The organism is Nocardia beijingensis NBRC 16342, assembly GCF_001612785.1.
In the GTDB taxonomy this organism is placed as follows: domain Bacteria; phylum Actinomycetota; class Actinomycetes; order Mycobacteriales; family Mycobacteriaceae; genus Nocardia; species Nocardia beijingensis.
In genome coordinates this window covers 1-56,937 of sequence record NZ_BDBC01000059.1, presented here as the reverse complement: position 1 = coordinate 56,937, position 56,937 = coordinate 1, and the positions used below count along the sequence as shown (strand labels likewise).

Annotated in this window: 53 protein-coding genes (1 of these 53 only partly in view); 24 read left to right on the top strand and 29 right to left on the bottom strand. The window is 70.2% G+C overall.

The genetic code is table 11. From position 1 onward, the window contains the following. The 4 genes from NB3_RS28470 to NB3_RS28455 form a co-directional block, all read right to left on the bottom strand. Positions 1–655 carry the 5' end (the start) of a penicillin-binding transpeptidase domain-containing protein gene (locus NB3_RS28470; protein WP_067809497.1) on the bottom strand. Its footprint begins 1,109 nt before the window's first position, so 655 of the gene's 1,764 nt are visible here — the first part of the coding sequence; its start codon is at positions 653–655; the stop codon falls past the left edge of the window. A 70-nt stretch (positions 656–725) separates the two neighbouring features. Next, on the bottom strand, positions 726–1,586 hold the full coding sequence (locus NB3_RS28465) for an arylamine N-acetyltransferase family protein (protein WP_067809495.1): 861 nt from the start codon (positions 1,584–1,586) through the stop codon (positions 726–728). A gap of 61 nt (positions 1,587–1,647) precedes the next feature. Next, positions 1,648–2,649 (bottom strand): alpha/beta hydrolase family protein, encoded by a 1,002-nt coding sequence (locus NB3_RS28460; protein ID WP_067809494.1) that lies wholly within the window; start codon positions 2,647–2,649, stop codon positions 1,648–1,650. Positions 2,650–2,661: 12 nt separating this feature from the next. Next, complete coding sequence (locus NB3_RS28455) at positions 2,662–3,876, bottom strand: MFS transporter (RefSeq protein WP_067809492.1); 1,215 nt, start codon at positions 3,874–3,876, stop codon at positions 2,662–2,664. A 106-nt stretch (positions 3,877–3,982) separates the two neighbouring features. Between NB3_RS28455 and NB3_RS28450 the strand changes: the two genes are divergently transcribed. From NB3_RS28450 to NB3_RS28440, 3 genes are all read left to right on the top strand, one after another. Then, positions 3,983–4,330: an ArsR/SmtB family transcription factor gene (locus tag NB3_RS28450; RefSeq protein WP_067809490.1), complete on the top strand. Its 348-nt coding sequence runs from the start codon at positions 3,983–3,985 to the stop codon at positions 4,328–4,330. Between the two features lie 114 nt (positions 4,331–4,444). After that, a complete protein-coding gene (locus tag NB3_RS28445; RefSeq protein WP_067809489.1) occupies positions 4,445–4,921 on the top strand; it encodes a TerB family tellurite resistance protein in 477 nt (158 codons plus the stop codon). Positions 4,922–4,949: 28 nt separating this feature from the next. Continuing rightward, positions 4,950–6,128, top strand: coding sequence for a winged helix DNA-binding domain-containing protein (locus tag NB3_RS28440; protein WP_067809487.1), 1,179 nt, complete (start codon positions 4,950–4,952; stop codon positions 6,126–6,128). A gap of 23 nt (positions 6,129–6,151) precedes the next feature. Here the strand turns inward: NB3_RS28440 and nadC are convergent, their stop codons facing one another. From nadC to nadA, 3 genes are all read right to left on the bottom strand, one after another. Then, on the bottom strand, positions 6,152–7,012 hold the full coding sequence (nadC, locus tag NB3_RS28435; RefSeq protein ID WP_067809485.1) for a carboxylating nicotinate-nucleotide diphosphorylase: 861 nt from the start codon (positions 7,010–7,012) through the stop codon (positions 6,152–6,154). A 59-nt stretch (positions 7,013–7,071) separates the two neighbouring features. Next, complete coding sequence (locus NB3_RS28430) at positions 7,072–8,640, bottom strand: L-aspartate oxidase (protein ID WP_067809483.1); 1,569 nt, start codon at positions 8,638–8,640, stop codon at positions 7,072–7,074. Between the two features lie 109 nt (positions 8,641–8,749). Further along, positions 8,750–9,793 carry a quinolinate synthase NadA gene (gene nadA / locus NB3_RS28425; RefSeq protein ID WP_067809481.1) on the bottom strand — a complete coding sequence of 348 codons (1,044 nt, stop codon included), beginning with the start codon at positions 9,791–9,793 and terminating at the stop codon, positions 8,750–8,752. Positions 9,794–9,858: 65 nt separating this feature from the next. Between nadA and NB3_RS28420 the strand changes: the two genes are divergently transcribed. Continuing rightward, complete coding sequence (locus NB3_RS28420; protein ID WP_176579816.1) at positions 9,859–10,635, top strand: NUDIX hydrolase; 777 nt, start codon at positions 9,859–9,861, stop codon at positions 10,633–10,635. Positions 10,636–10,982: 347 nt separating this feature from the next. Here the strand turns inward: NB3_RS28420 and NB3_RS28415 are convergent, their stop codons facing one another. The 4 genes from NB3_RS28415 to bioB form a co-directional block, all read right to left on the bottom strand. Next, positions 10,983–11,516, bottom strand: coding sequence for a DUF1353 domain-containing protein (locus NB3_RS28415; RefSeq protein ID WP_067809557.1), 534 nt, complete (start codon positions 11,514–11,516; stop codon positions 10,983–10,985). Between the two features lie 67 nt (positions 11,517–11,583). After that, positions 11,584–12,222, bottom strand: a complete 639-nt coding sequence (locus tag NB3_RS28410) for a DUF2567 domain-containing protein (protein WP_244892123.1) — start codon at positions 12,220–12,222, stop codon at positions 11,584–11,586. Beyond that, positions 12,222–12,449, bottom strand: coding sequence for a biotin synthase auxiliary protein BsaP (gene bsaP / locus NB3_RS28405; protein WP_067809475.1), 228 nt, complete (start codon positions 12,447–12,449; stop codon positions 12,222–12,224). The genes NB3_RS28410 and bsaP overlap by 1 nt, the downstream gene beginning before the upstream one ends. Before the next feature lie 33 nt (positions 12,450–12,482). Continuing rightward, positions 12,483–13,496 (bottom strand): biotin synthase BioB, encoded by a 1,014-nt coding sequence (gene bioB / locus NB3_RS28400; protein WP_067809473.1) that lies wholly within the window; start codon positions 13,494–13,496, stop codon positions 12,483–12,485. Between the two features lie 103 nt (positions 13,497–13,599). Here bioB and NB3_RS28395 point away from each other — a divergent pair, with 103 nt between their 5' ends. After that, positions 13,600–14,184: a TetR/AcrR family transcriptional regulator C-terminal domain-containing protein gene (locus NB3_RS28395; RefSeq protein ID WP_067809471.1), complete on the top strand. Its 585-nt coding sequence runs from the start codon at positions 13,600–13,602 to the stop codon at positions 14,182–14,184. Between the two features lie 70 nt (positions 14,185–14,254). Here NB3_RS28395 and NB3_RS28390 read toward each other — a convergent pair whose 3' ends face one another. From NB3_RS28390 to NB3_RS28350, 9 genes are all read right to left on the bottom strand, one after another. Continuing rightward, on the bottom strand, positions 14,255–15,397 hold the full coding sequence (locus tag NB3_RS28390) for an alpha/beta hydrolase family protein (protein ID WP_067809469.1): 1,143 nt from the start codon (positions 15,395–15,397) through the stop codon (positions 14,255–14,257). Positions 15,398–15,492: 95 nt separating this feature from the next. Next, positions 15,493–16,716: an MFS transporter gene (locus NB3_RS28385; RefSeq protein ID WP_067809467.1), complete on the bottom strand. Its 1,224-nt coding sequence runs from the start codon at positions 16,714–16,716 to the stop codon at positions 15,493–15,495. Between the two features lie 282 nt (positions 16,717–16,998). Continuing rightward, the gene (locus NB3_RS28380) at positions 16,999–18,348 is read right to left on the bottom strand and encodes an LLM class flavin-dependent oxidoreductase (RefSeq protein ID WP_067809466.1); all 1,350 of its coding nucleotides are present in this window, start codon (positions 18,346–18,348) and stop codon (positions 16,999–17,001) included. Next, positions 18,345–19,097, bottom strand: a complete 753-nt coding sequence (locus NB3_RS28375) for an ABC transporter ATP-binding protein (protein ID WP_084823751.1) — start codon at positions 19,095–19,097, stop codon at positions 18,345–18,347. The genes NB3_RS28380 and NB3_RS28375 overlap by 4 nt, the downstream gene beginning before the upstream one ends. Then, entirely contained in the window at positions 19,073–19,936 is an 864-nt protein-coding gene (locus tag NB3_RS28370; protein ID WP_067809464.1) for an ABC transporter permease, read from the bottom strand. The genes NB3_RS28375 and NB3_RS28370 overlap by 25 nt, the downstream gene beginning before the upstream one ends. Beyond that, the gene (locus tag NB3_RS28365) at positions 19,936–21,027 is read right to left on the bottom strand and encodes an ABC transporter substrate-binding protein (protein WP_084823750.1); all 1,092 of its coding nucleotides are present in this window, start codon (positions 21,025–21,027) and stop codon (positions 19,936–19,938) included. The genes NB3_RS28370 and NB3_RS28365 overlap by 1 nt, the downstream gene beginning before the upstream one ends. Before the next feature lie 64 nt (positions 21,028–21,091). Further along, positions 21,092–22,255: an alpha/beta fold hydrolase gene (locus NB3_RS28360; protein ID WP_067809462.1), complete on the bottom strand. Its 1,164-nt coding sequence runs from the start codon at positions 22,253–22,255 to the stop codon at positions 21,092–21,094. Between the two features lie 249 nt (positions 22,256–22,504). Beyond that, positions 22,505–23,179: a dethiobiotin synthase gene (gene bioD, locus NB3_RS28355; protein ID WP_067809461.1), complete on the bottom strand. Its 675-nt coding sequence runs from the start codon at positions 23,177–23,179 to the stop codon at positions 22,505–22,507. Continuing rightward, the gene (locus NB3_RS28350) at positions 23,176–24,324 is read right to left on the bottom strand and encodes an 8-amino-7-oxononanoate synthase (RefSeq protein ID WP_067809459.1); all 1,149 of its coding nucleotides are present in this window, start codon (positions 24,322–24,324) and stop codon (positions 23,176–23,178) included. Before NB3_RS28350 ends, bioD begins: the two co-directional genes overlap by 4 nt. Before the next feature lie 73 nt (positions 24,325–24,397). On the opposite strand from NB3_RS28350, the gene NB3_RS28345 reads away from it, so the two are divergent. Beyond that, complete coding sequence (locus NB3_RS28345; RefSeq protein ID WP_067809458.1) at positions 24,398–24,769, top strand: hypothetical protein; 372 nt, start codon at positions 24,398–24,400, stop codon at positions 24,767–24,769. On the opposite strand, the gene NB3_RS28340 is transcribed toward NB3_RS28345, so the two are convergent. Further along, the gene (locus NB3_RS28340; RefSeq protein ID WP_174553250.1) at positions 24,756–25,238 is read right to left on the bottom strand and encodes a MarR family winged helix-turn-helix transcriptional regulator; all 483 of its coding nucleotides are present in this window, start codon (positions 25,236–25,238) and stop codon (positions 24,756–24,758) included. The genes NB3_RS28345 and NB3_RS28340 overlap by 14 nt on opposite strands. Before the next feature lie 61 nt (positions 25,239–25,299). Between NB3_RS28340 and NB3_RS28335 the strand changes: the two genes are divergently transcribed. Beyond that, the gene (locus tag NB3_RS28335; RefSeq protein ID WP_067809456.1) at positions 25,300–25,671 is read left to right on the top strand and encodes a cupin domain-containing protein; all 372 of its coding nucleotides are present in this window, start codon (positions 25,300–25,302) and stop codon (positions 25,669–25,671) included. Between the two features lie 4 nt (positions 25,672–25,675). Here NB3_RS28335 and NB3_RS28330 read toward each other — a convergent pair whose 3' ends face one another. After that, positions 25,676–26,956, bottom strand: coding sequence for an adenosylmethionine--8-amino-7-oxononanoate transaminase (locus NB3_RS28330; RefSeq protein ID WP_067809455.1), 1,281 nt, complete (start codon positions 26,954–26,956; stop codon positions 25,676–25,678). 164 nt (positions 26,957–27,120) lie between these two features. Between NB3_RS28330 and NB3_RS28325 the strand changes: the two genes are divergently transcribed. The 3 genes from NB3_RS28325 (at position 27,121) to treY (ending at position 32,844) form a co-directional block, all read left to right on the top strand. After that, positions 27,121–28,056 carry a bifunctional helix-turn-helix transcriptional regulator/GNAT family N-acetyltransferase gene (locus NB3_RS28325; protein ID WP_067809453.1) on the top strand — a complete coding sequence of 312 codons (936 nt, stop codon included), beginning with the start codon at positions 27,121–27,123 and terminating at the stop codon, positions 28,054–28,056. Positions 28,057–28,279: 223 nt separating this feature from the next. Further along, positions 28,280–30,400, top strand: a complete 2,121-nt coding sequence (gene glgX / locus NB3_RS28320) for a glycogen debranching protein GlgX (protein WP_067809452.1) — start codon at positions 28,280–28,282, stop codon at positions 30,398–30,400. A gap of 11 nt (positions 30,401–30,411) precedes the next feature. Beyond that, positions 30,412–32,844, top strand: coding sequence for a malto-oligosyltrehalose synthase (gene treY / locus NB3_RS28315; protein WP_084823760.1), 2,433 nt, complete (start codon positions 30,412–30,414; stop codon positions 32,842–32,844). Here the strand turns inward: treY and NB3_RS28310 are convergent. Beyond that, complete coding sequence (locus NB3_RS28310; RefSeq protein ID WP_157112057.1) at positions 32,737–34,032, bottom strand: T6SS phospholipase effector Tle1-like catalytic domain-containing protein; 1,296 nt, start codon at positions 34,030–34,032, stop codon at positions 32,737–32,739. The two genes, treY and NB3_RS28310, sit on opposite strands and share 108 nt — an antisense overlap. A 90-nt stretch (positions 34,033–34,122) precedes the next feature. Continuing rightward, on the bottom strand, positions 34,123–34,356 hold the full coding sequence (locus tag NB3_RS28305) for a hypothetical protein (protein WP_067809450.1): 234 nt from the start codon (positions 34,354–34,356) through the stop codon (positions 34,123–34,125). 88 nt (positions 34,357–34,444) lie between these two features. Between NB3_RS28305 and NB3_RS28300 the strand changes: the two genes are divergently transcribed. Beyond that, entirely contained in the window at positions 34,445–34,879 is a 435-nt protein-coding gene (locus NB3_RS28300; RefSeq protein WP_067809449.1) for a nitroreductase family deazaflavin-dependent oxidoreductase, read from the top strand. Positions 34,880–34,954: 75 nt separating this feature from the next. After that, positions 34,955–36,310: a threonine ammonia-lyase IlvA gene (ilvA, locus tag NB3_RS28295; protein WP_067809447.1), complete on the top strand. Its 1,356-nt coding sequence runs from the start codon at positions 34,955–34,957 to the stop codon at positions 36,308–36,310. Between the two features lie 16 nt (positions 36,311–36,326). Here ilvA and NB3_RS28290 read toward each other — a convergent pair whose 3' ends face one another. Both NB3_RS28290 and treZ read right to left on the bottom strand, forming a co-directional pair. After that, positions 36,327–37,577 (bottom strand): serine hydrolase domain-containing protein, encoded by a 1,251-nt coding sequence (locus NB3_RS28290; RefSeq protein ID WP_067809446.1) that lies wholly within the window; start codon positions 37,575–37,577, stop codon positions 36,327–36,329. Positions 37,578–37,690: 113 nt separating this feature from the next. Further along, a complete protein-coding gene (treZ, locus tag NB3_RS28285; protein ID WP_067809444.1) occupies positions 37,691–39,430 on the bottom strand; it encodes a malto-oligosyltrehalose trehalohydrolase in 1,740 nt (579 codons plus the stop codon). Between the two features lie 257 nt (positions 39,431–39,687). On the opposite strand from treZ, the gene NB3_RS28280 reads away from it, so the two are divergent. Beyond that, positions 39,688–40,305: a class I SAM-dependent methyltransferase gene (locus NB3_RS28280; protein ID WP_067809442.1), complete on the top strand. Its 618-nt coding sequence runs from the start codon at positions 39,688–39,690 to the stop codon at positions 40,303–40,305. 3 nt (positions 40,306–40,308) lie between these two features. Here NB3_RS28280 and NB3_RS28275 read toward each other — a convergent pair whose 3' ends face one another. Then, positions 40,309–40,710, bottom strand: coding sequence for a PPC domain-containing protein (locus NB3_RS28275; RefSeq protein ID WP_067809441.1), 402 nt, complete (start codon positions 40,708–40,710; stop codon positions 40,309–40,311). Positions 40,711–40,858: 148 nt separating this feature from the next. Between NB3_RS28275 and NB3_RS28270 the strand changes: the two genes are divergently transcribed. From NB3_RS28270 to NB3_RS28260, 3 genes are all read left to right on the top strand, one after another. Beyond that, positions 40,859–41,431 (top strand): TetR/AcrR family transcriptional regulator, encoded by a 573-nt coding sequence (locus tag NB3_RS28270; RefSeq protein ID WP_067809438.1) that lies wholly within the window; start codon positions 40,859–40,861, stop codon positions 41,429–41,431. A 69-nt stretch (positions 41,432–41,500) separates the two neighbouring features. Further along, positions 41,501–42,697, top strand: a complete 1,197-nt coding sequence (locus tag NB3_RS28265; RefSeq protein ID WP_067809436.1) for a Cmx/CmrA family chloramphenicol efflux MFS transporter — start codon at positions 41,501–41,503, stop codon at positions 42,695–42,697. Between the two features lie 433 nt (positions 42,698–43,130). Then, positions 43,131–44,300 (top strand): epoxide hydrolase family protein, encoded by a 1,170-nt coding sequence (locus tag NB3_RS28260; RefSeq protein WP_067809434.1) that lies wholly within the window; start codon positions 43,131–43,133, stop codon positions 44,298–44,300. Between the two features lie 327 nt (positions 44,301–44,627). Here the strand turns inward: NB3_RS28260 and NB3_RS28255 are convergent, their stop codons facing one another. Then, positions 44,628–45,089, bottom strand: coding sequence for a MarR family winged helix-turn-helix transcriptional regulator (locus tag NB3_RS28255; RefSeq protein WP_067809432.1), 462 nt, complete (start codon positions 45,087–45,089; stop codon positions 44,628–44,630). 82 nt (positions 45,090–45,171) lie between these two features. Between NB3_RS28255 and NB3_RS28250 the strand changes: the two genes are divergently transcribed. Beyond that, on the top strand, positions 45,172–45,495 hold the full coding sequence (locus NB3_RS28250; protein ID WP_067809430.1) for a rhodanese-like domain-containing protein: 324 nt from the start codon (positions 45,172–45,174) through the stop codon (positions 45,493–45,495). 262 nt (positions 45,496–45,757) lie between these two features. Here NB3_RS28250 and dnaE read toward each other — a convergent pair whose 3' ends face one another. Then, on the bottom strand, positions 45,758–49,306 hold the full coding sequence (gene dnaE, locus NB3_RS28245; protein WP_084823748.1) for a DNA polymerase III subunit alpha: 3,549 nt from the start codon (positions 49,304–49,306) through the stop codon (positions 45,758–45,760). 253 nt (positions 49,307–49,559) lie between these two features. Here dnaE and NB3_RS28240 point away from each other — a divergent pair, with 253 nt between their 5' ends. From NB3_RS28240 to NB3_RS28210, 7 genes are all read left to right on the top strand, one after another. After that, a complete protein-coding gene (locus tag NB3_RS28240; protein ID WP_067809548.1) occupies positions 49,560–50,750 on the top strand; it encodes a sensor histidine kinase in 1,191 nt (396 codons plus the stop codon). A gap of 86 nt (positions 50,751–50,836) precedes the next feature. Continuing rightward, positions 50,837–51,634 (top strand): LytR/AlgR family response regulator transcription factor, encoded by a 798-nt coding sequence (locus NB3_RS28235; RefSeq protein WP_084823747.1) that lies wholly within the window; start codon positions 50,837–50,839, stop codon positions 51,632–51,634. Next, positions 51,631–51,996: a hypothetical protein gene (locus NB3_RS28230; protein ID WP_244892122.1), complete on the top strand. Its 366-nt coding sequence runs from the start codon at positions 51,631–51,633 to the stop codon at positions 51,994–51,996. The genes NB3_RS28235 and NB3_RS28230 overlap by 4 nt, the downstream gene beginning before the upstream one ends. Before the next feature lie 355 nt (positions 51,997–52,351). Further along, entirely contained in the window at positions 52,352–54,106 is a 1,755-nt protein-coding gene (locus NB3_RS28225; protein WP_067809428.1) for a sodium/solute symporter, read from the top strand. Positions 54,107–54,267: 161 nt separating this feature from the next. Continuing rightward, a complete protein-coding gene (locus NB3_RS28220) occupies positions 54,268–54,624 on the top strand; it encodes a DUF485 domain-containing protein (protein ID WP_067809425.1) in 357 nt (118 codons plus the stop codon). Between the two features lie 5 nt (positions 54,625–54,629). After that, a complete protein-coding gene (locus tag NB3_RS28215) occupies positions 54,630–56,258 on the top strand; it encodes a monocarboxylic acid transporter (protein WP_067809543.1) in 1,629 nt (542 codons plus the stop codon). Positions 56,259–56,310: 52 nt separating this feature from the next. Beyond that, positions 56,311–56,937, top strand: a 627-nt coding sequence (locus NB3_RS28210; RefSeq protein WP_157112056.1) for an AMP-binding protein, incomplete at its 3' end; no start/stop codon positions are given.

The window sequence follows — 56,937 nt, the reverse complement described above, 5'->3', positions numbered from 1 at the left end:
GGATCGGGGCGAGGTCCGTCTCGCGCAAGGTGATCGCGGTGACCGGCTTTCCTTGTGCGGCCACGAGTTCGGCTTGCATCGACCCGGCGGTGAGACCGGGCGCGAGGGGGCCGAGCAGCTCCGCGACCGCGGGGAGGTCGGCGCCGGGGCCGACGTTCACCAGCGTGACGATCTGCTCGGTCATCAGCTCGCCGCCCGCGGCGTCGAGAACGCGAGCCGGTCGCGGATAGACCCTGCTGTAGCTCAACGGCCCCGCGGCGAGTCCGGGGGCGACGGTGGCGGGGTCCCACTTCACCCGCCATCCGTTCCCGTCGTCGCGTGCGGCGCCGGTGGTGGTGTAGCTCCACTCCGACTTGCCGTCCGCGCCCAGCTTCCAGGTGGCGGCCAACGCGAAACCGTTCTCGTCGACCGAGCGGACTTCGAAGCGCACGTCTTTGCCGAGCCCCTCGTACAGCGTGCCGATGGCGTCGGCGGCCTTCGCCGGATCGTCGGTGAGCGCGGCGGCCGCGGCGACGTCGTCGCGGTTCAGCGCGTCGGCGAACTGAGCGGCCACGGTGTCGGGCTGGTCGGGTCCGGACGAGCAGGCGGCGAGCACGAGCAGCGGTGCGGCGAACAGGACGAGGGCTTTCCGGTTGGTACGCACCCCGACGACCATAATGGGCGCAGCGGGACCTCGTCCGTCGACAGCGTGCGCACGGCCTTGGCCGGGCGCGGGACGGGCCAGGTCAGTCGCGGGCCCACGCACCCTGCGCGAGCGCGGCGGCATCGGCCTCGGTGAGGTCGATGTCGAACACTTCGGCGAGGACCTTGGGCAGTTCGGTCGGTTCCAGTGCCCTTGTCTGGCTCGTGCCGTCGGGGTACTCGGTGACGAACGCGGTGCCGTCCAGCACATAGTGGACGTCGGGGTGGAAGCGCTGCACGTACGGCCGGGTGGTGAACGGGGAACGCGGCGAGGTGGACACGAAGTGATTGCCGACGGCGTAATCGATGCCGTACTGCGGATTCAGGGTGAAACTGTGCCGGTCGATCCATCCGTCGCGGCCGAATTGGTGCAGCACCCACAACTCGGAATCCAGCTCGCCGCGCCTGCTCTCCAGCCGGTATTTCCAGTCGCCGCCGGTGAATTCGCCCGCGGACAGTTCGAACGGCACGAGCGGTCCTGCGCCGAACCCGACGTCGCACAGCCAGACGCGATCGTCGTCGGCGGTCGTCACGCGCAGCAAGGCATGGGTGGCAGGCCGCAGTGCGGTGCCCGCGCCCATGCTCACGCGCCCGCTGAGGCCGGTGACGCCGAAGCCGAGCCGTTCCAGCGCGGCCGCGAACAGTCCGACGTTCTCGTAGCAGTAACCGCCGCGGCGGCGGCGCACGAGTTTGTCCTGCAAGGTCGCCAGGTCCAGCGGGATCGACCGGCCCAGGATGATCTCCAGGTTCTCGAACGGCATGGCGGTGGTGTGTGCCCGCACCAGTTCGCGCAGCGTCGCGACGGTGGGGGCGCGCTCGCCGTCGAACCCGATCCTGGCCAGGTAGGCGTCCAGATCGAGGTCCGCTCCGTTCCAGTGGTAGGCCGGGTCGGCGGGTTTGTTCATCGCGTCCTCATTTCGTCGTCGGTCTTCTCCGTCAACCGCGCGGGGCGGCGCTGGTGTTCCCTCACGCCGCGCATTTCGCGCCCGGAGGCGCGGCCGGTGTGGTGACGACGCCGTGCGCGACGTCGACGAGGTAGTCGCGGTCCGGGCCGTCGACCGGTTCCGCGCCGAGCAGCAGGCGCTCGACCACGCAACCACCCTCGAACAAAGCCGGTCCGACGCTGTGGTCGCCCGGAACCACCCGGCCGTTCAGGTCGCGCCCGGTGACGACGGTGTACATCGAGGTGGGTCTGCCCGCGGCCAGCAGTCCCGCGCGCATCTCGACGCTGGTGACATACGGCACCACGTCGTCGGCGGTGCCGTGGACGAGAAACGCGCGCCGCACGTCCATCCGGGCCGCCAGCAGGGCGGGCGAACGTTCGGCGTAGGCGAGCGGGCAGGCGGCGGGGTGGCATCCACCCGCGTCGTGCTCGATCTGCGCGGGCAGTTCCGGATCGACGGTCGCGGCGCCGAGCCACATCGTGAAATCGTCTGCGGGACCGTAGTTGTCGACCCAATAATCGAACATCCCGCGCGGGCCGTGCGCCACCGCGAGACCGCTGGTGATGCCGCCCTGACTCCAGCCCCACAGCACCGTGCGGGTGATCGAGCGATGGGTGTCCCGGTACCACGCTGTCGCGGCGACGATGTCGCGCCACCCCGCCCACAGGTTCCACTCTCCGGTGCGCCATTCGCTCTGCGCCGAGCGCAGATCCATCGACAGGATCGGCGCCGCGGTACGCCGCGCGATCGACTCGAGGTAGGACGCGAAACCCGCCGATGACCCGCCGTGCCCGTGCACCGCGACCACGAGCCCCTGCGGGATCGTGTCCTGCTCGGCGCACCGGTAGGGCTCGTACACCCGGCCGGTCGCCTCCTCCCCGTCCACGGTCAGCGAGACCGGGCGCACCGCCACGCCCCCGGCGCAGTCCGGCTCCGCGGAAACCGGTGCCGCCGCTGGGATTGTCGTCATGATCACGCCGATCAGCGCGCAGCAGAGTCCGAGTGCCGCAGATGCCCGTCGCATCCTCGGATGATGTCACGTCGTCAGCGCGGAGCGGGAGCGCGCGACGACGAGCAGGCCGCCCGCGACCGCCGCGAGGCCGACCACCACGCCGAACGCGGTCACTCCCGCGCTCAATCCGTAGGCGTCGCCGAGGAATCCGGCGGCCAGCGGCAGCACCGCGGCGGGGAGATAGCCTCCGACGTTCTGGGCGGCGTTGGCCTCGGCGAGCCGCTCGCCCGGCACGACGGCACTGATCGCCGTCAGCCCGCCGAACTGGCCGAGCCCCTGACCGGCGCCCGCGAGTACGGCCGCCGCCACGAACAGCGGAAGCGAGGTCGCGACCAGCGACAGCACCAGCGTGGCCATGCTCGCCACGGTCGCGGTCGCGCCGCCGAGCAGGATGACGCGCACGCCGAACCGCCTGGCCGCGAACTGGACTCCGGTCGCGGCCAGGAACATCGCGAACGCCACCGCACCGGCGAGCACCCGGTCGGCGACGCCGAGCAGGTGGGACAGCACCGACGGCCCCAGCGACAGGACGAACGACGTCGCGGTGATGCCCGGCCCGAACACCGCCACCCCGAGCAGCACGGCGGTGCGGCCCTCCGGCGCGACGGACGGAATCCGGATCCACGGACCGCGCCCTCCCGAACCCGCGGGCAGCGGCAGCAGGGCCACCACCGCGAAAGCCGTCGCGAGCACGGCGATCTCGACCAAGAAGACCGTCACCGTCGGGCCGGGCAGCGCTTCGGACAGGACGCCTGCCAGCAAAGGACCACTTCCGGCTCCGAGCACCATCGCGGTGGACGCGGCGAGCGCGGCGACTCGTCTGCGGCCGGGCCCGCCCACGTCGGTGACCGCCGCCATCCCCGCCGACACCGCCGCGCCGACCGCGAGACCGGTCAACAGCCGCGCCAGCGCCAGCAGCACGACCGACTGCGCGATCGCGAACAGCACGCAGGCCGCCATCGCCGCCGCGATCGCGGGCAGCAGCACCGGCTTTCGCCCCACCCGATCCGACACCACGCCTGCGATCAGCAGCGCACCCAGCAGTCCGGCGATGTAGCAGGCGAACACCGCGGTCAGCGTCCCGGCGGAGAAGCCGATCGCCCGCTGCCACACCACATACAGCGGGGTCGGCGCGTTCGACAACACGAACACCGCGAACACCGGCCACGCCGCGGCCCACACCGAGCGGCCGCCGGTACCGGCCGCTTCCGTGCGCGGCTCCGTCACCGTCGATCCCATCACCACTCCTTGGTTCGAATTTTCTCGTACTGGTACGACCATAATCGAACTTAGCGCCTAGTACGATAGAACTCGTACAAGCCGTCCGAAAACCGAGGAGTTCGCGATGCCAGCGGCCACCGAAACCGCCGAGGCCACCTCCGTGCTGCCCGAGCCGGACCGCGCCGATCTGCGGCTGGACCATGTGCTCGCCGCGCTGAGCGACCCCCTGCGCCTGACCATGGTCCGCAGGCTGCTGCTGGACTCCCCCGACACCGACCGGCCGTGCTCCTGGTTCGGCATCGATCGCCCCAAATCCACCCTGACGCATCATTTCCGGGTGCTGCGCGAAGCCGGCGTCACCCGGCAGCGCCGTTACGGACTCGAACGCCGCAGCCAGGTCCGCGTCGATGATCTGGAAGCGCGCTTTCCCGGCCTGCTCGACCTGGTCCGCGCCTGGGAGCCCGTGGACTGATCCCGAACTTTGGGGGCAGGTCCCTGCGTCGCGGCCCTGTTACGGTCCGGGTATTCATTCCGAGTCCGGATGGCACGGGTCCGCGCGTTCGGACGCCTTCGCAGGGAGTCAGCCATGACCTTCGCACCCCGCCGCACCCCCGACGCGACCCTGATCAGCACGCCCGAGATCGCCGCGGGCTGGCGCGAACTACTGCTGGCCGAGCGGAATCGATTGCGCGGCGGCTCCTTCCGTGACGCCGCGGTGGCCCTGTGCGCGCTGGTGGCCGTGGCCGACGACGCGATCGCCGACCGCGGCACCGTCGCCGACCTGGTCGCGGCCGATCCGGTGCTGTGCAACTTCCCGGTCGACGACTTGCGCGCGTTGTTCGAGGACGACTGCAATCGGCTGGCGAACGCTCCGATCCTCGGCTACGCCCACGTGCTGCGGCAGATCGCCAAGGCGGCGCACCGACCGGTCGAGGCCGACGCGGTGATCCGCACCGGCCTGCTGATCGGCAGCGCCGCGGGCGCATGCGGACCCGCGGTGGCCGAAGCCGTCCGCGACGCGTGCCGGACGCTGCGCCTGACCCCGGAGCGCTTCGGCCTCTGACCCGCGGCGCGAACGCTACGATTCGCCTATGCGTTCGATTGATGCCGCCGAGCGGCGCGCCCGGTTGGCGATACGACACCGGCTGGCCGCTTCGGAGCGCAGCGGCCAGGTCGCGGACATCGCCCGGTCGCTGGTCGCCTTGCACGCGACCGATCCGGCCACCGTCTTCCTCTCCGTCGCGGCCCGCGGCGAGGGGCTGACGCCCTCGGATGTCGAACGGGCCCTCTACGACGACCGTTCGCTGCTGCGGATGCTCGCCATGCGCCGCACCATGTTCGTCGTGCCCGTGGAACTCGTTCCGGTGCTCCAGGCTTCGTGCGCGGACGCGCTGGCGCACAAGCAGCGGCGCACCTACGGCAAGTACCTGGAGCAGGCCGGCATCGGGGACGGCGATGTGCGGCGCTGGTGGGCGGAGGTCGAGACCGAGACGCACAAGGCGCTGCTCGACCGTGGCGCGGCGACCGGCGCGCAGCTCGGCAAGGCCGTCCCGCGCTTGCGCACCCAGGTGAACACCGCGCCGGACAAGGCGTATTCGAAGCCGACGAACATCACCACCTGGGTGCTGGTGACGCTCGGGTGTGAGGGCCGCATCGTGCGCGGACGGCCGAACGGCAGCTGGACCAGCAGCCAGTACACCTGGGCGCCGATCGAATCGTGGTTGCCCGGCGGCGTCCCCGCGCTTCCCGCCGCCGAAGCCCGCGCCGAGCTGGTCCGCCGCTGGTTGCGGGCGTTCGGTCCCGCCCCGGTGTCCGACATCAAGTGGTGGACCGGGTGGACGCTCGGCGAGGTGCGCGCGGCGCTCGGCGCACTCGAGCTGGTCGAAGTCGATCTGGACGGCGTGACCGGCGTACTGCTGGCCGACGACGCGGAACCAGTCGCCGCCCCGGAGCCATGGGCGGCGTTGCTGCCCGCCCTCGACCCGACGCCCATGGGCTGGCAAGCGCGGGAGTGGTTCCTCGGCCCCCACGCGCCGAGCCTGTTCGACCGCAACGGCAACATCGGTCCCACCGTCTGGTGGGACGGGCGCATCGTGGGCGGCTGGGCCCAGCGCGGCGACGGCGAGATCGTCTACCGCCTGCTCGAAGACGTGGGAGCGGACGCCGAAGCCCGGGTCACCGCCGAAGCCGAACGCGTCCGCGAGTGGTACGGCGACGTGCGCGCCATCCCCCGTTTCCGGACACCGCTGGAGCGCGAACTCACCGCCTGACCGGGCGATCCGGGGCCGCCCGCCTACATGTCCAGCCCCAGATCGAGCACCCGCACCGAGTGGGTGAGGGCGCCGACGGCGAGGTAGTCGACGCCGGTGCGGGCGTAGTCGGCGGCGACGTCCAGGCTCAGGCCGCCGGAGGACTCCAGTTTCGTCCGCGGGGACGCGGCGTTGCGGCGCTGCACGGCCGCCTGGGTCTGCCAGAGCGGGAAGTTGTCCAGCAGAACGAGTTCCACGTTCTCGGCGAGCACGGCGTCGAGCTGTTCGAGGCTGTCGACCTCCACCTCGCAGGCGATGTCGGGTGCGGCGGAGCGGACGGCGCGCAGTGCCTCGACCACCGACCCCGCTGCGACCACGTGGTTGTCCTTGATCAGGGCGGCGTCGCCCAGACCCATGCGGTGGTTGACGCCGCCGCCGACCCGCACGGCGTACTTCTGCAGCGCGCGCAGTCCCGGCAGCGTCTTGCGGCTGTCCCGGATGCGGCAGCTGGTGCCCGCGACCGCGTCCACCCAGGCGGCCGTCGCCGTCGCGATGCCGGACAGGTGGCACACCAGGTTGAGCATGGTGCGTTCCGCGGTGAGCAGACCCCGCGTGGGCGCGAACAAGGTCAGCACGGATTGTCCCGGCGACACCCTGGTGCCGTCGGCGACGCGGTCGGTGATCTCGTAGGCGTCGGCGCCGATCACCTCGTCGAGCACCAGCAGCCCGGCGTCCAGCCCGGCCACGGTCCCCGGTTCCCGCGACACCACCGATGCTTTGATCACCGCGTCGGCGGGCACGGTGGCCGCCGTCGTGACGTCGGGGCCGTAGCGCAGGTCCTCGTCCAGCGCGGCGCGGATGATGCGCAGCACCTCGTCGCGATCCAGAGCGGCGTCCAGAGCCATCGAAGCGTTCCTCTCTCGCCGAGCGGGACCGGTGGACGGGTCGCTTTCGGCGCGTGCGTTCAGGGAAGGGGTGCGTACTCGGGGACGCCGTCGCCGTTCAGCCGGATCGGGAGGCTGTGGCGGAGTTCGGGCACGGCGTCCGGATGGTCCGACCGGGTGTGGCAACCGCGGCTCTCGGTGCGGGCGAGCGCCGCGAGCAGCAGGGCGCGGGCCGCGAGGGTGAGCGCGGCGTCCTCGATTCCGGCGATCGGGTAGGCGGCGGCGGTGTGCGTGTCGCGGCGGGTGACCACGTCGTCGAGCCGCTTGAGCGCTTCGGCGATCCCGGCGCGGTCGCGGACCACCGAGGCGTGCGTGGTCATCAGGTGCTGCACCACCTCGCGATCGGCGAATTGGGCTGCGCGAGCCGGGATCTCGCGCACTCCGGCTCGCTCGCCGAGCCGCTCGGCGGCGGCTGCTCCTGCGCGCTCGCCGACCACAAGACCTTCCAGCAGGCTGTTGGAAGCCAACCGGTTCGCCCCGTGCAGCCCGGTGCGCGCGACCTCGCCCGCCGCGTACAGGCCGGGCACTCCGGTGCGGCCGTGCGTGTCGGTGACGACTCCCCCGCATTGGTAGTGCGCGGCCGGTGCGACCGGGATGAGGTCGGTCAGCGGATCGATGCCCGCCGCCAGGCAGGACGCGGTGATCGTCGGAAACCGTTGCGCGAAACCCTCGATCGAGCGCGCGTCGAGATAGACGTGCTCGGTGCCGAGTGCCCGCATGCGCGCGGCGATGGCGCGGGAGACGACATCGCGCGGGGCGAGATCGCCACGCGGATGCACCCCCGCGGTCACCGGGTTGCCTTCGGTGTCGACCAGCCTCGCGCCTTCGCCGCGCACCGCTTCGCTGATCAGCGGCCTGCGTCCGACGCCGCCCGGGGTGTACAGCACGGTCGGGTGGAACTGCACGAATTCCAGATCGGCGACGGTGGCGCCGGCCCACAGCCCCAGCGCGATGCCGTCCGCGGTGGCGCCGGGCGGATTGGTGCTCAGCGCGTACAACTGGCCGAGCCCGCCGGTGGCCAGCAGCACCGCGGGCGCGTGGACCACACCGAATCCCCGCTCCGACACCGCGACCACACCCCGCACACCGTTCGGGCCGGTGACGATCTCACCGACCGCAGCGCCGAACAGCACCGGCAGCCCGGCTTCGTTCAGCGCTCGCTGCACCTCCGCGCCGGTGGCGTCGCCGCCGGCGTGGATGATCCTGCGGGTGCTGTGCCCGCCCTCTCGGGTCCGCGAGATCTGGCCGTCCCGGCCGAGGTCGAACACCGCGCCCAGGTCGGTCAGCGCGGCCACCGCGGCCTGCCCGCCCTCGACGATGGAACGCACCGCGTCCACGTCGCAGAGTCCGGCGCCCGCCTCCACCGTGTCGTGCACATGCGATTCGACCGAATCACCGTGCGGCGCGACGACGGCGATGCCGCCTTGGGCGTACTGGGTGGACGTATCCGTCGGCCCGCCCTTGCTGAGCGTGAGCACCCGCAGGCCGCGCAGCGACGCGGTGCGCGCCGCGGTCAGTCCCGCGACGCCGCCGCCGATCACGACCAGATCGGCCTCGGCCTCCCAGTCGATGGAAACCCGGGTTGTCATCGGCCCGCGCCTCTCTGCCTTGTGATCCGCGAACGGTCTCCGGCGCGGACGCGGCGGTCACCGCGTCCGGCCGGAGCACGACCCACCGCCGCGATGGCAGCGGTCGGACTCATTCACCGCCGCCGGGATTGCCGATCGCGATCATCCGCTGCACCGAGTTGCGACCCAGCGCGGCGGTCTCCGGATCGACATGGACCTCGTCGCGGCCTTCGACCAGGCAGCGCAGCAGCGCCGCCGGGGTGATCATCTTCATGTACTTGCACGACGCCCGGTCGTTCACGGCCTGGAAGTCGATGCCGGGGGCGGCCTTGCGCAGCTGGTGCAGCATGCCGACCTCGGTGGCCACCAGCACCTGATTCGACTTCGCCGCCTTGGCCGCGTCGATCATGCCTCCGGTGGACAGGATGTGCACCCGCTCGGCCGGGAACGCGCCCTCGCCCGCCAGGTACAGCGCCGAGGTGGCGCAACCACATTCGGGGTGCACGAACAGTTCCGCGTCCGGGTGGGTGCGCGCCTGCTCGGTCAGCTCGTCGCCGTTGATGCCCGCGTGCACGTGGCACTCGCCCGCCCAGATGTGCATGTTCGCGCGGCCGGTGACCCGCTTGACGTGCGCGCCGAGGAACTGGTCCGGCAGGAACAGCACTTCGCGGTCAGGATCGATCGAGGCGACCACGTCCACCGCGTTGGACGAGGTGCAGCAGATGTCGGTGAGCGCCTTCACCTCGGCCGTGGTGTTCACGTACGACACGACCACCGCGTTCGGGTGCTCGGCCTTCCAGGCGCGCAGCTCATCGGCCGTGATCGAGTCGGCGAGCGAACATCCCGCACGCTGATCGGGGATGAGCACGGTCTTCGCCGGGCTGAGAATCTTGGCGGTCTCGGCCATGAAGTGCACGCCGCAGAACACGATGGTGTCCTCGGGCGCCTCGGCCGCGATCCGCGACAGCGCCAGCGAGTCGCCGACGTGGTCGGCCACGTCCTGGATCTCCGGCAACTGGTAGTTGTGCGCCAGGATCGTCGCGTTGCGCTCCCTGGCCAGTCGCTTGACTTCCTGCGCCCACTCCGGCGTTGCCTCGACACCCGCGAACCCCGATGGTCCGTCGAACACCTGCCCCATCAGCGGGGGCGCCAGTTTCGCACCCGTCGTCGCCATGGATGGCTCCCTTCCTCGTGCGGTCGGCTACACCGCCGATTCGCACCAAACCAGGTTTTCGACTTATGATCGAAAACGTGGCCCATAGTAGCACCATCCACGAATCGCTCACCGCGGTGTTCCAGGTTCGCCGCTTCCCCAGCGACATCGCCGCAGGTCACGCTCCGGCCGACCGGGCGGAAGGCATGCTGCGACGTTGCCCGCCCGACCAGCGGACCGAACTCGCGGTGTTGCTGTGGGAACGCGCGCTCGACCCGCAGAAGGGCACCTGGTCGCTGCCCGGCGGACGCCTCGGCGACGACGAGGATCTCGACACCTCCGCGCGCCGCCAGCTCGCCGAGAAGGTCGACGTGCGCGAGCTGAGTCACCTGGAACAGCTCTCGGTGTTCAGCGCCCCCGACCGGGTGCCGAGCCCGCGGCGCATCGCCTCGGCCTATCTCGGGCTGGTCCCCCTGACCGCCGACCCCCACCTGCCCCCGGACACCGCATGGCACCCGGTCTCGGCACTGCCGGACATGTCCTTCGACCACCGCACGGTCGTCGACCACGCCCGCACCCGTCTCGCGGCGAAACTGTCCTACACCAACATCGCCTTCGCCCTCGCGCCGGACCGGTTCACCATGTCTACGTTGCGCGAAATCTATTGCGCCGCGCTCGGTTACGACGTGGACCCGACGAATCTCCAGCGAGTCCTCTCCCGCCGCAAGGTGATCACTCCCACCGGAGCCACCGCCGCCCCCGGACGCGCGGGCGGCCGCCCCGCCGCGGTGTACCGCTTCACCGACTCCGGCCTACGCGTGACAGACGAATTCGCGGCCCTGCGCCCACCCGGCCCGTCCTGACCTCCGGGTGGCGACCCTAGTCAGCCATAGCCTTGCGGTGTTTGCTCCGCCGCCGGTACTGCCGCTTACTCGGCACGGGCCGCGCCGCATTACTCCGCCGCAGCGCATCCCGCCGCCGCCACGCCACCAGATCGGCCCGTTCGCTCTCCGCGGAAGCCGCTTCGGCTTCCGTCCGCTGCGCGCTTCCCATCGCCCGCCCCTTCCAACGCTCTCTCGGCGCCCACCGTATCCCCACGCCCCCACCGCCCTCCACCGGTTTTCGCCAGGAGAACAAGATCAACGGCACCTGGCCGCGGCATTTCGCGAGTAGGTCCCTCCGTCCTGTGCCGTTGATCATGAAGAGGCGTTCAGGCGGCCTTCATCTGCGGGCTCGGCGGCGGAGCTTCGGTTCGTTGCGATAGTCGGGAAGCGGCCCAGAAGACCAGTTCGACCAGCCAGAACAACAGGAGGAACAGCGTCACGACGGTCACGGGGACGGCGAGGAAGATCAGCGAAGGAATGGCGACGACAACGAAGCGGGCGACGTCGCCCGCGCTCGCGCCGCGCAAGCGGTGGGCGGCGCGCACGGCCGCCCACATCATCCAGCGGCGCGGCAGCGAGACTCCGAGTTCGTGCAGGCTGCGACGGAAGATGCCGTCGGCGTCGGCCACGCTGACGGCGTTCGTGCTGAGCAGGTAGTCGTGCAGGATCGCGGCGCGGGTATAGATGCCGTAGCGGGGAATCAGCCAGATCAGTGGGCGCGGCACCGACGCGAAATCGGTGCGGAAACCGGCGGGAATCACGAATTCCCCACTGGCCCCGTGGTAGACGAACGGTTCGGTCACCCGCCAGAACTTGGCGTCGAGCTCCTCGACGATCGGCCCGCCACCGACAAAGGTCACGTCCTGTTCCTTCCCCGCATTGCGCGCCACCCCGCGGTGGTCCGGCCTCCCGCGACCACTCGCCGGGTCAATACCGTTGCCGGTATTCGGGTACCGAATACTCTTCCGCGGCAGGCTCGTAGCCACGATAGGGCAGCTCTTCCCCGCTCGCAGCCGCACCGTCGGAGCCTCCGGTGTCGAAGGCTTGCTCCTTCCGTGCGGTGCGGCGGCCGCTGCCGAGATCCTCCGACGTACTGAGCGCGGCGAGGAACAGCATGACCAACGACGCGATCAACGGCTGCACGATCAGCGCCAGGTCGCTGCCCAATTCGATCGGCAATGTGACGATCTGGCCGACCGGCGGGTCGTGCGGGCGCGGATGCGACCACTCGGCCACCTGCTCCCCCACCCGGGCCAGCACCACCGCGCCCGCAGCGCTACCGACCAGCAGACCCAGTTGCAGCAGCGGTCCGCGCGCCGAGCGCCAGCGCCACACGGCCAGCGCGCCGAGCAGGCCGAGCACCGCCCCCACGAGCACGAACAACGCCAGCGCGTCGAACTGATGAGCGCTCTCCCCCGTCAGCGCGACCCCACGACCAGGCTCGACCACGAGCAGCCGCTCGGTCGGCGCGAGCAGGCCCCAGCCGACACCCGCGAGCGCGCTCGCCACCACCACGGCGACCGCGACCACCGCCGCCGCCCGCACCTCACCCCGAGACGACGCCACTAGCGGCGTTCCAGTTCGGCGGAGTCGATGACGCCGTGCCGGGAGCACTTTGCCCACCAGCCGTCCGGGCTCACCTGCACGATCATGCGGCGCCCGCACTGCTCGCAGAAGCGCGGCGGCTCCAAGCCCAGCGCGGCGGCGGCCGGTACCGCGTCGTCGAGGCCCGGCACTATTCGCTTGCCGGTGAACGGGTTGTAGCGCTCGTCCATGTCCATGACAGTACCCATGCTCGCCTGCCTCTTCCTCGCAACCGAGCCGGGTCAGAGCGTTTCGTTGAGCGCCTTGATCGGCATCTTCAGCTCGCCGAGCAGGTCCAGGTCCTGTTCGGCCGGGCGGCCGAGGGTGGTCAGGTAGTTGCCGACGATGACGGCGTTGATGCCGCCCAGGATGCCCTGTTTGGCGCCGAGGTCACCGAGGGTGATCTCCCGGCCGCCCGCGAAGCGCAGCATGGTGCGCGGCAGCGCGAGCCGGAACGCGGCGACGGCGCGCAGCGCGTCGGACGCGGGCAGCACCTCCAGGTCGCCGAACGGCGTGCCCGGACGCGGGTTGAGGAAGTTCAGCGGCACCTCGTCGGGCTCGAGTTCGGCCAGGTTGGCGGCGAACTCGGCGCGTTGCTCCAGCGTCTCGCCCATGCCGAGGATGCCGCCGCAGCAGACCTCCATGTCCGCTTCCCGGACCATGCGCAGGGTGTCCCAGCGCTCCTCCCAGGTGTGCGTGGTCACCACGTTCGGGAAGTAGGACCGCGAGGTCTCCAGGTTGTGGTTGTAGCGGTGCACGCCCATGGCGGCCAGCTGGTCGACCTGCTCCTGGGTGAGCATGCCCAGCGAGCAGGCCACCTGGATGTCCACCTCGTTGCGGATCGCCTCGACGCCCGCGGCCACCTGGGCCATCAGGCGCTCGTCCGGCCCGCGCACGGCGGCCACGATGCAGAACTCCGTCGCGCCGGTCTTGGCGGTCTGCTTGGCGGCCTCCACCAGGCTGGGAATGTCCAGCCACGCCGCGCGCACCGGCGACTGGAACAGGCCCGACTGCGAGCAGAAGTGGCAGTCCTCGGGGCAGCCGCCGGTCTTGAGGCTGATGATGCCCTCGACCTCGACTTCGGGACCACACCACTTCATGCGCACCTCGTGCGCCAGGGCGAGCAACTCCTCCAACTGGTCGTCGCCGAGGCGCAGCACCGCCAGGGTCTGCTCCTGATTCAGCCCTTCACCGCGCTCGAGCACCTGCTCGCGGGCGATCGACAGAATGCCGGTGGCTACGGGTGCCTGGGTCACTGCACGAATCCCTTCGTCCGGCCGAGGTGGCCGTGCAACTTGAACGGTGTTCAGGCTAGGGTAGCGACAGGAGTGAGTCAAAGCACGACGGGAAGGGCATCGAGTGCAGCTGCACCGGGCGGACGTGGTCGACGGCGCCATCGCGATTCTGGACCGATACGGCCTGGCCGACCTCACCATGCGCAGGTTGGCCGGTTCGCTCCAGGTCCAGCCGGGGGCGCTGTACTGGCACTTCCCGAACAAACAGGCGCTGCTCGGCGCGGTTGCGGACAAGATCCTCGCGCCCATGGACGACCCGATCGAGGCCGAGGAGTGGTCCGGGCAGATCACCGAGCTGGCCCACCGGCTGCGCGACTGCCTGCTGGCCTATCGCGACGGCGCCGAACTGGTCTCGGCGACCTACGCGTCGAGACTGACCACAAGCAAGGGGCGGGAACGCCTGGTGAGCGCGGCCATTCGCGCGGGCATGCCGCGGCAGGAGGCCGAACTCGCGGCGTTCACGCTGCTGTACTACGTCCTCGGCGAGACCGTGGACGAGCAGTCCAGGATGCAGATGGACTCGGCGGGCGCCCTGCCCGAGGGCGCGTCGCCGCTGGAGGAGACCACCGACGCCACCGCGCGTTTCGACTTCGGCCTGCAATTGTTCGTGGCGGGTGTGCGGCACCTGCTCGGCACTCGCGTCCGCTGACGTCCGACGCGCCGGCATGAGGGTTCCGCGGTCGGTGTAGCGGCCTGGTTTCCGGCGGCGCGCCGAGGATTCAGCGCAGGTGCGTGTTCAGGAAAGCCAATGTGTCCGGAAGCGATGCCAAGAACGCACCGCTGTGGTCCTGGCCGGGGTAGCTCTGGACCATCACTTGTACTCCCGGGTTGAGCTGTCGCAACTTCTCCCCGTAGCCCTCGGTGTCGGTGGGCGGCACATCGATGTCGGCCGTGCCGTAGCCGATCCTGAGATCGCTGGTGAACCGGTCTTCCGGATATCTCGTCAAGGCGGCGATGTCCTCGGCGAAGGTGGGCGTCGGCCGATCGGGATCGGCGACAAGCGCCGACGGCCTGCGGCCCTCGGCGCGCTCGACCAGGCGCGACAAGCATTCGTGGGCCGCCTTTTCCACGAATTCCTTGCCGAAATCCGACAGGTACGGGGTGACACTGCCGGGGTTCAGTTCCTCCAGCGAAGCCAGGTAGTACGCCGCGTAGGCGATCTGGTTCTTCGAGCCGGTCGAGTCGCGCCGGAACATCTCCGGCAGGCTCTTACTGGGGTCGGTGCGCAGTCCGGTGACCACTACTCCGCTCAAACCGGGCGCGGAACCGCCTTTCTCGGCGTACAGGGCCGCAGCGCTCATCGCCGCGTGCGCTCCTTCCGACTGGCCGACGACGACCCATCTGCGCGACAGCGGAATCGGAGTCGCGCGCATCGCCGCGACCGCGTCGACGATCGACATCCCCTCGACATTCGCGTTGTAGTAGCTGAACTGCCCGCTGGTGCCGAGCCCCTGATAGTCGGGAGCCAGCACCGCGTAACCGTGGTCCAGGATCTGATCGAAGTAGGTGGTGTTCCGCTCGGACTGCGGGCGGCGCGACGGCGCGCAGGCGTCGCCGATGCCCGCGGTGCCGTGTGCCCACACCACCAGCGGCCATCCGCCCTCCGGCGGCAGGCCCTTTGGCAGATAGAGCGCACCGGAGGCCTGCGCGACGGCTCCGTGCTGATCGGTCGTGGTGTAGCCGATCCCGAACGACGCCATGGCCTCGGGGAACGTCCACGCCGGATCGAGCAGTTCGATCGCACTCAGTTGCCCGGTCGCCGGGCTTTCCGCTGCCGCGGGCGCCACCGCGAGCGTGACCGCGACGCACATGCTGATCGAGGCCGCGACCGGAACGGCTCGCCGAAGGAAGGAGATGGGCATGGCGCAGCACCATACCGACGCGCACCGGTGACAACGTCCCAGCGACACCCGCCACCAGTGGAAGTCCCCATATCCCGCGCGGTGGCGGCGAGGGGCTACCCGGTCTCGGCGGACGGCTGCCGTGCCGGCGGCACGACCACCCCGGGAAACCAGCGGTGCATGGTGTACGCGCCCGCCGCGGCGGTGAGCGCGAGCGCGACGGCCGCTCCGCCCAGCACGGTGACGGCGCTGATCGCCCCGACCGCCACCGGCCCGGCGAACATGCCGATGTCGTGGGTGAGCCGCCAAGCGCCGAGGAACTCCGCCCGCTGCCCGTCGGGCGCGACGTCCGCGCCGACCGTCATGATCAGCCCGTTGCTCAGCCCGTTGGCCAACCCGAGCAGCACGGCGGCGCACCCGAGACCGAACACCGAGGAGGTGAACGGCAACACGCCGAAACCGGCGGCGAACAGGACCATCGACGGCACACCGGTCGCCCGCCTGCCGTAGCGATCCAACCACACCCCCGCCGGATAGGACATCAGCACGTCCACCGCGCCCGCAACGCCGAACACCAGACTCGTGGTCGAGGCGCTCACTCCGATCTGCGCCGCCCACAACGGCAGCAGCGCCAGCCGCGCCGCCCGCGCGGCGCCGACCAGCAGCGCGGCCAGCCCGAGCGTGCCGAGGGTCCTGCGGTGCTCGACCACGATCGCCGTCAGCGCGTGCCCGGCGCCCGCTCCGCCCGCTGCCTCCGGCGATCGGATCGCCGCCATGGCCGCGCCGGACACCACCGTGGCCGCCAGCTGCAACCACAGCGCGCCGTTGGGACCGAGCGAATGCACCACGGCCGCACCGAGGAACGGTCCGCAGAAGAACCCCAGCCGCATGGAACCGGCCAGCGTCGACATCGCGCGCCCGAGGTCGTTCGCGGGCACCACGGCCACCAGATAGGACTGGCGAGCCAAGCCCCACACCGCGCTTGCCGCGCCGTTGAGCAGCATGCCCAGCGCGAGCATGCCGACATTCGGCGCGACGATCGCCGCGAGCACGCCGATCGCCCCGAGCACCGAGCCGAGCGCCAGCGCGCCGCGTTCGCCGATCCTGGCGACCACCTGCCCGGCGGGCAGGTCGGTGAGCACCATGCCCAGTCCGGACAGCGCGACGACGACGCCGGCCAGCCCGGCCGATGCCCCCAGATCGAGCGCGCGCAGCGCGTACATCGGCGCGGCCGCGCCGGAGCCGATGCCGTACACCACCATCGGCACGAACACGGTCCAGGTCAGCGACCGCAACCGCACCGCAGCGACTTCACCGACCGTGCCGGACCGCTCGCTCATCGCACCACCGCTCGACGCCACGACGCCGCCCTCTCCTCGCTCACCAGCAGCCCGAAGACGCTGCCCGAGGCGAGACCCCCCGCGGCGATTGCCTGTCGCGACTTCCAGCGAAACTCGCACGCGCAACCGACTTCACACGCCCCGCCCGCGAATTGGGCACAGCGTCGGCCGACCCCGCGACAGATGCGCGGGGCCGACCGATCGCGCGCCCGGACGCCGCCCCGTGGCGGACCGCCCGACGCGCCGGTGACCGGGTGGGACAGTCGCTTCCGTCGCCGCCGCTCACCGGGCCAGCGCGGGCTGCCGTGCGAAGCGGCTTTCGGGGCGGGGCAGGCCGAAGTGGTCGCGCAGGGTGGTGCCGGTGTACTCGGTGCGGAACAGGCCGCGCTCCTGCAGGATCGGCACGACCGTCTCGGCGAAGATCTCCAGTCCGCCCGGGTAGTACGGGGGCATCACGTTGAACCCGTCGGCGGCGCCGTTGCGGAACCATTCCTCGATGGTGTCGGCGACCTGCTCCGGCGTTCCGGCGAACACCCGGTGGCCGCGCGCACCGGCGAGGCGGTGCAGCAGACCGCGCACGGTCGGCCGTTCGCGCTGCACGATGCCCGCCACGACCTGCAAGCGGCTCTGCCCGTTGTCGGTGACATCGCCCGCGGCGTCGAACAATTCGACCGGGATCGGCTCGTCCAGCGGCAGGTGCCGCAGGCTGATCCCGACGATGCCCTCGAGCTGCGCCAGGCCGTATTCCGGCACGGTGAGCTCGTTGAACTCCTGCTCCAACTTCTTCGCCGCCGCCTCGGTGTCGGCGATGAACGGGCTGATCCCGGGCAGGATCTTGACGTGCTCGGGGTCGCGCCCGAAGCCGCGGGCCCGCTCCTTGATGTCGGCGTAGAACGCCTGGGCGTCGCTGAGCCGCTGGTGGGCGGTGAAGATCGCCTCGGCGTACTTGCCCGCGAACGCGCGCCCGTCGTTCGACGCGCCCGCCTGCACCAGCACCGGGTGGCCCTGCGGGGTGCGCGGCGCGGTGAACGGCCCGCGCACCCGCAGGTGTTCGCCCGCGAAGTCGATCTGGTGGATCTTCTCCGGGTCGGCGTACACGCCGGAGTTCCGGTCCAGGACGATCGCGTCGTCCTCCCAGCTGTCCCACAGCGCGACCACGGCGTCGACGAATTCCCTGGCGCGGGCGTACCGTTCGGCGTGGACGGGATGCTTGTCCAGACCGAAGTTGGCCGCGGCGAGATCGGTGCCGGTGGTGACGATGTTCCAGCCCGCCCTGCCGCCGGAGATGTGGTCCAGCGTGGAGAACAGCCTGGCCAGGTTGTAGGGCTCGTAGTACGTGGTCGACGCGGTGGCGATGAGGCCGAGATGCGTCGTGGCCGTGGCGATCGCGGTGAGCAGGGTGATCGGCTCCAGGCCGGAGGCCGCGTTGTGCTTGACGTCGGTGCGCAGGGCCGGCCCGTCGGCGAAGAACACCGCGTCCAGTTTCGCCGCCTCGGCGGTGCGTCCGATCTCCTGGTAGTAGGCGACGTCGTAGATCCGGTCCGGGCTGCTCCACGGATGCCGCCAGGCCGCCTCGTGGTGGCCGGAGGGATAGATGAAGGCGTTGAGGCTGAGTTGGCGCGGTGCGGTCATGAGGCTTTCTTCTCGTCGGTGGGCGTGTCGGCGATGTCGACGCCCAGGCTGGCCAGCAGCAGGGATCGGTGCCGCAGGAAGGCGGGATCACCGTGGCCGCGTGGACGTTCCAGGTCGATGCGCTGGTCCACCGCGATGCGCCCTTGGTCGAGCACCAGGACACGGTCGGCCAGCAGCACCGCCTCGTCCACGTCGTGGGTGACCAGCAGCACGGCGGGCCGATGCTTGGCGCACAGGTCCTGCAGCAGTGCGTGCATCTTGATCCGGGTCAGCGCGTCCAGCGCGCCGAACGGTTCGTCCGCGAGCAGCAATTCGGGTTCGCGCACCAGCGAACGCGCCAGCGCGACGCGCTGCTGCTCGCCGCCGGAGAGCTCCTTGGGCCACGCTTTCTCCCGGCCCGCGAGCCCGACCTCGGCCAGCGCCGCGCGACCGCGACCGGCCGCGTCCGGACCGCCGAGGCCGAGGGTCACGTTGTCGAGCACCCGCACCCAGGGCAGCAACCGGGAATCCTGGAACACCACGGAGCGCTCGGTGGGCACGCTCAACTCGCCGGAACCCGGCACGTCGTAATCCAATTCGGCCAGCGCGCGCAGCAGCGTGCTCTTGCCGGAGCCGCTGCGGCCGAGCAACGCGACGAACTCGCCGCGAGCGATGTCGATGTCGAGATCGCGCAGCACGACCCGGTCGCCGAAGCCACGGCGCAGCCGCCGGGCGCGGACGACGTTCAGTCCCCGAGCGTCTGCCGCCATGACAGCGCCCTCCTTTCCGCCGCGCGCACCAGCAGGTCGCCGAACAGGCCGAGCAGGCCGTAGATCACCAGGCCGACCACGATGATGTCGATCTGGCCGTAGGTGCGGGCCTGCGTCATCAGGTAACCGATCCCGCTGGTGGCGTTGACCTGTTCCACCACGACCAGGGCCAGCCACGAGATGGTGACGGCCAGCCGCAGGCCGGTGAAGAAACCGGGCAGCGATCCCGGCAACGCGATCCGGCGGATGAATCCCCACCGCGACAGACCGACGGTCTGGGCGAGTTCCACGTATCTGGCGTCGACGCTGCGCAGATGCGCGTGCGTGTTCAGGTAGATCGGGATCGCCACGCTGGTGGTGATCACCACCAGTTTCATCTCCTCGCCGATGCCGAACCACACGATGAACAGCGGGATCAGCGCGAGCGTCGGAATGGCGCGCTTGATCTGGATCGGCCCGTCCACCAGCGCTTCACCGACCCGGCTCAGCCCGGCCAGCAACGCAAGCACCAGCCCGATCGCGACGCCGAGACCGAGTCCGATCGCGGCGCGCTGCACCGAGGTCAGCAGATTGCTCTGCAAACGGCCGTCGGCGAGCAGATCACCGGCGGTCTCGGCGACCGTCCACGGCGCGGGCAGTGTCTCGGGGTCCAGTGTGCCGGTGGCCGATCCGGCCACCCAGGCGACGATCAGTAACAGCGGTCCCACCGCGACGCCGAACGGGATGGGACGGCCCGGACCGAGGCGCGGCCGGGTCGGCTTGCGCTTCGCCAGCACCGGTTCCGTCGCGGAGCGGCCGCGACCGAAGCGGCGCAGCACCGCGGCGTCGATGGTCGCCATCAGCGTGCCTTCGGCTCGAACGACGCGCCGCTCTCGGTGACCGCTTGCGTGATCGCGGCGTCGAACCGCAGGTCGAAGCCGTTGGACGCCTGCACCTTCTTGGGCAGTTCGCCCGCCTTGGCGATGGCGTCGATGGTGGCCTGCTGCCGGTCGACGAGCTGCTGGTCCAGATGCGGGAAGACGTAGGCGCCCAGCGATTCCACGATGCGCTTGGCGTCGTCGGCGCTCACCTTCTGGTTGTCCACGTAGTACCGGCGCGCCCAGTCCTCCGGGTGGGTGTTGGCCCACTGGTAGGCCCGGACGAACGCGCCGACCAGCGCGCGGCTGGCGGCGGCCTTCGCCGGGTCGCGCACGACGGCGCGGCGCGCGTACAGGTAGGCCAGACCGCCGTAGATGCCGGCGGTCTCCGAATCCGGGACCAGCGAGGCGCCCTGCGTGCGCAGGAACCGGGTGACGTTCGGCTCGATCAGCGGCGCGACGTCGACCTGACCGGTGCGCACGGCATCGGGGAACTCGGCCAGTTGCAGCCGGATCAACTGCACATCGGAGGTGGTGAGCCCGGCCTTGTCGATGGCGCGCAGCACGGCGGCCTGCTGGGCGGTGCCCTCGGCGTAGGCGATCTTCTTGCCCTTCAGATCCGCCAGCTTCGACACCGACTTGCCCGGCGCCACCGCCAGTTTCAACGCGGTGGTGCTGGTCTGATAGGACGCGATGATCGGAACGTCCTGCCCGGCGACCAACGCGTGGATCGGCGGGACGTCGCCGACCTGCGCGACGTCGGCGGCGCCGGCGCGGAACGCCTCCAGGATGGCGGGACCGCCGACGAAGTTGGCGAACTCCACCTTGAACGGAAGTTTGTCGAGCTCACCGCTCAGGCGCAGGACGGATTGCAGGCGCTCGGACTGATCGGCGACCACGAGGGTGGTTCCGGCGGGAACCTCGGTCGGCAATGGTCCGTCGGCGGTGGGACCGACCGGCTCGTCGTCCTTCGCGCAGCCGGTGAGTCCGAGGGTCGCAACGGTCGCCACGGCGAGCAATGCGGCGGTCGCGCGGCCACGGCGGCCGGACCGGAACGTACTTGGTCGGAACATAAGGCGAATTACAACAAGACGGAACCGGCGCGAGAACGGTTTGTCTCAGCCTGGTTCGAACCCCTCAGCGCGGCGGCGCAGCCACCGTCGTCGACCGGACCTGCTGCTGATAACGCTGTACGAACGGCAGGATCTGCTGTTCGATCACCGTGTTGTACTCCCGGGGCCGCTGCATGGGATTCGCATGCCCGGTGTTGCGCGCCAGCACCACCAGCAGCGTGCCGTCCACTCCGCCGGACTGCTCGATCAGCACCCGGTGGGAGTACTCGACATCGACCACGCGGTCGGCGTTCGCATCGCGTGGCCGGATGAAGACGATGGCCGGCCGCGGCTTGTCCGCGACGGGCTGGGCCAGGGTGCGCAAATCGTCCGTCGCGCCACCGGCCACGATGGCCGTGAACTGCGACTCGATCAGGCCATTGCTGGCCGCGTCGTGCGAGACGATCTTCTCCCGCATCACCTCCGCCAGCACCTCGCCCAGCTTGCCGAGCCGGATGCCGGGCGGCCCGTGGCCCCGGTCGACGAAGCGGTCCCGGCGGGCGTAGGTCTCCACGGCCAGCCGGAGCATGCGGCTTTCCCGCGCGCCGGGCAACCAGCCCATCCAGCGCAGCATGTCCTCACCGCGCCCGCGGCTCTCCGGGCGCACCGCGTTCAGGTCGACCGGCGTGCAGTCCAGGATCACCCCGGCCAGTCTGCGGTCGCTGTCGCGGTGGATGTGCTCGGCGACCTCGAGCGCGATCACACCACCCATGCTGTGGCCGACCAGCACGATGTTGCGCAGGCCCGAGAGTTCGGCGGCGCGCACCACGAGGTCGGCGATCACCTTGGTGTCGATACCTTGATTGTCGTAGCGGATCGCCCACACCATGCCCATCCTGCGCAGGGCGGGCAGCGCGGCGGCGGTGTCACTGGCGTCGAGCCCGCCGAGCCCGACCAGGTCCACCACGACGGTGTCCCAGTTCTGCGAGTCCACCGGCGGGGCGACGGGCAGGATGGCGGGCTCGGTGCGCGCCAGTCGCGCTTGTTCCGGCGCGACATCGTACTTCCAGTACTGCGCGAACACCACGAGCCCGGCCAGCAGCAGCGCGGCCACCCGAAGCAGCGTCACCTTGGTGCGGCGCAACGTCTTCCACCCATGCCCCAGGCTCGTGTCCCGCAGCCGGGCTCGGCGTCGCGCGTCGCTCCAGTCGGAGACGGTGGACGGGTGCCTCTCGTCCATCGGCGACATCCATCCCACTGTAGGCACGGGCGCGAATGGTCGCCATGTGCCCGCTATCGCTCAGCGTGTCACCGCGGCCGTGGCCGCGAAGTCGCCAGAGGGGACCCGCCGACGGATTTCGTTGTTCCCAGCACGATTCCGTGGGGAAGCCCGTCGCGCACCGCCTGGATATCGCTGCGGTCCTCGGCGTCGTGCCGGAGGCAGCCCCTGGTCGGGTCCGCCGACGTTCGCAGCTCTTCGAAACGCGAACGCGGCCGGTCAGCGGAAAGGCGACCAGGCGGGCTCGAACCAGCTCGGGGCGGCGGCGGTGAATCGCGCGCGTTCCCAGCCGCCCGCGCCTTGCGGCACCGAGCCCACCAGGTCGACGCCGGTGACGCGGGGGAGGTCGGTGCGGTTGCACTCGGCGGCGAGATCCGGTTCGGCGGGCCAGGATCCGATCACCAGGCCCGCGCAGCGCACGCCCGCGGCGTGCAGCGTGCGGGTGGTCAGCTCGGTGTGGTTGAGCGTTCCCAGCCCGGCGGCGGTGACCAGCAGGACCGGTGCGCCGAGTTTCTGGGCGAGGTCGAGCAACGTGAAATCGCCCAGGCGCACGAGCAATCCACCCGCGCCCTCGACCAGCACGAGGTCGGCGTCGGTCAGAGAGTCGACGGCAGCGGCCGTCTCGGCGAGCGTCAGTTCCGGCAGCCCGGCGCGGCGGGCGGCGGTGTCGGGCGCCAGCGGGTCCGGGTAGCGGGCCAGTTCGAGCGTGCGGGTGACGCCGGACAACCGCTGGATCTCCGCGAGATCACCGGGTTCACCGGCCGCGACACCGGTCTGGCCCGGCTTGCACACCGCCACCGAACGGCCGTTCGCCATCGCCGCGGCGGCGACGGCCGCGGTGACGACGGTCTTGCCGACATCGGTGGAGGTTCCGGTGACGAGCAGCACGGTCATGCCGGCACCGCCTCGCGCGCCTGCGCCAGCACCTCGCCGAGCACCGTCGCGATGGCGTCCAGTTCGGCCGGAGTGAGATTCGCCCGCGCGGTCAAGCGCAGCCGCGATGTGCCTTCCGGCACCGTCGGCGGACGGAAGCAGCCCACCTCCAGCCCGCGCGCCCGGCACGCCTGCGCGGCGTCGAAAGCCACCTGCGCCGGGCCGAGCACGACCGAAACCACCGCCGAAGGCGGCGCGGGCACACCGGCGATCCCGGCGATGTCCGCGGCGTTCGTCAGCACCCGCTCGGCCAGCTCCGGCTGCGCGCGCAGCACCCGCAGCGCGGCCCGCGCGGCGCCGACGGCGGCGGGCGCGAGACCGGTGTCGAAGATGAACGTGCGCGCCGCGTCGATCAGGTGGGCGCGCACCCGCTCACTGCTCAGCACCACACCGCCCTGCGCGGCAAGGGATTTCGACAGCGTCGCGGTGATCACCAGGTCCGGCGCCCCGGCCAGGCCCTGCTCGTGCGCCAATCCGCGACCGCCCGCGCCGCGCACACCGATGCCGTGCGCCTCGTCCACCACGAGCACCGCACCGTTGGCCCTGGTCACCCGGTACAGCTCGGTCAGCGGCGCGAGATCGCCGTCGGCGCTGAACACCGAATCGGTGAGCACCAGCGCACGGTCCTCGGTCCGCTCCGACAGCAGCCGGTCCACGGCCGCGACGTCGCGATGCGGCGCGACCTCCACCCGGGCGCGGGAGAGCCTGCACGCGTCCACCAGCGACGCGTGACAGCCCGCGTCGGAGACCACCAGCGAGCCGCGCCCGGCCAAAGCGGTCACCGCGCCGAGGTTGGCCGCGTATCCGGAGGCGAACACGAGTCCCGCTTCCGCGCCGACGAATTCGGCCAGCTCCGTCTCCAGCAGTTCGTGCTCGGTGGTGGTGCCGGTGACCAGCCGTGACCCGGTCGACCCAGTACCCCAGCGGCGCACCGCCTCGATCGCGCCCTCGATCACCTCGGGGTGGCGGACCAGGCCGAGATAGTCGTTGGAGGCGAGATCGATCGAGGGCGCTTGCGGGTCGCGCGGGCGCAGCTCGCGGCGCAGTCCCGCGGCCACCCGCGCGGAAGCGCGTTCGTCCAACCAGCTCAACGGATCGGTAGTCACAGCTGAGCAGCATACTTGAACACCGTTCAGGACACCCGCCCCGAGGTCCGCTGGTACGGTTGAGCCATCGTTGGTGGTGTCACCGGCCCGCGGTGACAAGCTGCACCGGGAGGATTACGGCCGGATGCCGCGGTGGGCGATAGTCGTCGAGGAAACAACGGGCTCGGGCGAGCACAAGCGCTGGTCTCCCCGAATTCTCACCGAAGTGGTCGGCACGCGCGCACAGGCGCTGGCGAAGCTGGCCGGCGTGCTGCCCACCTACACCCCGGAGCATCCCAAACTGCGCGGTCGCCGCATCGTGCTCCGCGACGGCGACACCTACCTGCTGATGGTGCGCGGCTGGTCGGACGACTATCACTGCATCTTCCGGGTGTGGGAGATGGTGTCCGACAGCGATCGCCCGGAGATCGCCGACTGCGCGCCCGACCGGCTCACGGACCGGTGAACCAATTCGGCGTATCGAGCCGGAACACCTCGCCGGGCGTCAGCAAACGCAGGTCGCGCTCGAAGGCGGCCAGCCGGTCCGCGCCGAGCAACTCCGACCAGCGATCGCGGATGCGGTCGAACGTTCGCGCCGATCGGGACAGCACGTCCTCGGCGCGTTCGGTGAGCGTGTAGACCTTGCGCCGCGCGTCGGACGGATCGTGCCCGCGGCGTAGATAGCCCAGCCGCTCCAGCGCCTCGATGTGCTTGCCCGCGGCCTGTTTCGAGACGCCGAGCGCGCGCCCGAGGTCGGCGGCGGTGCAGCCGTGCGGCCCGCCCGCGCGCCCGACCGCCTGGAAGACGAAGCCGTGCATCGGCCGCAGGTCGGCGTGCCCGTGCCCGGCCAGGTCGGCGTGCACCTCGTCGATCGCCGCCCGGAAGCCGAGCAGCATGCGCAGCGGCAACTCGTAGCCGCCACGGTCACTTGACATGATGGACAACCTCGTTGACTATATGGACAGCCATGTTGTCTATTCTAGAGGTGGTACCCCGATGACCGTCATCCGGCACTCCGACACCCGCCGCACCGAGACCGCGAGCGGCGTCATGACCACGCTCGCCTCTCCCACCCAGGGCGGCTCCGGCCTCGCGCTGTGGCGGGTCGAGGTGCCCGCGAACACCGCGGGACCGCTGCATTTCATCGACGCCGAGCAGATCTGGACCGTCCTCGCCGGACGGCTCGACGTCGCGCTCGACGGCACGGAACTCACCGCGGCGGAAGGCGATACGGTGGTTCTCCCGCCGAACGCGCTGCGGCAGGTGCGCACCGGCGACGGCTTCACCGCCATCGTCACCGCGCCGGCGGGGGCTCGGGCCGGAACACCGGACAGCGACGCCACCATCGTCCCGCCGTGGATCGCCTGACCGGTCAGCGCCCGAGCTGTGCGGCGACCGCCGCGCGCATCCCCGCGGTGATCGTGGCGATGTCGCCGGACGTGCTGATGAACGGCGGCATCGTGTAGACGAGGTTGCGGAACGGACGCAGCCACACTCCGGCCGCCACGGCGGCGTCGGTCGCGGCGCGCATGTCGACCGGGCGGTCCAGCTCGATCACACCGATCGCACCGAGCACGCGCGCCTCGACCACGCCCGGCAGCTCCCGCACCGGGGCCAGTCCCGCCGTCAGCTCCGACTCGATCCGGGTCACCTCGCCGCGCCAGTCGCGCGAGCGCAGCAACTCGATCGACGCGACGGCGACCGCGCAGGCCAGCGGGTTGCCCATGAACGTCGGCCCGTGCATGAGCCCGCCGTGCGCCGCGCTGATCGTCTCGGCGATCCGCGTGGTGCACAGCGCGGCGGCGAGGGTGAGGTAGCCGCCGGTCAGCGCCTTGCCCACGCACATCACATCCGGGCCGACACCGGCCTGGTCGGCCGCGAACAGCGTTCCGGTGCGGCCGAATCCGGTCGCGATCTCGTCGAAGACCAGCAGCACGCCGTGCTCGTCGCACAGTCTGCGCAGGTCGGCGAGGTAGCCGGGGTGGTGCCAGCGCATCCCGCCCGCACCTTGGACGACCGGCTCCACGATGACCGCGGCGAGTTCGCCCGCGTGCCCGGCGATCATGCGCTCCAGTTCCGCCACGTAGTCCGGGTGATATTCGCTCGGGGGCACCGGCGCGAACAGCTGGTTCGCCAGGATGTCGGTCCACAGCGAATGCATGCCGCCCTCCGGGTCGCACACGCTCATCGGCGTGAAGGTGTCACCGTGGTACCCGCCGCGCCAGGTGAGCAGCCGCCGCTTCTCCGGTCTGCCCAGTGAACGCCAATACTGCAGGCACATCTTCACGGCGACCTCGACCGAGACCGAGCCGGAGTCGCACAGGAACACCTTGTCCAGCCCGTCCGGCGTCGACTCCACCAGCAGCTCGGCCAGCCGGGCCGCGGGCTCGTGGGTGAGCCCGCCGAACATCACGTGACTCATCCGCCGCGCCTGCTCGACCAGCGCGGCGTCCAAGACCGGGTGCCGGTAGCCGTGGATGGCGGCCCACCAGGAACTCATGCCGTCGACCAGCTCGCGTCCGTCGGCCAGCGTCAGCCTGGTTCCCGCGGCGGCGGCCACCACCAGCGGTTCGGTCGTCGCGGGGAACCCGCCGTAGGGATGCCAGACGTGCTCGGCGTCGAGGGCGGTGATCTCGTCGGGGGTCAGTGCCACGGGAATCCTCGCATCACGGCCCCGGTCACCGGGGCGTCCTGAACGTCGTTCAAGTTAGCACCCGAGCTGGGCGCGCCCACAACAGTGGGCCGAGTTCGGCCGTTTCCCCACCCGGCGACGCCGCCGCGCAATATTCTTTGACGGAGTCAAAGAATGGAGCCGCCGTGACCTCTGCCGCACCCGCCGACATCGCCGCCGTCCGGGAATTCAACCGCCACTACACCCGCGTGATCGGCGTGCTGGGCGAAGGACTGCACGACAGCCGCTACTCGCTGACCGAGGCGCGGATCCTGTTCGAGCTGGCCGCCTCCGACGCCACCGAAGTGGTGGCCCTACGGCATGCCCTCGACCTCGACGCGGGCTATCTCAGCCGCATCCTCGCCCGGTTCGAGCAATCCGGCCTGGTGCGGCGCAACCGTTCGGGCCGCGACGGCCGCCGCCAAGAGGTCCGGCTGACCGACCAGGGCCGTGAGGTATTCGCGACGCTCGATCGGCGCTCCAGCGACGAGGTCGGCGCGCTGCTCGGCGCGCAGCCGCAAGCGACCCGAGCGCGCCTGATCACCGCGATGCGGACCATCCAGCAGATCCTGGACCGCCCCGCCGAGGCGCCCGCCTTTTCGTTGCGGCCCCCGCGTTCCGGCGACTACGGCTGGGTGATCCAGCGTCACGCGGAGCTCTACGCGAACGAATACGGCTGGGACGCGACCTACGAGGAACTGATCGTGCGGATCGTGGCCGACTACTTGGCTTCCCACGACGAGCGGCGCGAGCGCGCCTGGATCGCGGAAGTGGACGGCCGACCGGCGGGCAGCGTCTTCTGCGTTCGCGAGGACGACACCACCGCGCGGCTGCGGTTGCTCTTGGTCGAGCCGACCGCCCGCGGCCTCGGCGTCGGTTCCGCGCTGGTGGACGAGTGCCTGCGCTTCGCGACCGAGGCCGGGTACCGAGAGATCGTGCTGTGGACCAACGACGTGCTCACCGCCGCGCGCCGCGTCTACCAGCGCGCCGGATTCGAACTCGTCGAGCAGCAACCGCACCACAGCTGGGGCCACGACCTCGTCGGCCAGACCTGGCGGCGGTCGCTCACGCCCGCGGACTGACCCGCAGAAGGGTATGTCCTCCGCGCGGTCCCCTCGCCCGGCTGCGGGACTACAGACGGTTGCCCGGCGGGTGTGCCTGCCGGACCGCGCGCGGCGGTCTCGCGCGTCGCGGCACATCTCGGCTACCGCCGCGCCAACCGGAAAACGCCTCCGACCTCGCCCGACTTCCTCATCCACAACCACCCGCAGTGCGCGGAGCCCGGCTGACGCTACTGTCGTTGCCATGGCTCAGCCCGACGCAGCGCCCGGTGAGGCGGCACCTCTGGGTGTCTGGCCCGGCACCGCCTACCCCCTCGGGGCCACCTACGACGGAGCAGGCACCAATTTCTCGGTGTTCTCCGAGGTTGCCGACGCGGTCGAACTCTGCCTGATCGACGGGGACGGCGCCGAGACGCGCATCGCGCTCGACGAGGTCGACGGCTACGTCTGGCATGCCTACCTGCCGGGGATCGATCCGGGTCAGCGCTACGGATTCCGGGTGCACGGCCCGTACGACCCCGACTGCGGGTTGCGCTGCGACCCGAGCAAGTTGCTGCTCGATCCCTACGGCAAGGCTTTCGACGGCGACTTCGACGATCACCCCTCGCTCTACACCCACGGGCTCGACTCGCTCGGCCACACCATGACCGGCGTGGTGATCAACCCGTACTTCGATTGGGGCGCCGATCGCGCGCCGAACCGGCCCTACCACGAGACGGTGATCTACGAGGCGCACGTCAAAGGCATGACGATGACGCATCCGGAGGTGCCGGAGGAGTTGCGCGGCACCTATTCCGGCATCGCGCACCCGGCGATCATCGACCATCTGAAGGATCTGGGCGTCACGGCGATCGAACTGATGCCGGTGCACCAGTTCCTGCACGACCGCGTGCTGTTGGACCAGGGACTGCGCAATTACTGGGGCTACAACAGCTTCGGCTACCTCGCGCCGCACAACGAATACGCGACGATGGACCGCGCGGGCTCGGCGGTCACCGAGTTCAAGGCGATGGTGCGCGCGCTGCACGCCGAGGGCATCGAGGTGATCCTCGACGTGGTCTACAACCACACCGCCGAGGGCAACCACCGCGGTCCGACGATCGGTTTCCGCGGCATCGACAACGCCGCCTACTACCGATTGGTCGACGACGACCCCTCGCACTACATGGATTACACGGGCACCGGCAACAGCCTCAACGTGCGCCACCCGCACACCTTGCAGCTGATCATGGACTCGCTGCGCTATTGGGTCCTGGAGATGCACGTCGACGGCTTCCGCTTCGACCTGGCCGCGACGCTGGCGCGGGAGTTGCACGACGTGGACCGGCTCTCGACGTTCTTCGACCTGGTACAGCAGGACCCGGTGGTGAGCCAGGTCAAGCTCATCGCCGAGCCGTGGGACGTCGGCGAGGGCGGCTACCAGGTGGGCAACTTCCCCAGCCTGTGGACGGAGTGGAACGGCAAGTACCGCGACACCGTGCGCGACTACTGGCGCGGCGAACCGGCGACGCTGGGCGAGTTCGCCTCCCGGCTCACCGGCTCGTCGGACCTGTACGAGGCCACCGGCCGCAGGCCGAGCGCCAGCATCAACTTCGTCACCGCGCACGACGGGTTCACGCTGCGCGATCTGGTGTCCTACAACGAGAAGCACAACGAGGCCAACGGCGAGGACAACCGCGACGGCGAGAGCTGGAACCGCTCCTGGAACTGCGGCGTGGAAGGCCCGACCGACGACCCGGACGTCCTCGCCCTGCGCGACCGGCAGAGCCGCAACCTGCTGGCCACGCTGCTGCTCAGCCAGGGCGTGCCGATGCTCGCGCACGGCGACGAGATGGGCCGCACCCAGCACGGCAACAACAACGTCTACTGCCAGGACTCGCCGCTGGCGTGGATGGACTGGTCGCTGCGGGAGAAGAACGCCGATCTGCTCGAATTCACCCGCGCGGTGGTCGCGCTGCGCACCGAGCACCCGGTCTTCCGGCGTCGCCGCTTCTTCGCGGGCGGCCCGGTCCGTTCGGCGGACAACGCCCGCGACATCGCCTGGCTCACCCCCTCCGGCGAGGAGATGACCGAGGCGGACTGGGACAGCGGATTCGGCAAGTCGCTGGCGGTCTACCTCAACGGCGAGGCGATCCCCGAGCCGGGCCCGCGCGGCGAGCGGATCTCCGACGACTCGTTCCTGTTGTGTTTCAACGCCCACGACGCGGCTATCGACTTCGTGCTACCGAGCACCGGCGACGGCGCGGAATGGTCGGTGGCACTGGATTGCTCGACGCCGACCGGTCTGGCCGACGCCGGGTACCCCGGTGGCGCCACCGTCACCGTCGAAGCCCGCTGTCTCCTCGTCCTCCGCCAGGCCGCCTGACCCGAATGCCGATGAACGCACCCGATTCCACCGAGACGCACGTGACCGACCCGGTGTCCCTGCGACGCAGGCCCGCCCGCCCGACCACGATCCGCAGCGCCTACCGGCTGCAGCTGCGCCCGGACGCGCTCACCTTCGCCGAGGCCCGCGCGATCGCGGAATACCTCCAGCAGCTCGGCATCTCGCACCTGTACCTCTCGCCGATCATGACCGCGGCGCACGGTTCGACGCACGGGTACGACGTCACCGATCCGACCACGGTCTCCGCCGCCCTCGGCGGGCCGACGGGACTCAAGGCCCTCGCCGACGAGGTGCGCAGTCGCGGCATGGGCCTGATCGTCGACCTGGTGCCCAACCACGTCGGCGTCGCCGATCCGCGGCAGAACGCGTGGTGGTGGGACGTGCTGCGCAACGGCCAGGAGTCGCGGTTCGCGTCGTACTTCGACATCGACTGGAGTCCCGGCAACGGCGCGGGCGGCCGGTTGGCGCTGCCGGTCCTGCAGAGCGAGAACGACCCGGCCGCCTTGACCGTCGACCGCTCCGGCGCCGAGCCGATGCTCGCGCTGCACGATCTGCGTTTCCCGATCGCGCCGGGCACCGACGGCGACAACGCCTTGCGCATCCACGACAAACAGCACTACCGGCTGGTGAGCTGGAAGGCCGGGCTGTGCACCTACCGGCGCTTCTTCGCGGTCAGCAGCCTGGCCGCGATCCGGCAGGAGGACCCCGAGGTCTTCGAACTCACCCATCGCGAACTCGCCGCGTGGTGCGAGCACGACCTGATCGACGGCGTACGGATCGATCATCCGGACGGTCTGGCCGATCCCGCCGGTTACCTCACCCGGCTGCGCAGGCTGATCGGCCCGCACCGGCTGCTGCTGGTGGAGAAGATCCTGGCCAACCGCGAGCCGCTGGACGCGACGCTGCCCATCGACGGCACCACCGGCTACGAGGCGCTGGCCGACTTCGGCGGCGTGCTGATCGATCCGCGCGGCGAACACGCGCTCACCGAACTCTCCCGCCGGGTCGCCGGGCACGGCAGCGACCGGGCCTGGATCGGCGAGACCGAGCACCGGATCAAGCGCGCGGTCGCGGAGACCATCCTGACGCCGGAGGTCCGGCGGCTGGTGGCCGCGATCAAACAGGACGCGAACGCCGAGAGCTTCGACACCATGGCGCTGACCAACGCCACCATCGAGGTGCTGGCGTTCATGCCGGTCTACCGGGCCGACTACGCGCCGCTGGCCGGGATGACGGGCGCGGTGATCGCCGAGGTGGAGAAGCGCAACAGCGAACTCACCGCGCCGCTGGCGGTCCTGGTCGCGGCGCTGGCCGCCAACGGCGCCGCGGCGGTGCGCTTCAGCCAGGTCTGCGGCGCGGTGACCGCGAAGGCGGTCGAGGACACCATGTTCTACCAGGCCGCGCGGCTGGTGTCGTTGCAGGAGGTCGGCGGCAACCCGGCACGGTTCGGTCACTCGCTCAACGAGTTCCACCTGTCCATGAGCCAGCGCGCGCAGCTGTGGCCCGCGACGCTGACGACGCTGTCCACCCACGACACCAAGCGCGGCGAGGACGTCCGCGCCCGCATCGGCGTGCTGTCGCAGGCCGCGGAGACCTGGGCGCGCAACGTCGACTCCTGGCTGGAGACCACCCCCGCGCCGGACGGGGCGACGGCGCTGTTCCTGTTGCAGAACATGTTCGGGGTGTGGCCCGCCGACGGGCGACCGGCGGCGTCGGTGCCCGGCCTGCGCGAACGCCTGCACAGCTTCGCCGAGAAGGCGATGCGGGAGGCGAACACCAAGACCTCGTGGGAGGAACCGGACGCCGAGTTCGAAGCCGCGGTGCACACTTGGCTGGATGCGGTGATCGACGGGCCGGTGGGCTCCGAACTCGGTGACCTGGTCCACGAACTGGCCCCGCACGCCTGGTCGGACGCGTTGTCGCAGAAGCTCCTGCAACTGTGCGGACCGGGCATCCCGGACGTCTACCAGGGCTGCGAGCTGTGGGAGGACTCCCTCGTCGACCCGGACAACCGCAGGCCGGTGGACTTCGCCGCCCGCGCGGGCATGCTGCAATCGCTCACCGGCACGCCCGCACTGGACACCACCGGCGCGGCGAAGATGTGGATCGTCGCCTACGCGCTGTGGTTGCGCCGGGAACGCCCCGAGTGCTTCGTCGGCGGCGCCTACCGACCGCTGTTCGCCACCGGCGACCACGCGTCCAAAGTGGTGTCCTACGCCCGTGGCCGCGCCGGCGAGGCCCCCGAGGTCATCGTCGCCGCCACCCGGCACAGTGTCGGCCTGGCCGAGACCGGGTGGGGCGACACGTTCCTCGACTTACCCGCGGGCAGCTGGACCGACCGGCTGACCGGCCACACCTTCCAGGGCCGGGCCAGGCTGGAGAAGATGTTCGCCAGACTCCCCGTCGCGCTGCTGGTGCGCTGACGACTCGCGCGCAGGCGCGTCGGGAACACGCTCGAGCTGCTTCGAGAACACCCCGCGGACCTGCTCGAAGGTCTTCTCCGGGATCACGCCGCCCAGTTCTTCGCGCCAGCGTCGCAGGTTCGCCGGACGGTAGTCCAGCGCGTCCGTGACGCTGGCGGACAACCGCACGCCCTGATCGGTGGGGATGGACATCCGGCGCCAGGAATCCCAGTGGAACCGGCGGCTGCGCGGATTGCGCAGCGTCCGAACCACATTCAGGATGCGGTAGCCGATCTTCAGTGAATCGTGCAGCCGCATGTGGTCGCCGTCGGTGTGATCGCAGCGTTTCGACAGCGCGGCCAGCCGGTCCCGGTCGAAGGCCAGCCCGACCGACTCCGCCTCGCCGACCATCCACTGCAACGTCATGTCGGACAGGCCGCATTCGGCGTAGCCGCCGCCGATGTCGCTGTGCACGCCGGGGAACCACACCTGCTTGACCCGCTCGAAGCCGCGCCGGTACTTCACCGTCGGTTCGACCGGTACCTCCCACACGGACGGTTCGAAGTTGCGCCGCCGCTCGTCGATGGCCAGCGCCTGGCGCGCGCAGTGCACGTGCCGGGACAGCTTGACGTCGTGGAAGCGGTGCCGCAGGGAGGTGAGGCCGGGGACGCCGAGCGCGCCGACGGTGTCGAACACGCCGAGGAAATCAATCTTCGCTCTCCGGCAATACTTCCGGCGGAACTCCTGCCATTCTTCGGGCTCGGCCGGATCGGGGTTTTCCGGCGTCGGCACCGGCGGTCGCTGCCGATAGATACGCAGGGCCTCCGGGTACCTGCCTTCGATCATCGCCTCGGGAGTCATGATCCCGATGCGGCTGATCAAACCGGCCAGGCTGCGCGCGGTGAAGGCGCCGCGACTGAACCCGAAGATGTAGATCTCGTCGCCCTTCTCCCAGTTCAGCGCCAGATGCCAGTAGGCGGACGAGAGGTTCGCCTCGAGCCCGAGGCCGAAGGCGCCGCCCATCAGGCGGTCGCTGAGGAACCCGCGGGCGCCCGGCCCGGAGACGTAGGTGACCCACTGTTGGATCGTCTCCCCGGCCGGTCCCGGCGCGTCGAAGCGGATCGTCTGGGCGATCTTGACAATGTTGGAAACCGTGCTGCTCGACTCGGCCTTCCACGTGCCGTCACAACACACCACGAGTCGTTTCATAGGTTGATCCTCCCGCCGGCATCCCACCGAAACCCGCGTACTCGACTACTCGAATTCATCGCGTGGGGAGGAAAAGCGTTAATGCGGGAGCTATGAAGTGCCGCCGGGCCGCGCGCCGCTACCCGCGACGGCCATGCCGATCAGCCACCGCGCCGCACCGAGCGCCGCCGCGACCAGTACCGCGATCTGGAGCGATCCGGTGATCAGGGCCAGGACGAGGCAGGTCACCAGGCCGACGACCAGTGCGTCGAGCTTGTATACCGGCCACGCGCTGCCCGCGATGTCGATCGTGGCGCCGCGTGCCGAGGAGTGAACGACCGCCATCTCCTCAGGGTAGTCGGAATTCGAAGTTCGGGCCAGCGAACTTTTTGTCGCCGGGAACACACGTAGTCGCCGCGGTGTTGCCGCAGACATGCCACTGACAGGTGAATACGAACCGAGCACCTCCGACTGGGCCCGCGAGCAGGCCGAGAAGTACGAGAACTCCGGGGGCACCGAGGGCGCGACCCTGCAAGGCGTGCCGATCATCCTGCTCACCACCAAGGGCGCGAAGACCGGCAAGCTGCGCAAGACCCCGCTGATGCGGGTGGAGCACGACGGCGAGTACGCCGTGGTGGCCTCGCTGGGCGGCGCGCCGAAGCATCCCGTCTGGTACCACAACATCAAGGCCGAACCGCACGTCGAACTGCGCGACGGCACGGTCGTCAAGGACTACACCGCGCGCGAGGTCTTCGGCGAGGAGAAGGCGCGCTGGTGGGAGCGCGCGGTCGAGGTGTGGCCGGATTACGCGAACTACCAGACCAAGACCGATCGGCAGATCCCCGTCTTCGTGCTCACCCCCAGGTAGCTTCCGCGCAGGTAGCCCGCGTGTCACCGCCACCCGCCGCAGCTCGCCGCCGCGGCGGGTGGCAGCATATTCGGGGTGTCCAATCCGCTTGATGTCCTCGACGCACTGTCCGCTTCCCGTCCCGCGCTCACCGCCGACGAGATCGATGCTGCCGCCAAGCGAATTGCCGACGTCATTGATCCGACCCCGCTGCAGCGCAGTGAACGGCTGTCCAAACTGACCGGGGCGAACGTCTATCTGAAGCGCGAAGATCTCAGCGCGGTCCGCTCCTACAAGCTGCGCGGCGCCTACAACCTGGTGGTCCAGCTGACCGAGGCGGAACGCGCCGCGGGCGTGGTCGCGGCCAGCGCGGGCAACCACGCGCAGGGCGTCGCGTTCGCCTGCCAGGCGATGGGGATCAAGGGCCGCATCTACGTGCCGACCACGACGCCGAAACAGAAACGCGATCGCATCCGGGTGCACGGCGGGGAGTTCGTCGAGCTGATCGCGGTCGGCGAGACCTACGACGCCGCCGCCGCGGCCGCCGCCGCCGACGTGGAGCGCACCGGCGCGACCATGGTGCCGCCGTTCGACGACACCCGCACCGCCGCCGGTCAGGGCACCATCGCGGCGGAGATCCTGGAGCAGCTGCCTGCCACGCCCGATCTGGTGATCGTGCCCGTCGGCGGCGGCGGCTGCCTGGCCGGCATCGGCACCTACCTGCGCGCGCGCTCCCCGCGCACCGCCATCCTCGGCGTGGAGCCCGCGGGCGCGGCCTCGATGACCGCGGCCCTGGTAGCGGGCGGTCCGGTCACGCTGCCGGAGATCGATCCGTTCGTGGACGGCGCCGCGGTGCGCCGGGTGGGCGCCGTGCCCTACGCGGCGGTGTCCGGATTCGGCGGGCGCGTGGTGTCGCACGCCTCGCTGCCGTTGCTGACCATCACCGAATCCCCCAGGGGCGCGGGCGCTTTCCAGATGATGCAGGTCGACGAGGGCGCGATCTGCACGACCATGCTCGACCTGTATCAGAACGAGGGCATCATCGCCGAGCCCGCGGGCGCGCTCACCACGACGGCGCTCGCGGAGATCACCGTCGATCCGGGATCGACGGTGGTGTGCCTGGTGTCGGGCGGCAACAACGACGTCTCCCGCTACGGCGAGATCATCGAACGCTCGCTCGTGCACAGCGGGCTCAAGCACTACTTCCTGGTCGACTTTCCGCAGGAACCGGGCGCGCTGCGCCGTTTCCTCAACGAGGTGCTCGGTCCGGAAGACGACATCACGCTGTTCGAGTACGTCAAGCGCAACAACCGGGAGACCGGCGCGGCGCTGGTCGGCATCGAACTCGGCGCGCCGGACGGGCTGGCGCCGCTGCTGGAGCGGATGCACCACTCCCCGATCCAGTGCGAGCGCCTCGAACCCGACTCACCGGCCTACCGCTACCTGACCTGAGCCCGGCTTCCGGCGGTCAGGCGGCCTTGGGCGTCTGCGCCGCCGGTATCCGGCGCCGGGAGGCGCGCAGGCAGTTCAGCATGAGCGGCAGCAGCCAGAACGCCGCCGACTGGTCGTAGCTGAGCTGCGCGGCGGACAGGCGGTTGTGCACGAAGCCGACCGAAAGGCCGAGCCTGGGTTCGGCCCAGCCGAAGGAACCGCCGAGGCCGATGTGCCCGAACCCGGCGTGCGCGCCCGGCATCGGCAGCGAGTGGTAGCCCAGACGCCACATCATCGGCAGGTAGAACAGCGCGCGATCGGGCTGGTAGGTCTCGATCCGGCGCAGCGCCTTCATGGTGTGGCGGCCGAGGTACCTGCGGTCGGCCACGGTGCCGTCGCCCGCGAGCGCGCCGTACATCGTGGCCAGCGCTGGCGCGGTGGCCACGCCGTTGCCCGCGCCGAGTTCGGTGTCCAGGATCGGCGGGCTCGCGCCTTCCAGAATGGATTCCAGGCCGGGCAGGAACAGGCAGCGGGTGGCCGCGCCGAGCGCGCCGGGAATCCGGTGGCTACGGCCTATCACCGCGGCGCCGAGCGGCTTTCCGAGCATGCTCAGCTGGGTGCCTGCCAGCGGGGCGTAGGTGATCGGCGAACCGGCGGGCGGCTTGCCCAGATGCAGTCCTTCGATGCCGAGCGGCTCGGCGACCTCGGTGCGGATCAGCTCGCCCAGGCTGGTGCCGGTGATCGCGCGCGTCAACCCGCCGACCAGCCAGCCGAAGGTGAGCGCGTGGTAGGTGGGAACGCCGAGCAGCCGGTCGGGTTTCGCGGCGGCGAGGCGCTGTTCCATGAGCTCGTGGTCGAGCACGTCGGCCAGGCCGCCGGTGGCGATCGGGGCCAGCGCGGACAGGCCGGCGCGGTGGGTCAGCAGATGGCGAATGGTGATCTTGTGCTTGCCGTTGGCGGCGAACTCCGGCCAGTACTCCGCGACGGGGGCGGAATAGTCGAGCAACCCGCGGTCGGCGAGACGATGCACGACGGTGGCCGCGATCCCCTTGGTGGCCGAGAAGATGATCGTGCCGGTGTCCCTGGTCCACGGAACGTCGCCACCGGAGCCGACCCAGATGTCCACCAGCGGTTCTCCGTGCCGGTGCAGCGTGAACGCCGCGCCCGCACCCCGGCGAGTGCCGAACGCCCGTGCGAAAGCGCGCACGAACGGTGCGAATTCGGCGGCGGCGCTGCCACCCATCCCCGGGGGAAGAACCGCGAGATCCCCGGAAGCGACGTTGCTCATCTCTCCACGGTAATGGCATCGGACGATTCCGGCAAAGCGCCTGTCTCGGACAGTTGTACGCCCGTTACCCGCCGCCCGCCAGAAAGCCCGCTCCGAGCTGGGGTTCCACGCGCTCAGCGCGGGCCGGGCGGCGCGGTGTCCAGCAGGGTGAAGGAGTGGCCGGGAACGGTTGTGGCGGAAGGCCCGACCGTCGGGGACTCCCAGGACAGCAGCGGCAGGCCCGCGATCGGCACCGCCACCTGGTCCTCGCCGAGGTTGCACACCAGGGCCAGGGCGCCCCGGTGCACGACGATCCAGCGCGCCGCCTCGTCGTAGTCCACCGAAACATGGGTCAGCCAGGGATCGCTGAGCTCCGCGCGGTCGCGGCGCAGGGCGAGCAGGGCGCGGTAGCAGGACAGCAGCCGCGCGTGGCCCGGCTCGTCGGCTTCGGTCCAGTCGAGTTTGGAGCGCAGGAACGTCTTCACGTCCTGCGGGTCCGGCACCTCGCCCTCGGGCCAGCCGTGCGCGGCGAACTCCTTCTTGCGCCCGGACGCGGTGGCGGCGGCGACATCCGGGTCGGTGTGCGAGGTGAAGAACTGGAACGGCGTGCGCGCGCCCCACTCCTCGCCCATGAACAGCATCGGCGTGAACGGCCCGCACAGCACCAGGGCGGCTTTGATCGCGAGCTGGCCGTCGGTCAGGTAGGCGCTCGGGCGGTCGCCGAGCGCCCGGTTGCCGATCTGGTCGTGATCGCAGGTGTAGGCCAGCAGGGCGCTGCCAGGAACCAGGCCGCGATCGATCGGGCGGCCGTGGGTGCGGCCACGGAAACTCGAATACGTTGCGGCGTGGAAGAACCCGTGCTTCAAGGTGCGGGCCAGGCAGCGCAGGGAGCCGAAGTCGGCGTAATAGCCCTGCCGTTCGCCGGAGACGGCGGTGTGCACGGCGTGGTGCAGGTCGTCGTTCCACTGCCCGGTCAGGCCGTAACCGCCGGCCGCGCGCGGGGTGATCAGTTTCGGATCGTTGAGATCGCTCTCCGCGATGAGCGTCAGCGGCCTGCGCACGTGGGCGGCCAGGCGCTCGGTCGCCACGGCCAGCTCGGCCAGCAGATGCGTGGCCGTGCGGTCGACCAGGGCGTGCACCGCGTCCAGGCGCAGCGCGTCGATGTGGAAATCGCGCAGCCAGCGCAGCGCGTTGTCGATGATGTACCCGCGCACGTGATCGGACTGCGGGCCGTCCAGATTGAGGCTCTGCCCCCAGGTGTTGCGCCCCTCGGTCAGGTAGGGCGCGAAGCGCGGCAGGTAGTTGCCGGACGGGCCGAGATGGTTGTAGACGACGTCCAGGCAGACCGCGAGCCCGCGGGCGTGGCAGGCGTTCACGAAGCGCTGCAAGCCGTCCGGCCCGCCGTAGCTCTCCTGCACCGCGTACCAGAGCACGCCGTCGTAGCCCCAGTTGTGCGGGCCGTCGAAGGCGTTCACCGGCATCACTTCGACCACGGTGACGCCGAGCTCGACCAGGTGGTCGAGCCGTTCGATCGCCGCGTCGAAGGTGCCTTCCGGGGTGAAGGTCCCGATGTGCAGTTCGTAGTAGACCGCCCCGGCGAGTGGCCGCCCGGTCCACGCCGCATCTGTCCATCCGGCCGGATCGAGGGTGTGCAGCGCCGAGCGGGCGTGCACGCCGTCGGGCTGGCGCGGTGAGCGGGGATCGGGCAGCACGGTCGGGTCGTCGTCGAGCAGAAAGCCGTATCGGGCGCCGTTGGCGGCGGGCACGTCGGCGCGCCACCACCCGTGCGGCGACCGCGTCATCGAATGGACGACACCCTCCAGATCCAGCCGCACCGACTCCGGCCGCGGTGCCCACACCTCGAACACAGTCACCGCGCCAGCATCCCACGGGCACGCCCGCTGCGCCGGATACGGACGCAGACCTCGCGGGCAGCAGTCCCGACTTCACGGCAACGGGCCAAGTCGCTTCACTCGGTCCGCGCCGGGGTACGACAAGCGCGACACGCAGACGACCACGGCGCACGCGGCACGCGCGGCGCCAGTATGTCCAGGGTCGGCCGAGCGCAGAACCCACTGGGCGAATGGTGGTGCCCCTGGTCCGAACGGGTCATGCCTGCAAGAGTGGAGGGGTGGGCGTCTATACGGAGCACGTGGTCCCCCGGATCGTCAACGTGGCCTGCGGACTGCGGGACTTGAAGCCGCTGCGTGAGCGGACGTGCGCCGGGCTGCACGGGCGCGTCGTGGAGATCGGTTTCGGTTCGGGATTGAACGTGCCGTTCTACCCGGCGGGGGTCGAGAAGGTGCATGCGGTCGAGCCAGCCGATCTCGGCTGGCGACTGGCTCGCGAACGCCTGGCCGCCGCCACCGTGCCGGTCGAGCGGGCCGGGTTGGACGGGCAGGCGCTGCCCTTCCCGGACGACTCCTTCGACTGCGCGCTGTCGACCTGGACGATGTGCACCATCCCCGACATCGACGCCGCGCTCGCCGAGATGCGCCGGGTGCTCGTCCCCGGCGGCACCCTGCATTTCGTCGAACACGGACTCGCGCCGGACGAGAACGTACGGACCTGGCAGAACCGGCTGAACCCGGTCCAGAAACGACTGTTCGGCGGCTGCCACCTGAACCGCGATATCCGCGGCCTGGTGGCAGACGCCGGTTTCCAGATCCGCGACGCCGAGCAGTTCTACGGGGAACACGCTCCCCGCTTCCTGGTCGCCCAGACGCTCGGCGTCGCGGTGTCGCCCTGAGGCTCAGACGATGCGCACCGACAAGGTGTAGGTCGCGTTGCCGCGGCTCGGCTCTACCGAGATGGCGTAGTAGCCGCTCTGCGGCAGGGTGATCCGGCTCCGAGTTTCCTCCAGGCACAACACGCTTCCGTCCGGGCCGGTGGTGGAGAACCGCGCGTTGTCCTCGATCGAGGTGAGCTCCAGGGTCAAGGTCTGCCCGGCCCGCGCCTCGAACGCGTAGGTGTCGGCGTCGCCACGGACGACCGCTCCGTCGATCGACGTGCGATCGCTTCCGGGCGCGAACTTGATCTCGTAGACCGAGCCCGCGTTCGCCGCGCCCGCCCCGACCGTCGCGACGGCGAACGCGGGCACGAACAGCGTCACGCCGAGCACGAGCAGGCGCAGGGTGCGCAGGATGGCTTGCATGGTGATCCTCGTTTCCTGAGTGGACGACTTGCCCGGAATTCTGCGCGACCCCGCCTATCGGACGCTTAACAGCCGCTTGGACCTCGGCACTCCGCGAGCCGCCGACCATATTGGAACGATCTATTCAAAACTGTGCTACCGTGAACCCATGCCACGACCCAGATCCTTCGACGAGGACCGCGCGGTGGACGCGGCGATGCACGCGTTCTGGCGCGCGGGGTACGAGGGGACCTCGACCGAAGACCTCTGCGCCGCGACCGGTCTGGGCCGCAGCAGCATCTACAACACCTTCACCAGCAAGCGGGACCTGTTCGGCCGCGCACTGCGCCGCTATATGACGACCAAGAACGCCGCGACGTTCGACCTGCTCGACAGCGAGACGGACGCGCGCGCCAAGATCCGCGCCCTGCTGTGGCAGATCGTCGAGGCCCCCGAAGAGGACCCCCTCGGTTGTCTCGTGGTCAATTCGACGATCGAACTGGCCCCGCGCGATCCCGAATTGGCCGCCGTGCTCGCCGCCGACCAGGAGCGACGCCTCGCCGCGCTGACCGACGTGTTCGAGGCGGCGAAACGCGCGGGCGAGATCACACCGGACAAGAACCCGGTCGCTTTGGCGCACTTCGTGATCGCGACGATCGGGGGCATGCGGGTGGCCGCACGCGGCGGCGCGGACCGCGAAACGCTCGCGGCCATCGCGTCCACCGCGCTCGACGCTCTCTGAGACCACATCCGGCGACGGCTCTGCCGCGCCCTCATTTTGGATAGATCAGTACAAAACAAGGAGGTACCGATGCCCGTGGCGATCTATGTCCTGGGTCTGTCGATCTTCGCCCAGGGCACCTCGGAGCTGATGCTCGCGGGCCTGCTCACCGAGATGGCCGGGGACCTGGGCGTCTCCGTGCCGCGCGCGGGCCTGCTCATCTCGGGCTTCGCGATGGGCATGCTGGTGGGCGCGCCGGTGCTGGCGGTGGCGACGCTGCGCTGGCCGCGGCGCACCGCGCTGCTGGCCTTCCTCGCCGTGTTCGTCGGCTCCCACGTCGTCGGGGCGCTGACCTCCGACTACTGGGTGCTGTTCGCGACGCGGGTGGTCGGCGCGTTCGTCTACGCCGGATTCTGGGCGGTGGCCGCGACGACGGCGATCGGTCTCGTCCCGCCCACCGCGCGCGGCAAGGCGATGAGCATCGTCGCGGGCGGGCTCACCTTGGCCATCATCATCGGACTGCCCGCGGGCACCGTGATCGGACAGCAGCTGGGCTGGCGCGCGGCGTTCTGGGCGGTCGCGCTGCTGTCGGCGGTCGCGGCCATCGGCGTGCTGGCGAAGATCCCCGGCGGACGCACCGACGCGCCGCTGCGCCTGCGCACCGAACTGCGCACGATGCTGCGTCCCGCGCTGTGGCTGTCCTACGCCACCACCGCGCTGTCCATCGCCGCACTGATGGTCACCTTCGCCTACCTCGGCGCGCTGCTGTCCCGCACCACCGGACTGGCGGACGGCTGGATCCCGGTGGTGCTCGGCGTCTACGGGCTCGGCGCGTTCCTCGGCATCGTCGTCGGTGGGCGCACCGCCGACGATCACCCGCTCACCAGCCTGTACGTCGGCATCACCGGCGGCGTGCTCACCTCGGCGCTGCTCGCGGTCACGATGGAACACACCGTGCCCGTCGTCGTGCTGTCGTTCCTGTTGGGCGCGTTCGGCTTCGGCATCAACCCGACCTTGAACAGCCGGGTCTTCACTCTGGCGGGCGACGCGCCCACGTTGGCCGGAGCCACGAACATCTCCGCATTCAACGTCGGCATCACCGCAGGTCCGTGGCTCGGCGGCCTGGCCATCGGCGCGGGCCTCGGCTACGCGGCGGTCGCCTGGTTCGGAGTGGTTCTCGGCGTGGCCGCCCTCGCCGTCGTCGCGGGCAGTCACGTCCTGCACCGTAAGGAGGCGGAGCGGGCCTCGGTCGACATGCCCGCCCCGGCACTGGCCGACGTGGGATAGACCCTCGCAGAGGCAGCGGCCCTGGCCGGACGAGCAGTTCGGTTGCAGGGCCGCTGTTTTCGGCATGGAATCCCCGATCAGGCCCGGCGGTCGAACTCCTCGTCACGAACGCCAGCGGCGAAGACATCTCCGCCACGAATCTCGCCCCCATCGAGCAGTGGCTCGACTCCTGACCGCGCGCGACTCGGCCCGAACAGCGCGTCCCGGTCCACACCGCCGCATGGGTGGAACGCTCCTGACCGAGGAGCCGGACCGCGCTGCCGGGAGCAGCTGGACAATGGACGGACGCCGGTTCCATACCGGCGAGTTCGTACGGAGTGAGCCGCTGCGGATTCCGGACTGGAGGTGTGGGGATCGAACTCCGTTACTCGGCAGGAACTGTGCCCGGCCCGCCCGTGAAAACCGTTCAACCGGCAGAGCAGAGAGAACGACCATGAACGACCGCGTTCGTCCCTACCGGATCGCTATCGACGATGCTGATCTGCGTGACCTACGCGAGCGGCTCCTTCGCACCCGGTGGCCGGAACGTGAACCGGTCGCGGACTGGTCCCAAGGGGTGCCGCTGGCGTATCTGCGCGAGCTGTGCCGGTACTGGGCCGACGAATACGATTGGCCGGCCACCGAAGCGCGGCTGAACCGGATTCCGCAGATCAGCACCGAAATCGACGGCGTGCCGATACACGCGCTCCACGTGCGTTCTCCGAATCCGGAGGCCGTCCCGCTCGTCCTCACGCACGGCTGGCCGGGCTCGTTCCTGGAGTTCGAGCGAGTCCTCGGCCCACTCAGTGACCCGGCGGCGCACGGCGGCGATCCGGCCGACGCGTTCCACATCGTCGTGCCGTCCCTGCCGGGCTACGGTTTCAGTGGTCGGCCCACCGAGCCGGGCTGGGGCATCCACCGCATCGCACGCGCCTGGGCCGAGTTGATGACCCGGCTCGGCTACGAGAGATTCATCGCCGCCGGCAGCGACTGGGGCACCAGCATCTCCACCAGCATCGCCTTGCAGCAGCCGCACAGGTTGCTCGGCCTGCACCTCGTCCCACCCCTGGCCGCCCCCGAGCGCACCGAGGCACGCCTCACCGAGGCCGAACGGCGAGCCCTCGCCGACCTCGAGGAACGCAATCGCACCGGATCCGCTTATTCAGCGGTACACGCCACGCGCCCGCAAACTCTCGGTTATGGGTTGCTGGACTCACCGGCCGCGCTGTGTGCGTGGATCGTGGAGAAGGTCTGGACTTGGTGCGACCACGGGGGTGACCTCGACACCGTCTTGACCCGCGACCAGGTATTGGACAACGTGACGCTCTACTGGCTGACCGCGACCGGCGCCTCCTCCACTCGCCTCTACTGGGAGAGCATCGACGAAGTCACCGAGTGGTTCACCACCGCGGTCGGCGACCAGATCACCGTGCCGACCGCCGCCAGCGTGTTCCCCGCCGAGGTGCCCCGCCCGTCATATCGCTGGGCGTCCAAGCGCTTCACCAACATCGTGCACTGGGGACAGCCCCCACGCGGCGGTCATTTCGCCGCATGGGAACAACCAGAGCTGTTCGTCGCCGAAGCTCGCGCCGCACGCCGCGCTTGCCTCGCCGCTCAACGGTGACCGATCACGGAGGAGCGTCACCGTCAGCGGGGACGAGTGCGCTATACCCGGCGGTCAATCCGACCATCAGCCGAGTGCAACCAACCTGATGGCCGGGTACACCTATCCGGCATCACCGCACGACTGGAAGCTACCGGACTCGGAATACGTCGACGTCTCGGCCTCGCCCAGATCGTCTCGAGCATGCGACCCCAGGGCTCGGATACCGAGCGGCGCCTCGAAGCCGCGATCGTCACCCTGGACCGGTGAGCACGTCCCCGGCGCCCGAGGCGGCGCGCCCGGCGGCATGGTTTCGGCACCGGGGCGCTGGACGTGCCGACCAGATCGCTAGCGCTTCGGGTCGGGTAAGCCGGCGGGGCCCAGCGCCTTGCGCAGCGTCCCGGCCAGAGCTTCGAGTTCGTCCGGGTCGAGGCCGCTGAACCGGCGTTCGATTCCGGCCAGGTAGTGCGGAGCGGCCTCCCGCAGCCGCCGCCGACCGGCCTCGGTGATGCTCACGAACGCCGAACGCCCGTCGTCCGGATTGGGCTCCCGCCGCACCAAGCCGTGCGACTCCAGTTCGCCGACCAGGCGACTCACCCGGGTGCGGCTGAGCACGACTCGTTCGCCGAGGTCGCTCACCCGCAGCTCCTGCGGTCCGTCGAGTTCCAGGAGTACGTCGTACCAGGTCAGTGGCAGCGCGGTGGCGCGACGGAGTTCCGCGTCCAGCTCCGGCACCAGTTTGGCGTGCACTTGGAGCAGTGCCGACCACGCACGGACGGCCGGATCGGAACGGTTCGCGGATTTCGGCACGAACTCAGCATAGCGGTTGCGTGCACACGCACACATATAATAGCGTGCGCACGCACATAAATTAGCGCCTGAGGAGGCTGCCATGACCGAACTGATCACTCGCCAGGAACTCGCCGAACAGATCGCAGCGGGTTCGGTGACCGTCATCGACGCGCTCGGCGCCGAGTACTACGCCAAGGCGCATCTTCCCGGCGCGCTCAACCTGGTGGAAGCCGATGTGGAAACGAAAGCGCCGCAACTGCTTCCGGCGAAGGACGCCGCGATCGTGACCTATTGCTCGAATGCCGCGTGCTCCAACAGCCAGCACGTGGCGACCAAGCTGGAAGCTCTCGGCTACACCAATGTCCGGAAGTACCGAGAGGGCATCCAGGATTGGACCGAAGCCGGGCTTGCGGTGGAGAGCTGACGCACGACGGAGTGCCCGGCGGGCGGAGCCTGTCCGTCCGCCGGGCACGTACAGCTCGGCGAGCTTGACTCACCGCTCACCGGTGACCGATCACCGCAACCCACAGCATGACGAGCTTGCGCTCACCCGATCACGACGACGAAGGCCGTCACCCTCCCGTGGACCTCCGCTGGCCGCTGACCATCGCTTGCGCCCGCCGCGCCGTGCGGTTGTGCCGCGACCACGGGTGCGCCCGCTAGCGCGCCCTGTTGATCGCCGCCGGTCAGCTCGCCAGGCAGCCCGGGCCGAGCAGCGCCTTCAGGTCGCCCATCAGGGCCGAGGACGGTGAGACGCGCAGGCGTTCATCGAGTTTCAGCAGCGTGGTCTTGTCCCGGGCGCCGACGTGGCGGATGTGGACGTCGGAGGTGCCGGGGTGCCTGGACAAGACCCGTTTGAGTTCGCCGATCTTGTCCGGGGTGCACATGCGGGTGGTGATGGTGACCGCGAGGGGCTTCGCCACGCCCACCGCCGACAGGTCGGGCACGGCGAGGTCGTTGGCGATCAGCGAGATCCGGTCGTCGCGGACCGAGACGCGGGCCTTGACCAGCACCACGGCGTCCTCGACGACGTCCATCCCGTACACCGAGTACGCCTGCGGGAAGAACAGCACCTCGATGCCACCGGTGAGGTCTTCCAGCTGAGCGGAGGCCCAGGCCAGGCCGTTTTTGTTGATCCGCCGGTTCACCGAGGCCAGGATGCCGCCGACGGTCACCTGGGTGCCGTCCTTGATGTCGCCTTCCAGGATGGCCGGGATCTGCGTGTCGGCCTGCGCGGCCAGCACATGCTCCACACCGTTGAGCGGATGCCCGGACACGTACAGGCCCAGCATCTCCCGCTCCAGCGCGAGCCGGTGCTTGGACTCCCATTCCTCGTCGGGTACCTTCACGTTGAACACCGAGGTCACCGACTCGTCCGCGTCCAAGCCGCCGAACAGGTCGAACTGACCCATCGCCTCGGCCTTCTTGGTCGCCATCACAGCATCGATGGCGTCGGAGTGGATCAGCATCAGGCCCTTGCGCGGATGGCCGAGCGAGTCGAAACCGCCCGCCTTGATCAGCGATTCGGTGACCTTCTTGCTCGCCGCGATCGCATCGATCTTGTTCAGGTAGTCGGAGAAGTCCGTGAACTTCGACTTCTCCTTACGCGCCTGGATGATCGAGGCGACCACGTTCGCGCCGACGTTGCGCACCGCGCCCAGACCGAAACGGATGTCCTTGCCGACCGAGGCGAAGTTCTGCTCGGACTCGTTGACGTCCGGCGGCAGCACGGTGATGCCGAGGCGGCGGCAGTCGGACAGGTAGACCGCGGCCTTGTCCTTGTCGTCACCGACGGAGGTGAGCAGGCCCGCCATGTATTCGGCCGGGTAGTTGGCCTTGAGGTAGGCGGTCCAGAACGAGACGAGGCCGTAGCCGGCGGCGTGCGACTTGTTGAACGCGTAACCGGCGAACGGAAGGATGGTGTCCCACAGGGCCTTCACCGCGCCTTCGGAGAAGCCGTTGTTGGTCATGCCCTCGTGGAAGCCCTTGTACTCGGCCTCCAGCACCTCGAGCTTCTTCTTACCCATGGCTTTGCGCAGCGCGTCGGCCTTGCCCATGGAGTAGGAGGCGACCTTCTGCGCGATGAACATGATCTGCTCTTGGTAGACGATCAGACCGTAGGTCTCGGCGAGGATGTCCTTGAGCGGTTCCTCGAGCTCGGGGTGGATCGGCTTGATCGGCTGCCGCCCGTTCTTGCGGTCGGCGTAGTCGTTGTGCGCGTTCATGCCCATCGGGCCGGGCCGGTACAGCGCGAGCACGGCGACGATGTCGTTGAAGCCGGTGGGCTGCATGCGGCGCAGCAGGTCGCGCATGGGGCCGCCGTCGAGCTGGAAGACACCCAGAGTGTCACCGCGCGAAAGCAATTCGTAGGTGGCCGGGTCGTCCAGCGGCAGGTTGTCCATGTCGAGATCGATGCCGCGGTTGGCCTTGATGTTGTCCAGCGCGTCACCGATGACGGTGAGGTTGCGCAGGCCGAGGAAGTCCATCTTCAGCAGACCGATGGCCTCGCAGGACGGGTAGTCCCAGCCGGTGATGATCGCCCCGTCCTGGGGACGCTTCCACACCGGGATCGCGTCCATCAAGGGCTCGGAGGACATGATCACCGCGCAGGCGTGCACACCGGCATTGCGGATCAGGCCCTCGAGGCCGCGCGCGGTCTCGTAGATCTTGGCCACGTCGGGGTTGCTGCCGATGAGCTCGCGGACCTCGGCTGCTTCCTTGTACCGCTCGTGATCGGGGTCCATGATGCCCGACAGCGGGATGTCCTTGGCCATGATCGGCGGCGGCAGGGCCTTGGAGATCTGGTCGGCGATGGCGAAACCGGGCTGGCCGAACTGGACGCGCGCGGAGTCCTTGATCGCGGCTTTGGTTTTAATCGTGCCGAACGTGATCACCTGGGCGACCCGGTCGGTTCCCCATTTCTCGGTGGCGTAGCGGACCATCTCACCGCGACGGCGATCGTCGAAGTCGATATCGATATCCGGCGCGGACGGGCGCTCCGGGTTGAGGAACCGCTCGAACAGCAGGCCGTGCGGCAGCGGGTCGATATTGGTGATGCCGAGCGCGTAGGCCACCAGCGAACCGGCCGCCGAACCACGGCCGGGGCCGACCCGGATGCCGACTTCCCGCGCGTGCTTGACGAGGTCGCCGACGACGAGGAAGTAGGCGGGGAAGCCCTTCTGCTTGATGACGTCGAGTTCGAAGTAGGCGCGGGTGTAGTACTCCTCGGGCACCCCGCCGGGGAACCGGCGCGCCAAGCCGCGATCGACCTCTTTGCGCAGCCAGGAGTCCTGGTCCTCGCCCTCGGGCACCGGGAAGACCGGCATGCGGTCCTTGAAGGCCCACACGTCGTCGTAGGACTGGACCCGCTCGCCGATCAGCACCGTGTTGTCGCACGCGCCGGGCACCTCGGCGTCCCAGAGCGCGCGCATCTCCTCGGCCGACTTCAGGTAGTAGCCGTCACCGTCGAACTTGAACCGCGTGGGGTCCGACAGCGTCTTGCCGGTCTGCACGCACAGCAGCGCCTCGTGGTTGGCGGACTGATCCTTGGTGACGTAATGGCAGTCGTTGGTGGCCAGCGCCGGAATGCCCAGTTGCTTGCCGATGTTCAGCAGTCCCTCGCGGACCCGGCGCTCGATGGACAGGCCGTGGTCCATCACCTCGAGGAAGAAATTGTCCTTGCCGAAGATCTCCTGCCACTTGGCGGCGGCCTCCAGCGCCTCGCGGTCGTGGCCCAGGCGCAGGCGGGTCTGCACCTCGCCGGAGGGGCAGCCGGTCGTGGCGATGATGCCCTCGGCGTACTGGGCGATGATCTCCGCGTCCATACGCGCCCACTTGCCGAGCTGGCCTTCGATGGAGGCCAGCGAGGAGAGTTTGAACAGATTGCGCAGGCCGGTCGCGTTCTCGGCGACCATCGTCATGTGCGTGTAGGCGCCGGAGCCGGAGACATCGTCGCCCTTCTGGCTCGGATCGCCCCACTGCACGCGCTTGGTGTCGAACCGGGAGCCCGGCGCGATGTATGCCTCGATGCCGATGATCGGCTTGATGTCGTGCTTCTTGGCCGAGTTGTAGAACTCCGACGCGCCGTACATGTTGCCGTGGTCGGTCATCCCGACCGCGTTCATCCCCAGCCGTTTCGCCTCCGCGAACAGTGGCGAGATCTTGGCCGCACCATCGAGCATGGAGTACTCGGTGTGGTTGTGCAGATGGACGAACGATCCGGACGAGGCGGCCAAGACGGTCCTTCCTCCCAAGGTCTCGACGGGGGTTGGCTGGACCGATTCTAGGCGGGCGCACCGACTGCTTTTGACCGGCGCGCGGGCGCCGCCCGGGCCTCCGGCGTGTCGGTGGGGAAGATCACCGGCGCGTCCTGTCGACTCGCCGCATGAGCGTCTGATTTCCGCGCGTGTCGGGATCGGCCCGCCACCATGCCGCACGAGCGCGCCCCCGCGATAATCGGCCCATGAAGTCCCCGCGCGGATGCCCGCCATGACCACCGCGCTCGCCGTCGTGGTCGCGGCGGCCCTACTCGCCGGTGCGTTGCTGATCTGGTCGCGCACCCGCAGGGTGGTGACCACCCCCGCCGAGCGGGCGGTGCATTCGGCGCTGCACACCGCGTCGCTGGCCGCGGTGCCGCTGCGGCGCGGGCTGACCGAGGATTCGGCGCGGGAAGCGGCGCCGCATCTGCGCGCGCTCACCGGCGCGGAGGCGCTCGCGCTGGCCGATGCCGACGGCACGGTGCTCGCCTGGGACGGGCCGCACGCCGAACTGGCCGAGTATTTCGGCGAAGCCGCCGAGCGCGCCGTCGCGGGCCAGCGTCCCGTGCTCGTCGCCGGACCCGGACGCGGGGAGCACGCCGGGCGCACCCTGATCGCGCAACCGTTGCTGGTCGAATCCAACGGCGTCGCCGGTGTGCTGGGCGTCGTGAGCACCGGACAGCCGGGGCCCGGCCGGCTCGGCGCGGTCGCCGAGGTGGCGCGGTACGCCTGCGGCCAGCTCGAATTGGCCGAACTGGACGCGTCGCGGGCCCGTCTGGACCGGGCCGAGGTGCGCGCGCTGCGGGCGCAGATCAGCCCGCATTTCATCTACAACGCGCTGAACACCATCGCTTCCTTCGTGCGCACCGATCCCGCGCGGGCCCGCGAGCTGATCCTCGAGTTCGCCGACTTCACCCGGTATTCCTTCCGCGCCGCGGGCGAGTACACCGTGCTGTCGGACGAGTTGCGCAATATCGAGCGCTATCTCGCGCTGGAACGCGCCCGCTTCGGCGACGCCCTCCAGGTGCGGTTGCGGATCGCGCCCGAGGTGCTCGGCGTGGTGCTCCCCTTCCTCGCGCTCCAGCCCCTGGTGGAGAACGCGGTGCGGCACGGGCTCGCGGGCACCGCCCACGGCGGCACCGTGAGCATCGTCGCCACCGACGCGGGCACCGACTGCGTGATCAGCGTCGAGGACGACGGCGTCGGCATGGACCCCGACCTCCTGCGCTCCGGCGCGCTGGACGCCGTCGAGACCAGCCCGGCGGGCTCCGGGGAGGCGGCGCACGTCGGTCTCGCGAACGTCGACGACCGGTTGCGCGCGGCCTTCGGCGACGACTACGGCCTGGTCGTGGAGACCGCGCCGGGCGCGGGCACGAAAGTCAGCCTGCGTGTCCCGAAATTCCGCGCTGGCATCCGGCCCTAGGGCCGGCGTGCGAAGTTTGCGGGGGACAACGCGTGCCGACGACACCCGGTCATGGCCCGGCGCGGGACCCTTACGATGGAGCGATTGTGACCCGCGTTACCGGCAAACCGGCGGGCGCGCTGCGCGTGCTCGCCGTGGACGACGAGAAACCCGCTCTGGACGAGCTGGTGTATCTGCTGCGCGCGCGGGCCGAGATCGGGGAGATCCACGCGGCGGGCGACGCCACCAGCGCGCTGCGGGTGTTGCGCGCCCACCCGGTGGACGCGGTCTTCCTGGACATCAACATGCCCGGCCTGGACGGCATGGAGCTGGCGGGCATCCTGTCCGAGTTCGCCAATCCGCCCGCCGTGGTCTTCGTGACCGCCCACGACGACCGGGCCATCGCGGCGTTCGACCTGGGCGCGGTCGATTACCTGCTCAAGCCGCTGCGCGAAGCGCGGCTCGCCGAGGCGGTGCGGCGGATCGCCGCCGCCAGCAGCGCGCCGCACCAGCCCGCCGCCGACGAGCGCACCGATCCGAGCGAGGTCATCCCGGTGGAACTGGGCGGGATGACGACGCTGGTGCCGAGGTCCAGCGTGAGCTGGGTGGAGGCCGACGGGGACTACGCGCGGCTGCACACCAGCGGGGGATCACATCTGGTACGCATCCCGTTGTCGGCGTTGGAAGCTCGCTGGCACGACGCGGGCTTCCTGCGGGTGCACCGCTCGTATCTGGTGGCGCTGCGGATGGTCACCGGGCTGCGCACGGTGGGTTCCGGCACCGTCGTGTGCCTGCGGGCCGAGGGCGACGCGCGAGCGGTCGAACTGCCGGTCAGCCGAAGACAGGTACGTGAGCTGAAGCAGCGGCTGGTGCACCGGCCCCGGCAACAGTGGGGCAATCAGTGACCACGCCGCAGCGTCCGACGCGCGAGCGCGTGGTGCTGTCCGAGCGACGCGGCGCGCGGCGGGTCCGCACGAGGGTCGAGGTCGCCGAGCAGACCGAGTTCGGCGAGGCGCTCATCGGCGGCCTGATCCGCGCCCAGCTCGGGCTCGCGCTGCGCGTGGGCCTGGTGACCATCGCGCTGCTGTGCGCGCTGCCCGTGCTGTTCCGCGCCGGTCCGATCGGATCGATCACGATGCTCGGCATCCGGCTGCCCTGGCTGGTGCTCGGCGGCGCCGTCTACCCGCTGCTGTTCCTGATCGGCCGCACCTACGTGCGCTTGGCCGAACGCAACGAACAGGATTTCCTCGAACTGGCCGAGGACTGATCGTGCGCTCCCTCCGAATCCCGTCCGTGTGGATGCCCTCCGGCAGCAGCGAGATAGGCCGGGTTCACCACTCGGCGTATCGGCGCACCTGCGCTGCGACCGCGCGCGGCGCGTCCGCGACCGGGATACGACCGGGCGGACTCGCGCGCCGCAGTCAGACCGGCTTCGCCGGCACCGCCGCGGCGCGTGCCCATCCGTACCCTCCGGCGACTTCGGCCTCCGCCCTCGCGTCAACGCTGGTGGAACTCTCTGCCGAGCCGGACACATGGGGGCCTGTCCGAACGCAACGAACAGGATTCCCTCGCCCCGACCGAGCACCGGCGGGATGCCGCGCCGACCTTCCCGGAGGTACGCGATGACCTCCGGCACGGCGACCACGCTGACGGTGGCGGCGCTGATCCTCGCCGCGCTGGCGACCGTCGCGATCGGCGCGTACGGCGTGCGGCTCGCGCGCACCACCTCCGATTTCCTCGTCGCGTCGCGCAGTGTGGGGCCGCGCTGGAACGCCGCCGCGATCTCCGGTGAATACCTTTCGGCCGCTTCGTTTCTCGGCGTCGCCGGGTTGATCGCGAAGTACGGCGCGGACGCGCTGTGGTACCCGGTCGGGTTCACCGCCGGGTACCTGGCGCTGCTGCTGTTCGTCGCCGCCCCGCTGCGCCGCTCCGGCGCGTACACGGTGCCCGACTTCGCCGAATTTCGTTTGGGTTCGGTGCGTCTGCGCAGGCTGGCGGCCACCGTCGTGGTGCTCATCTGCGCGGTGTACCTGATCCCGCAGTTCCAGGGTGCGGGTCTCACGCTGCACATCCTGCTCGGGGTGCCGGACTGGGTGGGCGCGGTGGCGGTGGGCGCGATCGTGATCGCCAACGTGGTCGGCGGTGGGATGCGCTCGATCACGCTGGTCCAAGCGTTCCAGTACTGGTTGAAGCTGACGGCGGTCGCGCTCCCCGCGCTGGTGTTGCTCGGGCATTTTCTCGCCGACGAGCGGGAACTGGGCGCGCCCGCCCCGCCGGTGGTGTCCGAACGCACGACCGTCGACGTGACCACCGACGTGGTGGTCCGGGTCAACGCGCCGCAGCAGGTCGCGATCACCGGAACGCTCGACGAGCGCGCCGTCGACGGGCAGGTGCCGCTGGCGCCCGGCACGCACGAACTGGCGGCCGGGACGCGCTTGGTGCTCGAGGCGGGGTCCGCGGTGCCGGTGGTGGCGGGCGCCCCCGCCGACGGCGCGGGCTGGCTGGCGCCGGGCGGCGGCCTGGGCGGACCGCATCCCGCCTACCAGGTCTATTCGCTGATCCTGGCGACCTTTCTCGGCACGATGGGCCTGCCGCACGTGCTGGTGCGCTTCTACACCAACCCCGACGGACGGGCCGCGCGCACGACGGCGCTCGCGGTGATCGGCCTGGTCGGGCTGTTCTACCTGTTCCCCGTGCTGCTGGGCGTTTTCGCCCGGCTGTACGTGCCGCAATTGCTGATCACCGGAACCTCCGACGCCGCGGTGGTGCTGCTACCCGGGGCGGTAGTCGCGGGCCTGCCGGGGCAGCTGCTCGCGGCGCTGGCCGCGGCGGGAGCGATCGCCGCGTTCCTGTCCACCTCGTCCGGACTGCTGGTGAGCATCGCGGGCGTGCTCAGCACCGACATGCTGCGCGGGCGCATCCGCGACTTCCGCACGGCCGCGCTGGTCGCGAGCTCCGTCCCGCTGGCGTTGTCGCTGACGGTGGTGTCGCTGGACCTGTCGCGCACCGTCGGCCTGGCCTTCGCGGTGGCCGCCTCCACGCTGTGCCCGCTGCTGGTGCTCGGCATCTGGTGGCGTGGACTGACCGCGGCGGGCGCGGCGGCCGGACTCGTCGCGGGCGGACTGGCGGCGGGCGCGGCGACCGCCGTCTCGGTCACCGGCGGCTTCTCCGGCGAAGTGGCGGGCGGCTGGCCCGCCGCGCTGCTGAGCTATCCGGCGGCGATCAGCGTGCCGCTGGCGTTCGCCACCATGGTGCTGGTGAGCTCGCGCACCCGCGGCCTCGGCACTAGGACGGTGAGCCGGATCTTCGTCCGGATGCACGCGCCGGAGCGCTTGGGCATGGGCGCGGACCGCGAACGCAGCCTGCGTTCGGAGTGAGCGAGCGCCCTCGCGCCACCTGACCGTTCGTCGCGCCGGATCGACCGTTCACCGCAGATTCGGCCACCTTCGCGGAGTGACCCACACCACAGCCTACTGGCGGCCCGCATGTCTGGCTTACCGTCCTCGAGAAGTAAGCCACGTCACTTGGTAGGACCATCATGACCAGTACCGAACTCGACGACACCGCACCGCGGCGAGCGCCGAGCGCAGCAGAATTCGCCGAAGTCCAGGCGAGCCCCCAATTCCAGGATCTGCGAAATCGGCTGCGCCGCTTCGTATTTCCGATGACCGCGTTGTTCCTGCTCTGGTACCTCGGTTATGTGCTGCTCGGCGCGTACGCCCACGACTTCATGAGCCGCCCGGTGTTCGGCGAGATCAACGTCGGATTGCTGCTCGGGCTGGGCCAGTTCGTATCCACCTTCGCCATCACCGCGCTCTACGTCCGGTTCGCCAACCGGGAACTGGATCCGCGCGCGGCGGCCATCCGCGGCTACCTCGAGGGAGACCGAGCGTGAACACCGTGCACATTCACGCCGCGGCGGCGACGGTCGGCAACCCGGTCGCCAATATCGCCATCTTCGGCGTCTTCGTCGTCTTCACGATGATCGTGGTGATCCGGGCCAGCCGGAACAACGCCACCGCCGCCGACTACTTCACCGGCGGGCGCGGCTTCTCCGGCCCGCAGAACGGCGTCGCCATCGCGGGTGACTACCTCTCGGCCGCGAGCTTCCTCGGCATCGCGGGCGCCATCGCCGTCTACGGCTACGACGGATTCCTCTACTCCATCGGATTCCTGGTCGCGTGGCTGGTCGCGCTGCTGCTGGTCGCCGAAATGCTGCGCAACACCGGCAAATTCACCATGGCCGACGTGCTGAGCTTCCGGCTGAAGGAAGGCCCGGTGCGCACCGCCGCCGCGCTGTCCACGCTGACGGTGTCGCTGTTCTACCTGCTCGCGCAGATGGCGGGCGCCGGCGGGCTGGTGGCGCTGCTGCTGGATGTCACCGACAAGACCGGGCAATCCGTCGTGATCGCCGTCGTCGGCGTGCTGATGATCGTGTACGTGCTGGTCGGCGGCATGAAGGGCACCACGTGGGTGCAGATCATCAAGGCGGTGCTGCTGATCGTCGGCGCGGCGCTGATGACCGTCATGGTGTTCGCCAAGTTCGGTTTCGACTTCTCCGAAATCCTCGGCTCCGCGCAGGAAGCGGTCTCCGGTTCGGCGAACAAGGCCGTCGCGGCCCGCGACGTGCTCGCCCCCGGCGCGCAGTACGGCGGCAGCGAGACCTCGAAGCTCAACTTCCTGTCGCTCGGCTTGGCCTTGGTGCTCGGCACCGCCGGCCTGCCGCACGTGCTGATGCGCTTCTACACCGTGCCCACCGCCAAAGAGGCGCGGCGCTCGGTGGTCTGGGCGATCGGCCTGATCGGCGCGTTCTACCTGTTCACCCTGGTCCTCGGCTACGGTGCCGCGGCGATCGTGGGGCCGGATCGCATCCTCGCGGCCGCGGGCGGGCAGAACTCGGCGGCGCCGCTGCTGGCCTTCGAACTCGGCGGCGTGGTGCTGCTCGGCGTGATCTCCGCGGTCGCCTTCGCCACCATCCTCGCGGTGGTCGCGGGCCTGACCATCACGGCGTCGGCGTCGTTCGCCCACGACATCTACGCCAACGTCATCAAGCGCGGGAAAGCCGGTGAGCGCGAACAGGTACGGGTCTCCCGGATCACCGCTGTGGTGATCGGCGTGCTCGCCATCGCGCTGGGCATCCTGGCCAACGGGCAGAACGTCGCCTTCCTGGTGGCGCTGGCGTTCGCGGTCGCGGCATCGGCGAACCTGCCGACCATCCTGTACTCGCTGTTCTGGCGGCGGTTCAACACCACGGGCGCGCTGTGGAGCATGTACGGCGGTCTGATCTCGACGATCGTGCTGATCGTGTTCTCCCCCGCGGTGTCCGGCAGCAAGACCGCCATGCTGCCCGGCTCGGATTTCGACTGGTTCCCGCTGTCCAACCCTGGCATCGTCTCCATCCCCTTGGCGTTCGTGCTCGGCATCATCGGCACCTTCGTCGGCGGACGGTCCGAGGACCCGGCCAAGGCCGCGGAGATGGAGGTTCGCTCGCTCACCGGCGTCGGCGCGGAAAAGGCGGTGGTGCACTGAGCACCGCCCGGCATTCTTCGTCCCCCTTGTTCTTTCGTTAGGAGATCCTCGCGTGACCAGCGCAACCACCGATGACCGCGACACCACCGCCTACCCGCCCACCGCGGAGTTCGCCGCCCAGGCGAACGCGAGCGAGGCGCTGTACGACCGGGCACGATCGGATCGGCTGGAGTTCTGGGCCGAGCAGGCCCGCAGGCTGCACTGGCACGAACCGTTCACCCAGGTGCTGGATTGGAGTGCGGCGCCGGTGGCGAAGTGGTTCGTCGGCGGCAAACTCAACGTCGCCTACAACTGCGTGGACCGCCACGTCCTGGACGGCCACGGCGACCAGGTCGCCATCCACTGGGAAGGCGAACCCGGCGACTCCCGCGCCATCACCTACCGCGAACTGCTCGACGAGGTCTCCCGCGCCGCCAACGCGCTCACCGACCTGGGCCTGATCGCGGGTGACCGGGTGGCGATCTACATGCCGATGGTGCCCGAAGCGATCGTGTCCATGCTCGCCTGCGCCCGCCTCGGGCTCACCCATTCCGTCGTCTTCGCCGGGTTCTCCCCCACCGCGCTGCGCCAACGGGTGGACGACGCCGGCGCCCGCCTGGTGATCACGACCGACGGACAGTGGCGGCGCGGGGCGGCGGCGCCGCTCAAGGCCGGGGTGGACGAGGCGCTGGGAGAAGAG

What these genes read in the sequence shown, in the direction of transcription:
- NB3_RS28465 (WP_067809495.1), bottom strand. Translation starts at nt 1,586, where the DNA reads ATGAACAAACCCGCCGACCCGGCCTACCACTGGAACGGAGCGGACCTC.
- NB3_RS28460 (WP_067809494.1), bottom strand. Translation starts at nt 2,649, where the DNA reads ATGCGACGGGCATCTGCGGCACTCGGACTCTGCTGCGCGCTGATCGGC.
- NB3_RS28455 (WP_067809492.1), bottom strand. Translation starts at nt 3,876, where the DNA reads ATGGGATCGACGGTGACGGAGCCGCGCACGGAAGCGGCCGGTACCGGC.
- NB3_RS28450 (WP_067809490.1), top strand. Translation starts at nt 3,983, where the DNA reads ATGCCAGCGGCCACCGAAACCGCCGAGGCCACCTCCGTGCTGCCCGAG.
- NB3_RS28445 (WP_067809489.1), top strand. Translation starts at nt 4,445, where the DNA reads ATGACCTTCGCACCCCGCCGCACCCCCGACGCGACCCTGATCAGCACG.
- NB3_RS28440 (WP_067809487.1), top strand. Translation starts at nt 4,950, where the DNA reads ATGCGTTCGATTGATGCCGCCGAGCGGCGCGCCCGGTTGGCGATACGA.
- nadC (WP_067809485.1), bottom strand. Translation starts at nt 7,012, where the DNA reads ATGGCTCTGGACGCCGCTCTGGATCGCGACGAGGTGCTGCGCATCATC.
- NB3_RS28430 (WP_067809483.1), bottom strand. Translation starts at nt 8,640, where the DNA reads ATGACAACCCGGGTTTCCATCGACTGGGAGGCCGAGGCCGATCTGGTC.
- nadA (WP_067809481.1), bottom strand. Translation starts at nt 9,793, where the DNA reads ATGGCGACGACGGGTGCGAAACTGGCGCCCCCGCTGATGGGGCAGGTG.
- NB3_RS28420 (WP_176579816.1), top strand. Translation starts at nt 9,859, where the DNA reads ATGATCGAAAACGTGGCCCATAGTAGCACCATCCACGAATCGCTCACC.
- bsaP (WP_067809475.1), bottom strand. Translation starts at nt 12,449, where the DNA reads ATGGGTACTGTCATGGACATGGACGAGCGCTACAACCCGTTCACCGGC.
- NB3_RS28390 (WP_067809469.1), bottom strand. Translation starts at nt 15,397, where the DNA reads ATGCCCATCTCCTTCCTTCGGCGAGCCGTTCCGGTCGCGGCCTCGATC.
- NB3_RS28385 (WP_067809467.1), bottom strand. Translation starts at nt 16,716, where the DNA reads ATGAGCGAGCGGTCCGGCACGGTCGGTGAAGTCGCTGCGGTGCGGTTG.
- NB3_RS28380 (WP_067809466.1), bottom strand. Translation starts at nt 18,348, where the DNA reads ATGACCGCACCGCGCCAACTCAGCCTCAACGCCTTCATCTATCCCTCC.
- NB3_RS28375 (WP_084823751.1), bottom strand. Translation starts at nt 19,097, where the DNA reads ATGGCGGCAGACGCTCGGGGACTGAACGTCGTCCGCGCCCGGCGGCTG.
- NB3_RS28370 (WP_067809464.1), bottom strand. Translation starts at nt 19,936, where the DNA reads ATGGCGACCATCGACGCCGCGGTGCTGCGCCGCTTCGGTCGCGGCCGC.
- NB3_RS28365 (WP_084823750.1), bottom strand. Translation starts at nt 21,027, where the DNA reads ATGTTCCGACCAAGTACGTTCCGGTCCGGCCGCCGTGGCCGCGCGACC.
- NB3_RS28360 (WP_067809462.1), bottom strand. Translation starts at nt 22,255, where the DNA reads ATGTCGCCGATGGACGAGAGGCACCCGTCCACCGTCTCCGACTGGAGC.
- bioD (WP_067809461.1), bottom strand. Translation starts at nt 23,179, where the DNA reads ATGACCGTGCTGCTCGTCACCGGAACCTCCACCGATGTCGGCAAGACC.
- NB3_RS28340 (WP_174553250.1), bottom strand. Translation starts at nt 25,238, where the DNA reads ATGTCAAGTGACCGTGGCGGCTACGAGTTGCCGCTGCGCATGCTGCTC.
- NB3_RS28335 (WP_067809456.1), top strand. Translation starts at nt 25,300, where the DNA reads ATGACCGTCATCCGGCACTCCGACACCCGCCGCACCGAGACCGCGAGC.
- glgX (WP_067809452.1), top strand. Translation starts at nt 28,280, where the DNA reads ATGGCTCAGCCCGACGCAGCGCCCGGTGAGGCGGCACCTCTGGGTGTC.
- treY (WP_084823760.1), top strand. Translation starts at nt 30,412, where the DNA reads ATGAACGCACCCGATTCCACCGAGACGCACGTGACCGACCCGGTGTCC.
- NB3_RS28310 (WP_157112057.1), bottom strand. Translation starts at nt 34,032, where the DNA reads ATGAAACGACTCGTGGTGTGTTGTGACGGCACGTGGAAGGCCGAGTCG.
- NB3_RS28305 (WP_067809450.1), bottom strand. Translation starts at nt 34,356, where the DNA reads ATGGCGGTCGTTCACTCCTCGGCACGCGGCGCCACGATCGACATCGCG.
- NB3_RS28300 (WP_067809449.1), top strand. Translation starts at nt 34,445, where the DNA reads ATGCCACTGACAGGTGAATACGAACCGAGCACCTCCGACTGGGCCCGC.
- NB3_RS28290 (WP_067809446.1), bottom strand. Translation starts at nt 37,577, where the DNA reads ATGAGCAACGTCGCTTCCGGGGATCTCGCGGTTCTTCCCCCGGGGATG.
- NB3_RS28275 (WP_067809441.1), bottom strand. Translation starts at nt 40,710, where the DNA reads ATGCAAGCCATCCTGCGCACCCTGCGCCTGCTCGTGCTCGGCGTGACG.
- NB3_RS28270 (WP_067809438.1), top strand. Translation starts at nt 40,859, where the DNA reads ATGCCACGACCCAGATCCTTCGACGAGGACCGCGCGGTGGACGCGGCG.
- NB3_RS28265 (WP_067809436.1), top strand. Translation starts at nt 41,501, where the DNA reads ATGCCCGTGGCGATCTATGTCCTGGGTCTGTCGATCTTCGCCCAGGGC.
- NB3_RS28260 (WP_067809434.1), top strand. Translation starts at nt 43,131, where the DNA reads ATGAACGACCGCGTTCGTCCCTACCGGATCGCTATCGACGATGCTGAT.
- NB3_RS28250 (WP_067809430.1), top strand. Translation starts at nt 45,172, where the DNA reads ATGACCGAACTGATCACTCGCCAGGAACTCGCCGAACAGATCGCAGCG.
- NB3_RS28240 (WP_067809548.1), top strand. Translation starts at nt 49,560, where the DNA reads ATGACCACCGCGCTCGCCGTCGTGGTCGCGGCGGCCCTACTCGCCGGT.
- NB3_RS28225 (WP_067809428.1), top strand. Translation starts at nt 52,352, where the DNA reads ATGACCTCCGGCACGGCGACCACGCTGACGGTGGCGGCGCTGATCCTC.
- NB3_RS28220 (WP_067809425.1), top strand. Translation starts at nt 54,268, where the DNA reads ATGACCAGTACCGAACTCGACGACACCGCACCGCGGCGAGCGCCGAGC.